Source organism: Muricoccus roseus (assembly GCF_900141905.1).
GTDB classification, from domain to species: domain Bacteria; phylum Pseudomonadota; class Alphaproteobacteria; order Acetobacterales; family Acetobacteraceae; genus Roseomonas; species Roseomonas rosea.
Genome location: NZ_FQZF01000008.1, coordinates 1 through 56667, shown reverse-complemented (window position 1 = coordinate 56667; position 56667 = coordinate 1). Strand labels below are relative to the sequence as shown.

Here is a 56667-nt window from a genome sequence, read left to right as displayed (position 1 = left end):
GGCCCGCACCGTGCGGGGCGTGCCGTCCGCGTGGCGCAGCGTGACGCTCCATCCATCGGGGCCGCGCTGCGCCGTTTCGAAGCTCGTGCGCGGCAGGATGGTGGCGCCACGATCCGCCGCATCCCGCGCATTCAGCAGGACGAGGCGGCTGTCCTCCACCCAGCAGTCGGAATAGGCGAAGCCGCGGGAGAATTGCGGCTGGCGCAGCGGCTCGCCCTGCGGAAGGCGGTCCAGCTCCAGCGCCTCGCTGCCCGGGAGGGACACGCGGCGCGCGAGATGGTCGTAGAGGAAGAGGCCCGCGCGGATCATCCAACGCGGCCGCATCTCCGGCCGATGGGGCAGTACGAAGCGCATGGGCCAGACGATGTGCGGCGCGATGCCCAGCAGCACCTCGCGCTCCGCCAGGGCCTCGCGTACCAGCCGGAACTCATAGGTCTCGAGATAGCGGATGCCGCCATGGATGAGCTTGGAGGAGGAGGAGGAGGTCGCCTCGGCGATGTCGCCCTTCTCCACCAGCATCACCGAAAGGCCGCGGCCGGCCGCGTCGCGCGCGATGCCGCATCCGTTCACGCCGCCCCCGATGACCAGGAGGTCGACGCTGCCCATGGGGTCCTGGGGGGTGTTCATCAGAGAAGCCTTGCCCGCACGCGGGTCACCACGATTTCCGCGACCAGCACAACGGCCAGGATGGCCAGGAGGATGGTCGCGACCTGATCCCACTGGAAGAAGTTGATCGCATCCTCCAGCACCACGCCGATGCCGCCGGCGCCCACCAGGCCGAGCACGGCGGATTCGCGCACGTTGATGTCCCAGCGGAACAGCGCCACGCCCCAGAAGGCCGGGCGGATCTGCGGCCAGACGGCCTTGAGCATCTCCGCGCCCCAGGGGGCGCCGGCCGCGCGCAGCGCCTCGCGCGGGCCGGGGTTCATCTCCTCCAGGGCTTCCGCCAGCAGCTTGCCGACGAAGCCGATGGAGCGGAAGGCGATGGCGAAGACGCCCGCCGCCGCGCCGGGCCCGAAGACCGCGACGAAGATCAGCGCCCAGACGAGCGAGTTGACGGAGCGGGATGCGACGAGCCCTACCTGCGCCAGCGCGTTGAGTGCGGGGATGCGGCAGATGTTGCGTGCCGCCATCAGCGCCAGCGGGATGGCCATGACGAAGCCGAAGGCGGTGCCGAGGCTGGCGATGTGCAGCGTCTCGATCAGCGCGGCATGGATGCCGCGCGGATAGGCCGCGAGGTCGGGCGGCCACATCCGCACCAGCAGGTCCGCCATCTGCTCCGGCGCATCCGCGAGGAATTCCGGGATGATGTCGATCGTGCGGATCGCCCAGACCACGGCGGCGACGATGGTGAGGAACATGATCCAGCGCGTCAGCCGCTCCGCCGGGCTGTGGCGGATCCATTCGCGCCGCAGGGGCGCGAGCGGGTCATGCGTCGCGGCCACGGCCGCGCCCTCGGACGGGATGCCGCTCATCGCATGCTGGCCCGGATGCGGCCGGAGACGATCTCGGCCAGGAGGATGAGGGCGATGATGGCGATGAGGATCGCCGAGACGAAGTCATAGTCGAAGCGCTTGAAGGCCGCGAAGAGCGTGCCGCCGATGCCGCCCGCGCCGACGATGCCGACCAGCGTCGAGTTCCGCAGGTTGCTGTCGAGCTGGTAGAGGCTGAAGCCGACGAAGCGCGACGCTACCTGGGGCAGCACCGCATAGAGCAGCACCGCCATGGTGGAGGCGCCGGTGGAGCGAACGGCCTCCACCTGCTTCATCGAGATCTCCTCCACCGCCTCGGCGAAGAGCTTCGCCACGAAGCCGATGGAGGCGATGACGAGGGCGCAGATGCCGGCCAGCGCGCCGAAGCCGATCGCCTTCACGAAGAGGATGGCGACGATCACGTAGTGCAGGCTGCGGCAGACGGCGATGAAGGCGCGCACGGGGCCCGAGACCCACCAGGGCGCGATGTTGCGCGCCGCGAGCAGCCCGAGCGGCAGGGAGAACAGGATGCCGAAGACGGTGGCGAGCACCGCGATCTGGATGCTCTCGATCATGCCCTCGAGCAGCAGTTCCCAGCGGGCGAAGTTGGGCGGCACCATGCGCGCGAGGAAGCGCGCGCCTTCGCCGAGGCCCGTGACGAAGCGGCCGAGGCCGAGGTCGAGCTGGGTCGCCGCATAGACGAGATAGGCGAGGATCAGCAGGCCGAAGATCCGCATCCCCCAATCGGGGGCGAAGGCCCGGCGCGCGGTGCCGCGGAGGGCGGTGTCGCTCACAGCCAGTCCTCGCCGCCATAGATCTGGGTGAGATGGCTGTCCTGCAGGTCCTCGGGCTTGCCGTCGAAGACGATGGCCCCGCCATGCATGCCGACGATCCGCTTCGCGTAGCGCTTGGCCAGTGCCACGTTGTGGATGTTGATGATCACCGGCACGCCCTCGGCGCCCGCCAGCGTCGTCAGCATCTCCAGCACCTCGACCGAGGTGCGGGGATCGAGCGAGGAGGTGGGCTCGTCGGCCAGGAGGAGGTCGGGCTTCTGCATCAGCGCGCGGGCGATGCCGACGCGCTGGCGCTGGCCGCCCGAGAGCGCATCCGCGCGGCGGGTGGCATGCTCGGGCAGGCCCACCGCGTCCAGCAGCTGGAAGGCGCGGGCGATGTCCTGCTCCGGATACTTCCGCAGCCAGGCGCGCCAGAGCGGGACGTAGCCAAGACGCCCGCAGAGCACGTTCTCCATTACGGAGAGGCGTTCCACGAGGTTGTACTCCTGGAACACCATCCCGATCCGCCGGCGGGCGAGGCGCAGGGCCCGCCCGCTCAGCTTCGCCATGTCCACGCTTCCCTCGGCACTCCGCAGGCGGATCTCGCCCTGGGTGGGCTCGACCAGCCGGTTGATGCAGCGGAGGAGCGTGGACTTGCCGGTGCCGGAGGGGCCGATGATGGCCGTGATCCCCTCCGCGCCGACGGACAGGTCCAGGTTCCGCAGCACCGGCTTGCCGGCCACGTACTCCTTGGTGAGCCCGCGGATGTCGAGGGCGGCGCTCACGGCTGGCGCGCCGGGGCCGGGGCGGCCGCGCCACCCGATGCTCCGCCAGCCTGGGGCACGTTATGCACGCCGCCGCTCTGGGTCTGGGTACGGGCGGCGTTGCGGCGCGCCTCGGCCTCCAGCTCCTTGCGGCTCTCCTCGTCGAAGGCAGCACGGGTGTAGGGGGCGTTCACCGCATCGGCCACGGCGCGCACAGGGGCCCATTGCTCCGCATAGGTCGCGGGCCAGAAGCGGTCATTGCCGCCCAGGTCGCGCGCCATCGCCTCGGGGAAGCGGTATTCGAGGAAGCACTGGCGGATCTTTTCCTGCAGCTCCGGCCGCAGGTCATGCGCCATGGCGAAGGAGGAGGTGGGGAAGGGGTCGCTCTCCCAGATGACGCGGAAGTTGTCGCCGCGCACCTGGCCGCGCGCGACCATGCGCGAATAGACGTCGGACGCGACCGGCGCCGCGTCGTAGTCGCCCGCGTTCACGCCCATCACGCTGCGGTCATGCCCGCCGGAATAGAGCACGCGGTAATCCTCGTCCGGCTTCAGGCCGAGGCCGGGGAAGAAGGCGCGCGGGGCGAGGTTGCCCGAATTGGAGGTGGCGGAGGTGTGGGCGACGCGCTTGCCCTTGAGGTCCGCGAGCGTGCGGTAGGGGCTGTCGGCGCGCACCAGCATCACCACGCGGTAGCTCTCGAACCCGTCCGGCCCGCCCTTCACGGCGAAGGGCACGGCGCCGGCCAGATTCACGGCGAAGGCCGTGGGACCGGTGGAGAAGCCCGCGACATGCAGGCGGCCGGACCGCATGGCCTCGACCTGCGCCGCGTTGCTCGTCACCTGGAAGTAGACCGTGCGCTTGCCGGTGCAGCGGGTGAGGTGGTCGACGAAGGGGCGGAACTGGCTGGCATAGAGGGCCGGGTCTTCCACCGGGGTGTAGGTGAAGACGAGGGTGGAGGGATCGCGCTGGCGGGCCGCCTCGGGCGTGTCAGCCACGAGGTTGCGGTCGTTGTCGCAATAGCCCTCGTCTAGCTGGCCGCGGAAGCAGGCGCCCTGCGGGGCCGCGGGGGCCTGGGCGGTGGCGGGCAGGGCCATGAGCCCGGCGGCCAGCATGGCCCCCGTCGGCAGGGTGGCCATCATCCAGTTCTTCATGCGGCGTTCTCCTCCAATGCGTTCTGGCGTGCGGCCAACAGGGCCCGCGCGAATTCCGCGAAGCCGCGCCCGCCCGGCGCCTCGGTGACATAGGCGGGGGCGGATGCGATCCGGTCCAGGAAGGGCAGCACATTCGCCACGCCAACGGAAAACGGAATCGCGGCGAAGAGCGGTGCGTCGTTCGGGCTGTCCCCCAGGAAGGCGACCTGGTCCAGCACCGTGTGCAGCGGCGCGAAGCGGGCGGCGAAGAGGTTCTCGATCCCCGCGCGCTTGTCCCAGTCCCCGAACCAGGCATTCACATGGATGGAGGACACCTTGGCCTGCGCCCCACCCGCCTCGAACACGGCGGCGATGCGCGCGGCTTCCTCGAGGGGCAGGGGGCCGGCATCCTCGGCGAAGTCCACCGCGGCGTCGAAAAGGCGGAAGGGCTGGTCGGAGGCCAAGCGCGTGCCGGGCACGGCGGCCATCGCCTCCCCGGCCAGGGCCATCAGGCGGTCACGGTTGGCCAGCCGGGAGGGTTCGTTCTGGGCCTGCCAGCGGATCATGCGGCGGGCGGCCCGGTCCTCGGCATACCAGAGGGCGCCGTTCTCCCCCACCACCGCCGCCACCGGCCATTGCCGGGCGATGGCGTCGCACCAGCCCGCCGGGCGCCCCGTGACCGGGACGACGGATAGCCCGGCCCGGGCCAGCGATTCCATGGCCGCATAGGCAAGGGCGGGCAGGCGCCCATCCTCGGTCAGCGTGTCGTCGATATCCGTCAGCACGTAGCGAAGCGCGGCGAGGCCTGAGGCCGGGGCGGCGCTGAGGGGCTGCGGGGCGTGCCGCTGGACCAAGCTTCTTCCTCCAATTGATGTGGAGGATGCCACTCCTAATGTGGAAGGTCAAACATCTCCTGCGACATGCACCTGCACGCCCGCGCGGTCGAGCGCGGCGGCTAGGGCAGGGGGCGGGGGCGCATCGGTCACCAGGTCGGTCAGCACAGCCAGCTCCGCCACGCGCTCCAGGTAGCCCCGGCCGAACTTGCCGGAATCAAGCAGCAACATCCGGCGCGGCGCCCGGTCCAGCATGGCGCGCTTGACCCAGGCGGCACGGCTTTCCGCGTCGGTCGGGCCCTCCAGCGTCAGGCCGGAGGCGCCGATCACCGCCACATCGGCGCTGAAGCGGCGCAGGAAGGCATCGGTCTCGGCTCCGTAGAGGGCGCGCTCCGTCGCGTAGAACTCGCCGGGCGCAACGAGGACCCGCAGCTGGTCCGTCTCGCCGGCGGCGGAGACAACGGGCAGGCTGTTGGTGATCAGCGTGGCCGCCGTGCCGCGTGCGGCCAGGGCCTGGGCGAAGCGGGCGGTGGTGCTGCCCGCATCGACCATCAGCACCGCGCCGGGCTCGACCAGCGTGGCGGCCGCAGCCCCGATCCGGGCGCGCTCCGCCCCCGCCATCGCCTCGCGGGCCAGGAAATCGGGCTGTACCCCGGCATGGGTGACCGAGGCGCCGCCATAGGTGCGGCGCACCGCCCCCATGGCCGAAAGCGCCTCGATATCCCGCCGGACCGTCTCGCCCGAGACGCCGAATCGGGCTGCCAGGGTGCTGATCCGCACCGTGGGATCCGTGCTGAGCGCCTGGAGGATGGCCGCGTGCCGCGCTTCCTTCCCCGGCGCGCCTTCCTGCCGCCTTGCCATGGGCGGCAGGGTGATGGGCCGGCGCCCGGTGTGCAACATGCCAACCCCTTGGCCTGCCTCGCCAGGCCATGACAGGCTGATGAAGAATGAAATCCGGAGCCGCCCCATGATCCGTCGCAGCCTCCTGGTCGCCGCCGGAGCCCTTCTTCCCCTCGCGGCGCGTGCCCAGGTTGGAAGCGGCGCGGCGCGGCCGCCCGCCCCACCCATGCCGGCGCCGGGGCGGCGGGACTGGGCGTCGCAGGTGCCGCAGATCCGGCTCGGGGTGCTGGGCGGGGAATCCGAGAGCGACCGGCTGGGCCGCTACGACGCCTATCGCAAGCTGTTCGAGGATACCTTCGGCGTTCCCACCCGCATGTTCTTCGCCTCCGACTATTCCGGCGTGCAGCAGGCCTTCGCCGCGAAGCAGCTGGAGATCGCGAACATGTCCCCCGCCGCCTATGCCGGGGTGTGGCTGGACACGAATGGCGGGGTGGAGCCCATCCTGGTGACGCAGGAGCCGGATGGCAGCACCAGCTATGTCGCGCTGATGTATGTGCGCGCCGATTCCGGCATCACGAAGCTGGAGGAGATGCGCGGCAAGGCCATGGCCTGGTCCGACCCCAACTCCGCCTCCGGCTATCTCATCCCGCGCGCGGAGCTGCGGGCGGCGGGGATCACGCCCGAGACCTTCTTCGGCCGCACGGGCTTCGCGGGCGGGCATGACCAGGCTCTCGTCGCCGTGCTGCAGAGGCAATATGACGCCGGGGTCTGCTGGTCCTCCGGCCAGGGCGACGAAAGCCGGGGCTTCTCCCGCGGGGTGCTGACCGCCGCGGTGGAGAAGAAGCTGCTGGACATGAAGGACATCCGGATCATCTGGCGGTCCCGCCCGATCCAGAACGGGCCGGTCGTCGTGCGCTCCGACCTTCCAGCCAGCTTCAAGAAGGACATGGTGGACTTCCACCTCGCCCTGCCGGCCGCGCATCCCGAGATCCACAAGGCGGTGGAACGCGGCAGCGCGGTGGGCTGGGTGCCGACGCGGCACGAGGACTACGCGGTGTTCATCGACATGCGGCGCGCCGAGGCGGCGGAGCGGCGGCGCCGGAACTGAGCGAGGGGAGGCAGCGCGCCCCGTGCTCGGGGCGCGCTGCCGTCATGGCCCGCGTCAGGCCGTGCGGCGGCGCCGTGTGGCGGCGAGGCCGAGCAGCCCGAGCCCGAACAGGCCGAGCGTCGCCGGCTCCGGCACCGGGTTCTCGATGCCGCCGCCGCCCGTGGCCGTGCCCGCCTTCAGCCCGCTGAGGAACACGCCGCTGTCGAAGATGCTGTCGGAGGTGTCGGCGATGCCGATGGCGAGGGTATGGGTGGCCAGGCTGGCGTCCAGCAGCCCGGTCACGGTGAAGACCCGGGTGAGCCCGTTATACTCAATCCCGTAGAGGCCGGCGCCGACGGGGTTGTTGATGAAGTTGGTCGGATTGCCGGGCGTGTTGGAGATCAGCTCGCCGCTCGGGAACTTCGCGTAGTTCACGCCATCGACGAAGAAGCCGAAGATGTCGGTCACGGTTTGGGTCGGAAATTCCTCCGTCCCGAACACGAACTGCATCGACACCGCGTTCTGGCCCGGATCCACGGTGAAGCTGTATTCCAGCACGTTCGAGTCATTGGTGTTGGTGCCAGCCAGGGTGGTCAGCGGCGCATAGCCGGGGCTGGGCGAGTTGACCGAGGTGTTGTTGATGGTGTTGGTCAGCGGGATATTGGCCGAGCCGGTCGTGAGCAGCACGCCGTCCCCGAGGGTCAGCGTCGGCGAGGAGCCCGAGCTGGGCGCCAGGTTGAAGCCGCTATAGGTGCCCTGCTGCTCCGACGTGCCGATCAGGTTGCTGGTCACCACGTTGATGCCCGAGGAGGGGGCGAGCAGGGCGGAGGTGAGGGTACCCACGTCATTGGTGGTGGTGATGGCCAGGGCATGGGCCCCGGACGGATTCAGGGCCAGGGTGGCGAGGCCGGCCACGGCCACGCTCAAGAGGGCTTTGCGCATGGGGAATCTCCCGACTGCAGGTTGCTTGGACGCGCCGGGCAGGTGATCCGCGCGGCGCCGCGTCCTTTGCAACGGGCGTGCCTCTTCGTAACACTATGAGAATGAATGGAAATTTTGGCTAGTCGGGACGTTTCGTAAGTGTTTCTGACACGCGGGCCTCTTGCTTCATGCCGGCTTGCAGGATGAGCGGAACCATCGCCTCGCCATAGAGCGCATTGGCATGGTGGAAGTCGCGCCCACCCTCGCGCAGCTCCTCGCGCAGCCAGCCGTCCTCGAAGGCCTCGGCGGGCGGGAGCACGGCGGGGAGGCCGATTCCGGCCAGCGTCTCCGTCATCGTCTCGCGCACCATGGCGTCGATCCGGAGGGCGACCTCGGGGCGCATGATGTTGCGGGTGATCGCGATGTCATCGGCCCGGACCGGCGGGCCGCTGACCACCACGGCCGGGACGCCGAGCGCCGCGACCGCGCGCAGGAACTCCAGGATGTGGCGCGCATGGTGCAGGTAGGCCGCGCGGATCATGCCCGTGGAGAGCGGGATCTCGCCCTGCCGGGCCTCCTGCCAGGGGGCGTGCCGGCGCCAGCTGGGGTCGCGGGTGAAGGGCTGGATGGTGAAGCCCATGACGAAGGCATAGACGCGCCCGGGGCGCGAGGCGTCGAGCACCGGCGTGCCGTTCAGCTGGGTGAGCGCCTGCGCCGCCTCGGGGTCGGTGAGGCGGATGCCATCGGGCTCGCGCGCGAAGAAGGGCTGGAGGAGGCGTGGTGAGGAGCAGAGCTTCACGGCGCTGGCGGCGCAGGGCAGGGGGCCGCGCCGGGCGAGCTGCGCCAGCCCGCGCCCGAGGGCGACGCTGTGCGAATCCCCGAGGATGACGACCTCCATCAGAAGCGCACCAGCTCCAGCTTCGCCTCGTCGCAGATGATGTCGCCTTCCGGGCTGTCGTCCGGCCGCGTCCGCGTGGAGGCGGGCGTCTCGGGCGGAGGCGTGGCCGGCGCCTCGCCGCCATGGGCGGCGAAGAAGTGGCGCAGCACCAGCTCCACCCCGGCGGCCGAGACCTCCCGCAGGTTCGGCTGGAAGAAGGCGCCGCGCATCGCGGGCGCCGTCACGATCTCATAGGAGGGGAAGTAGTCCACGAAGTCATGCGCCGCCGACAGCTCCCCGGCCACGGCGCGCAGCACCGACTTCGAATGGGTGGTCGCCACCAGCACATGCGCGTCCTCCGCCGTGGCGGTGAGCGGCACGGGGGAGACGGTGAGCAGCACCTTGAGGGCCGGGTTGCGCTGGCGGAGCGCGGCGAGCAGCTCCTCCATGTCCCGCATGACCTCGGCGAAGGTGAAGTTGTGGAAGCCATGGCGCGCGGAGTCGAAGCGGCCGCAGATCGTGCCGGGGCAGGTGGGATGGACCGCGCCGTCCTCCTTCGACACCCAGGCCTCCGTCAGGCCGAGGGTGAAGACGAGCAGCTCGGCCTGCAGGAACATTCGCCGGACTGCAGGGAAGTGCACGGTGTCGCGGATGTGGCGGAGCTCCTCGGCGGAGGCGAAGCCGCCTGGCTCGACGGAGGGGCGGAAGGGGTCGTAGGCCCGGCCTTCCCAGAGCACCACGTCCTCCGCCGGCCGGAAGGCGCCGGTGGCGCGGCGATAGAGCTGGAGCAGCTGCCGCGCGGTGTAGACATTGCCTGAGCGGGTGGAGAAGAGGCCGTAGCCGAAGCGGGCATGATCCTCGGGCGCGAGGATGCCCGGCGGCTTCTCATGCTGCTGGTAGTGGAAGCCCGAACGCAGGAGCTGGCGCCCGATATGCTGGGCAAAGCAGCTTCCGGCGGAGACGATCCGCATGCTGCGCGTGATCTCGAATTTCGGGGCATAGAGGTCCCGCCATTCCAGCGGGTTCCGTTCCGCCACCGCGCTGCGCCAGAAGTTCCGGTCCGGAAGCCGGGAATAGGGATGGCTCATCCGAGGAAATCCTGTGCCGCCGGAAGGTAGGGGGGGCCGTCGCGGAGCGTCAACCGCGGGCGGGACGGGAGCGCTCGCCTGAAGGTGACGCGGCCCGCCATTCCAGCCCTGGCGGGATGGGCCTAACCCCTGCGCCATGCCCGCCCCGCCACCACGCCGTCCGCTGATCCTCGCCTCCGTGATCGCGGCGATGTTCATGATCGCGATCGAGGCGACAATCGTCGCCACCGCCATGCCGCAGATCGCGGGGCAACTGGGCGACCTGCATCTCTACGCCTGGGTCTTCGCCTCCTTCCTCCTGGCACAGACCGCGATGACCATGGTCTTCGGCAAGCTGTCGGACAGCCATGGGCGGCGGCCGGTCATGCTCTGGGGCATTGCCATCTTCCTGCTCGGCTCCCTGCTCTGCGGCTTCGCCTGGTCCATTCCCTCCCTGATCGCCTTTCGCCTGGTGCAAGGCGTGGGGGCGGGGGCCATCCAGCCCGTCTCCCTCACCATCGTGGGGGACCTCTACTCGGTGAAGGAGCGCGCGAAGATCCAGGGCTGGCTGGCCAGCGTATGGGGCATTTCCTCCGTGCTCGGGCCGCTGGTGGGCGGGCTGATCGTGGAGCGGATGGACTGGGCCTGGATCTTCTGGATGAACCTGCCCGTGGGCGTGCTGGCCGCCGCCGGCTTTGCGGCCTTCCTGCGGGAGGATGTGGCGCGGCAGGGACGGCCGGTGGACGTGCTGGGCGCGCTGCTCCTCACCCTCGCCCTGGCCGCGCTGATGACGGCCGCGACCGAGCCGGGCAGCCGGCTCTCCCTCGTCGCGGGCCTGCTGGCCGTGACCGGCACGGCGGCTTTCCTGTGGTGGGAGGCGCGGGCGCCGGACCCAATCCTGAACCTCCGCCTCTGGCTGCGGCGCCCGGTGGTCACGGCCAATGCCACGGTGCTGTTCAGCGGCATGGCCATCATCGGGCTGACCGCCTTCCTGCCCATGTATGTGCAGGCCGTGCTCGGGCGCTCGGCGCTGGCGGCGGGCTTCGCCCTCACCATGATGGTGCTGGGCTGGCCGATCGGTGCCACCATGGCCGCGCGCGCCTTCGGCCGCTTCGGGCTGCGCGCCTGCCTGCTGCTGGGGGCGGCGTTGCTGCCGGTCGGCGCGCTGGGTTTCGTGGCGCTCGGCCCCACCTCCTCCGCCGTGCTGGCAGGGGCGGGCTCCTTCGTCATGGGGCTGGGCATGGGCTTCCTCAGCGTCTCGGCCATCGTGATGCTGCAGGAGAGCGTGGGCTGGGCAGAGCGCGGCGCCGTCACCGCCTCCAATGTCTTCTCCCGCAACCTGGGCAGCGCGCTCGGGGCCGTGGTGCTGGGCGGGGTGCTGAACCTCAGCCTGGCCAGCCAGGGCGGCGCGGCCGCCGAGATCGACTTCGAGGCGATCCGCCGGCTGCTGGAGCAGGGCCAGGGCATCGTGCCCGATGCGGCCGTGCGGATGGCGTTGGCGGAGGGGCTGCACCTCACCTTCTGGGCCGTGTTCGTCCTGTCCGTGGCAACGCTGCTGCTCGCGCTGCTGGTGCCGCCCTTCGTCGCGCGCACCCGGCCGCAGGAGGCGGCAAGCCGCGCTCCGGCCGATTAGGGCCGGTCAGGCGGGGCTTGCGGGGCGGTCCGGACGGGTCTTTTCCGTCCCTGCGTCGTTGCCGAGCTTGCTGATGCAGTTGGCCAATGCAGGGAGCATCGGCCGTGCTCGGTGCCTGGCAGGGCCAAAAAATCCCTCGCCGGCCCTCAGCCGCCAGCCCCGCCAGCCCCGCCTGACCGGCCCTAGCCGTCCCGCAGCAGCGGCCAGCGGGAGCGCCAGCGCTTGGCGGCGACGCGCTCCTCGAAGAGGGCCCGCTTCGCCCCGGTGAAGCGGGGGCCGGGGCGGAGGACCCCGCCGAGCAGGTCCGAGAGGCCGAGCGGGGCGAGGACCCTGACCGCGGCGCCGTTCCACTGGGCCGCGACGGCCGTCGCGGTTTCGGGCCAGTGGCGAAGGGCGTCCTCCGTGTCGCGATAGGGCGGGTCGCCATTGCGCCCGTGCATGCGGGCCTGGTTGGTCACGGACCAGTCGGGGCCCGGTGCCATCTCCCGCAACCGTGCCTCGATCGCGCGGTCCGCCGCCGCCGAAGGGGCGTCCGGCCCGAACCAGACCACGTCCACGTCGCCGGCCGGGGGCGAGGCCGGGCGGCCGTGCAGCGCATCCCAGGTCGCGTCACGGACGAAGCCCGCGCCGATCCAGGCATCCGGCAGGCCGAGCGCCGCCACGGCGCGCAGCAGCGGCCGGCGCCAGGGATCGGCCCCGAGAAGGGCGGCCAGGCGGGCGCTGCTCTCTGGCATGGAACTCCCCCCGGCTTCGCTTGCCATCTCCTGATCAAGGGGCAGGCCTGCGCCGCCCTGTAGTAGAACGCGCCGGCCGGGCCATCTACTTCCGGACCGAGCAGGAGGCGGAGGCGGCGCGGCGCCACGCCCAGGGAGGAGGACGCATGGCGCAGGACGGCTGGGCGGCAAGGACGGGCGGCACCATGCGGGCAGAGACACCCGACGCGGCCCCGTGGACGCGCCGCGCCCTGGCCTTGCCGCTGCTCGCCGCCATGGCCGCGCCGGCCCGCGCGCAGGAGGCCGCACCCACCGAAATGATGGTTGCCGGCCGGCGGCTGGTGCTGAACGGCACCGGGGTGCGGCGCTTCCTCGGCTTCGAGGTGCTGCGCGGCTGGCTCTACCTGGAACGACGCAGCACGGATGCCGCCACCATCCTCGCCTCCCCCGGCGTGAAGCTGCTGCGCCTGCGCTACACCGTCAGCGTGCCCCGCGGCCGGCTGGTGAGCGGCTGGGAGGACGGGTTCCGCGAGGGCTGCGGCTGCGAGATGCCGGCGGAGTTCCGCGCCCGGCTGCGCGACCTGCCCGCCGGACAGGTGGAGGACTGGCTCTTCCTGCCCGACCGCGCCGAAATCGCCTATCTCGGGGAGCCGCCGGTGCGCGTGACCCCCCGGCAGGGCACGGCGATGCTGTCCAGCTTCATCGGGCCGGATGTGAGCAGCGCCGGGCTGCGGCGAGGGCTGCTGGGGCAGGACTAGGTGCCCCCTCTGCGGGCGGTGCTTTTTCGTGGGCTGATGGTTTGTCCCGGGGAGAGGAAGAAGGAATTCTTCCTCTCCCCGGACCCGTCGAAGGCAGTGCCTTCGACCCATCATCTTTTTCTTCAAGTTTGGAATCACGAGGCTGACGATGCGCCTGAGGTCTAGGACCTCAGGCGACTGCAAAGGCAGGATCAGCACCCTGCAACGGGAGATCCCTTCGATCCGGGGCATCCACGGCAGTCAGACGGGGTTCCAAGGGCCTCAGGCCCTTGGCGGGTGAGGGCCGGAGCCCTCAACGGGATCAGCCGAACATTGCGCGCACGGCGACGGGGTCGAGCTCCGCCATGGTGGCGGGCTGCCAGCGCGGGGTGTTGTCCTTGTCCACCAGCACCGCGCGCACGCCTTCCGCGAAGTCGGGGTGGCGGGTCACGGCGCGGGTGAGGGCGAGTTCCATGGCCAGGCAGGCGGGGAGGTCCAGCGCCGCGCCGCGCCGCAGCAGTTCCAGCGTCACGGCGAGGGAGGTGGGCGAGACGCGCCGCAGCACCTCGGCCTGGTGGCGCGCCCATTCCGTGCCCTCGGCCGCCAGCAGGGCCATGATGGAGGGGAGGTCGTCCGGCGCAAAGCAGCGCTCGATGGCGGCGCGCTCCGCCTCCACGGGGCCGGGCGGCACGGCGGCGGCGAAGCGTTCCACCACCCCGGCATCCCCGGCCAGGAGGGCTTCGCGCAGGGCGGGCAGGCGTTCGCGCGTGACGTGATGGGTCGCCAGCCCGGCTTCCACCGCCTCCGCGCCATGCAGCCGCGCGCCGGTCAGGGCCAGCCACTTGCCCATGGCGCCGGCGGTGCCGGGCAGGCGCGGCAGCACGAAGGAGGTGCCGACATCGGGGAAGAGGGCGATGGCCGTCTCCGGCATGGCCAGCATCGCGTGTTCGCTCACCACGCGATGGCTGCCATGGACGGAGACGCCGATGCCGCCGCCCATGCAGACGCCGTCGATCAGGCTGATCCAGGGCTTGGGATATTCGGCGATCAGCCGGTTCAGGGCGTATTCGCTGGCGAAGAAGCGCTCGATGGTCGCGGTGTCTCCGGCCAGCGCGGCGGTGCGGATGGCGCGCACGTCGCCCCCCGCGCAGAAGGCCCGGCCGCCGGCGCCTTCCAGGATGACCAGGTCCACGGCCGGGTCGTCGCGGAAGCGGGCGGCGGCCTCGGCCATGGCGTCGATCATGGGTTGGTCCAGAGCGTTCAGGGCGCGGGGGCGGTTGAGCAGGATGGTTCCCGCCCGCCCCTCGATGCGTGCCACCACGCTCGGCTCCGCCTGGTCCATGGCGCTTTCGCTCCCCTTTGTCCTCCGTCCGGGCTAGCCGCAGCGCGCGCGACGGGCAAGCCGGCCCGGTTGACACCACCGCCCCGCCCCGCGATGCCTCGCCGCGTGCGGAGGGTCTCATGGCACGACGACTGGTGAGCTTCGGCACGGAGGGCACGATCTTCAGCCGGGATTCCGCCCCGCGCACAGCCCAGCCGCCCACCCCGGCCACCCCCGCCCGGCTGCCCCTGCTGGTGATCGAGGGCTTGCGGAAGTCCGGGCAGACGGAGGGGGCGCAGGCCCTGGCCTGGCTGGAGCTGCAGATCGCGAAGGGGGAGCTGGTTTCGCTGCTCGGCCCCGCGGGGGCGGGCAAGAGCGTCGCGATCGACCTCGTGGCCGGCTTCCTGGAGCCCGATGCCGGGCGCATCCTCATCAAGGGCGAGAAGCAGGCCCGGCTGCCGGCCTGGAAGCGCGATATCGGCCTCGTGGCGGCGGAACCGGACCTGTTTCCGGAGCTGACGGTGCTCGGCAACGCCGCCTTCCCACTGGAGGCCCGCGGCATGGCGCGCGGTGAGCGCGAGGACCGCGCCGCGGCGATGCTGGAGCGGTGGGGCTTGCCCCCGGCGCTGGGTTCGGCCCGGCCCGGGTCACTGCCCCTGGCGCGCCGGATGCGCGTCGCCTTCGCCCGCGGCACGGTGCATGAGCCGGCGCTGCTGCTGCTCGACGATCCGCTGCGGATGCTGGACGGGGAGGAGCGGGATGCCCTGGCCGCCGATCTCCGCCGCCTGCAAGGGGAGCTGGGCCTGACCGTCCTGCATGCGACGCGGGATGCGGGCCTTGCCCTGGGTCTTTCGGATGCGGTGGCGGTGCTGGACGCCGGGCGGATGCGGCAGCTGGGCCGACCCCAGGCGCTCTATGACGATCCGGCGGACCCGGTGGTCGCCGCGCTGACCGGCCCCTGCAACCGGCTGCCCGGCACCGTCCTCTCCGTCGATGACGAGGAGGGCTGCCATGTCCGCCTGGATTGCGGCGTGGAGGCGCTCGGAACCCCGGTGCTGGGCCCTCAGGGCGCGCCGGTTCCCGGCGGGCGCTGCACCCTCGTCATCCGGCCGGAGCGCGTGGCGGTCGCGCCGCTCTCGCCGGAGGAGATGGGCGAGGATGCCGTTCCCGCGCGGCTGATCGAAATGCGCTTCGCGGGGGACCATCTCCGCCTTCGCCTCGCCATCGGGGAGGGAGGGGAGCTGGTGGCGCATCGCTCGCCCGGGCTGATCCTGCCCGAACCGGGAGCGCAGGCCTCGATCGCCTGGGATCTGGCGGCCGCGCGGGTGCATCGGGACTAACGGGTCGCTCCGCCCCGCATTTTTCCGCCGGGGCGCCGAAGATCGGCCGCACGGTATCGTCTCGCCGGCCTCTCATGGGTTAAGCTGCGCCGCACAACCGACAGACGAGCGAGAGGCCGCGATGCCCCCGACGCGCCGGATCACGCGCAGGCTGCTGGCATCAGCCCCGCTTGCCCTGGCGGCGCCCCATGCGCGCGCCCAGGGGCGGGATCTGACGGTCGTGTCCTGGGGCGGCGCCTATCAGGACGTGCAGCGCGAGGTGCTGTTCCGGCCCTTCCAGCGCGCCACCGGCCTGCGCCTGCTGGAGGAAACCTGGGACGGCGGCATGGAATCCCTGCGCGACCCCGCCCGCACGGCGCGCTGGGACATCGTGCAGGTTGAGGGGGACGAGCTGCGCCTCGCCTGCGACGAAGGGCTGCTGGAAAGGATCCGACCCGAGGATCTGGGCGGCACGGAGCGCTACATCCCGGGGGCGCTGACCGAATGCGGCGCTGGAAACATCCTCTACGGCTTCGTGCTGGCCTACCGGCGCGGCGGGGTGGCGCCCGATGGCTGGGCGGATTTCTTCGATCTCGGCCGCTTCCCGGGCGGCCGCGCCATGCGGCGCGGCGCCAAGACCACGCTGGAGATTGCCCTTCTGGCCGATGGCGTGGCGCCCGAGGCCGTCTATCCCGCCCTGCGCATGGCGGCCGGGTTGGACCGCGCCTTCCGCCGGCTGGAATCCATCCGCCCCGCCCTGCGCTGGTGGGACCAGGGGAGCGAGCCTCCCCGCATGCTCTCGGCCGGGGAGGTGACGCTGGCGGTCGCCTATAACGGACGGATCGACGCGGCCAATCGCGAGGATTCCGCCGATCTCGGCATCGTCTGGGCCGGGCAGCTGCTGGCGCAGGACAGCTGGGCGATCCTCCGCAACAGCCCGAACCGGGAGCGTGCGCTGGCCTTCCTGCGCTTCGTGGGCGATGCGGGCGTGCAGGCCGCGCTGCCGCCGCGCATCCCCTACGGCGTCACGGCGCGAGGCGCCGAGGCTGGGCTGCCGGACGAGGTACTGGTCAACCTGCCCACCGCCCCGGACAATGCGCGCGGCGCGCTGCGCATCGACGATGCCTTCTGGCACGACCACCTCGACCGGCTGGAGCGCCGCTTCGCCAACTGGCTGAATGCCGGGCCGCAGCCTTGAGGCCGGATCCGCTGCGCGCAGCGCTGCTCGTCACGCCGCTGGTGCTGCTGGTGCTGGCGGCGGCGGTGGCTCCGTTGGGCGCCCTTCTCTGGCGTGGGGTGGCGGAGACGGAGGTGGCGCCCGCGCTGCCGCGCACCCTCCGCATGTTGCGGCACTGGGACGGGAAGGGCCTGCCCGACGACATGGCCTTCGAGGCGCTGGCGGCCGACCTGGCTGCGCTGCGCGCCGCGGGGGGCACGGGCAGCCAGGCCATGGCGCGGGCCGCAGGCCGTCTGGGTGCCGACGTGCCGGCCCTGCGGGAGGTGCTGCCCGGCACGGCCGGGCGGGCCGCGGAAACCCGCACCACCCGCGCCACCTCCATCCTGGTCGCCGACGCGGCCTGGGGCGAGGCCGAGAGCTGGGCGGCCCTGCGGCGCGCGGGGGGGGCGGCCTCGGGCTTTCACCTCCTGGCGGCCATCGGCCTGCGCCAGACCGCGGGCGGCGGGCTGGAGGACAGCGCGGCGGGGCCGCATGCGCGTGCCCTCCTGCTGCGGGGCATCGGGGCGGCGCTGCTGGCGGTGCTGGCGAGCCTGCCGCTCGCCTGGCCGCTGGCGCGCTGGATGGCCGATGCCGCGCCGCGGCGGGCCGCGTTGCTGGCCGGGCTGGTGCTGCTTCCGCTACTGGCCGGAGAGGCGGCGCGCGCGGCCGGGTGGTCGGTGCTGGCCGGGTCCGGGCCGGGGGTGGCGCTCGCCGCCCTCGTGCTGGGGGCCGTGCCGCTGATGGCCCTGCCGGTCGCGCTCTGTCTCCGCCGGGCCGGGCCGGGCCTGGCCAGGGCCGCCGCGGCCCACGGGATGTCCCCGCTGGGCGTCTTCCGCCGGGTGCACTGGCCGCTCGCCCGACCGGGGCTAGCGGCGGGCTGCGCCCTCGTCTTCCCCCAGGCGCTGGGCAGCTTCGTCGGGCCGGGCCTGCTCGATCCGGATATGCCCTGGGCGGCCGGGGCGCTCGCCGCCGCCGCGCGGGCCGGCGAATGGGGGCAGGCCGGGGCGCTGACTGCCTGGCTACTGCTGCCCGTCCTGCTGGCCGCGCTTCTCCTGCTTCGCCTCTGGCGGGCACGCGCATGAGGCGCCTCACCGCCGGCCTCGTGCTGCTGGGCCTTCTGGTGCCGCTGCCCGCCCAGCTCCTGGCAGGCGGGGTGGAGGGCGGCTGGCCGCTGCGGAACAGCCTGCTTGTCGCCCTCGCGGCCACGCTTCTCGCCACGCTTCTGGGCACGGCGGCCGGGATGGGGCTGCGGGGCCGTTTCGCCGGGCGCGGGCTGGCGCTGGCGCTTATCGCCCTGCCCCTGTTGCTGCCGCCGGTGATCCCCGGGGCGGCTTGGCTCCTCGCGGCGGAGCGCCTGGGCCATGGCGCGGGCTGGCCGGGCCTCGCGCTTTGGCACGCGCTGCTGGCTGCGCCCCTGGTCGCGCTCATCGTGCGTGACGCGCTGGAGCGGGTGGAGCCGGCGCTCTTCCGGGCCGCGGCGGCCTGTGGCGCGCCACCGGAGCTCGCGGCGCGGCGCCTGCTGCGCCCGCGCCTCCTGCCTGCCATGGCTGCCGGGGCAGCCCTGGCCTTCGCCCTCTCGGTGGGAGAGAGCAGCCTTGCCTTGCTGCTGGGGGCGGAAACCCTGCCCGCCGCTTCGCTGCCCGGCGGGGCGGCGGCCGGGACGGCGCTGGTGCCGCTGATCGTGGCGGGGGTGCTGGCCCTCGCGCTCCTCCGGCGGCCGTTCCAGCCGGAGGCATGAAGCGGCACCGCCGCCCTGGACTGGCCCACTGGCAACCGGCGCGGGCGAACCACCTTACACGGATCGGGCGAGGCAATGCCGCCGCGCCAAGGAGAACCGCGCCGTGATCCAACCCTCCCGCCGCGCCGTCCTGGCCGGCCTGCCTGCGCTGGCGGCTGTCGCGCTGTCGCTCCCCGCCCGCGCACAGGCGCCTTCCGGCCCGCACAGCCTGCCGCCGCTGCCCTACGCGCCCAATGCCAACGAGCCGCATATCGACGCGCAGACCATGGAGATCCACCATGGCCGCCACCACCAGGCCTATGTCACCGCGCTGAACAACGCGCTGAAGGACCATGGCCAGCTCGCCGCCCTGCCGGTGGACCAGCTCCTGGCGAAGCTGAACGAGGTGCCGGAATCCATCCGCACCACCATCCGCAACAATGCGGGCGGGCATGCGAACCACAGCATGTTCTGGCCCGTGATGGGCGGACGCGGCGGCACGCCCTCTGGCGAGCTGGGCCAGGCGATCACCCGCGACCTCGGCGGGTTCGACAAGATGAAGACCGACTTCAACGCCGCGGGGGCCGGGCGCTTCGGCAGCGGCTGGGTCTTCGTGACCGTGGCGCGGGACGGCAAGCTGGCCCTGACCACCCGCCCGAACCAGGACACGCCGCTGATGGACGGGGAACGCGTGCTGTTCGGCAACGACGTGTGGGAACACGCCTACTACCTGAAGTACCAGAACCGCCGGCCGGACTACCTGAACGCTTGGTGGAACGTGGTGAACTGGGACCGGGTGGCGGAGCGCTACGCGGCGGCTAAGGCGGGAACGCTTGGTATCTAGGCGGCTTCCCGGAGGGCTCCGCCCTCCACCCGCCAAGGGCCTCAGGCCCTTGGAACCCCGTCCGACTGCCGTGGATACCCGGGATCAGTGGGGTCTCTGGTTAGGAATGCTGATTCTGCCTTTGCAGACGCCTCGGGTCGATGACCCGAGGCGCACCGTCAGCCGAGTGAATCCAACTCGGAGAAAAAGATGATGGGTCGAAGGCACTGCCTTCGACGGGTCCGGGGAGAGAAAGAATTCTTTCTTCCTCTCCCCGGGACAAACCGGCACCGGAGGAGGCGCGCCCGGCTCAGAGCCCTTCGGGCTTCCCCGCCACGGTCACGGCCAGGGCACCCGGCTGCAGGACGCGCGCCGCCACCTCGGCCAGCCTTTCGCGGGAGAGGGCGGCGAGGCGGGCGGGGCGTTTTTCCAGCCAGTCCAGCGGGCGGTTGTTCCGCTGCAGGGCGAGCAGGATGTTCGCGATCTGGCGGGTGGAGGTGAAGGAGAGGGGCTGGCTTCCGGTGAGATAGGCGATTGCCTCCTCCCGTTCCGCCTCGGTGGGGCCGGAGGCGGCCATGCGGGCCCATTCGCCGCGCAACACGGCCAGGGTCTCGGCCATGCGGGCATTCTCAGTGGCGACGGAGCCGACGATGATGCTGCGGCCCGCCACGGGTTCCGGCCCGGCGCCGATGCCATAGGCGAGGCCCCGTTCGACGCGGACGGCCTGCATGAGGCGGGAGGAGAAGCCACCCCCGGCCAAAATGCGCGTGATGACGCCCATGGCTTCCCAGTCCGGGTCGTCCACGGCGATCCCGGGCTGGCCGAAGACCGCGGCGGATTGTGGGCTTTCCATGGGCACCACCTTCACGCCGGAGGCGGAGAAGGGGGGCAGCGTAGGCAGCCCCGCCGGCTGCTCGGCGGGCCAGTCGCCGAAGAGGGTGGAGAGCACATCCCGCAGCTGGTCCGCGGTGATGGCGCCGGAGGCGGCGACCATGAGGCCGTGTCGGCGGAACTGCCGGGCGGGAACGGCCTTCAGCACATCGCCAGGCAGGGTAGCGAGGCTTTCGGCGGTGCCGCCGGGGGCGCGGCCGAAGGCGCCGGGCAGGGCGGCGTTCCAGAAGGCGCGCCCGGCCTGGCCGCGCGGGTTCTCCAGCGCCTGGCGCGCCCCGGCGATGGCGCGGGCACGCACGCGCTCGATATCCGGCGGCTCCATGCGCGGGGCGGAGAGGGCGAGGCGGGCGAGGCGGATGGCGTCCGGCAGGGCCTCGGTGAGGCAGCGGAAGCTGCCGGAGAACTCGTCCCGGTCGGCCGAGAAGTTGAAGGAGATGGCGGCGTCGCGCAGCGCCTCCTGGAAGGCGCTGGCGTCGAGATCGCCCGCGCCTTCGGTCAGCAGGGCGGCGGCGAGGGCGGTGGCCCCTTCCTTTCCCTCCGGGTCCAGCGCGGCGCCGCCGGGGATGGAGAAGGCGATGGAGGCCACGGGAACCGCATGGTCCTCGGCCAGCCAGGCGGTCACGCCGGCCGACTCCAGCACCTGCACGGGCAGGGTGAAGCCGGTGGGGATGGTGTCGCTCATGGTGCGCGCACGCCCTCGGGCAGGAGCCAGCCGGTCATGGAGGGATGGGTGAAGACGGCGCGGGCGGCGGCCATCACGGCCTCCGGCGTCACGGCGCGGATGCTGGCCGGCCAGTGCTCCACCGCATCCAGCGGCAGGCCGACGGCCAGCGTGCCGCCGAGCAGGCGCGGAGCGGCACCGATGCCGTCGAGGGAGAGCAGGGCGCCGGCGGTGAGCTGGCGCTGGCTGCGCGCCACCTCCTCTGCCGTCACGCCCTCGTCCAGCAGGCGCGCGATCTGCTCTTCGATGGCGGATTCGATTCCGGCAGGCGTCGTGTTGCCGCGCGGGGTGGCGTAGAGGGCGAAGCTGTCGGCACCCAGCCCGTCGCTGTCATATCCGGCGCCGGCGCCGACGGCGAGGCCGGTCTCGACCATGGATTTATGGAGGCGCGAGCCAGGGCCGCCGCCGAGGAGATGCGCCAGCACCTCCAGCGGGATCGCGTGCTCCCTGCCCGCGCCGTCCCGGCCCCAGGTGAGGGTGGGGGCGATCCAGGACCGGATCATCTGCGCTTCCCGCACGCCCGCATCGTTGCGGACGAGGCGGGCTTCGAGCGGGGCGGCGGGTGGCTCGGCGCGGCGGCGGGCGATCGGCTCGCCGCCCGCGGCACCGCCATACTCGTCCTCCACCACGCGGCGCAGCGCGGCCTCGTCCACCGCGCCGGCCACGACCAGCACGGCATTGGCGGGGGCGTACCAGCGCTGGTGGAAGGCCAGCATGTCCTCCCGCGTGATGGCGCGGATGTCCTCGGGCCAGCCGATGATGGGGCGGCCGCGCCAGTGCTGACGCCCCCACATCGCGGCATCGAAGGCTTCGCGGAAGCGGGCGCGGGGGTTGCTGTCGGTGCGCTGGCGGCGCTCCTCCAGGATGACGGCGCGCTCGGGCTCCACCCCCTCGGCGGGGTAGAGGGGGGCACGGAGGCGGTCGGCCTCCATCATCGCCACCAGCTTCAGGCGGGTGGCCTCGACGGTCTGGTGATAGGCGGTGACGTCGCGCGAGGTGAAGGCATTGTCCTGCCCGCCCTCCCGCGCCACGCGGCGGGAGAACTCGCCATCGGCCACGTGCTCGCTGCCCTTGAACATCATGTGCTCGAGGAAATGGGCGAGGCCGGACCTGCCGGCGGGGTCATCCCCCGCGCCGACGCCGTAGAAGAGGTAATGGGCCACCACTGGCGCGCCGCGCGTGCGGACATGCGCCACGCGCAGCCCGTTGGGCATGCGCCAGAGATTCGCGCCGAACAGGGGGCGGTCCGCCGAGATGGGGGGCGGGGGCGTGATGACGGCAGGCGCGGGCTGGGCCTGCGCCTCGGGGGCGCGGCTGGCCAGGGCGGCTGGCACGATGGCTGCGGTGGCCAGGGCCGCGCGGCGGGTCAGGGGAGGCATTCCGGATATGTGGGGTCTGGGCCGTCGGGCGGGAGTGGCCGGGCGGGTTCCCTGCGGTGAAAACCCATCCCGGCCCCTGTCCTGGAATCCGGGCCTAGAACAGGCCGTCCAGCAGGCCGCGCTGGCGGCGCTGGATGATGGGGGTCTCGCCCTCCTCGGGCGAACGGCCGAGGGCCGCGTTCTCGCGCAGGCGCCGCGCCTCCCGTTCGGGGTCGAGCACGGTACCGGGGCGGGGCGCCTCCTGCCAGAACATCATCCGCTCCACGAGGCTGCGCTGGGGGCGTTCGAGGCGGAGGGCCTCCTCATCCACCTGGCGGCGGATGTTGCCGGGGGTTGCGCCGATTCCCGCGGATTGGCTGGCCTGGGCGATGAGGGCCGATTCCGCGCCGGAAGGCCGGTCGCTGCGGCCTTCGCCGAGCAGGGTGGCGGGGGCGAGGGTGATCTCGCCCCGCTCGCGGGCCGAAAGCTCCTGCGGGCGGGCGGCGCCGGGGCGCGGCGGCGGCAGGCTGCCCAGGCTGGAGGGAATGGAGAGCGGGGCGCGGGTCACCACCTGGAACTCGTCCGGCGCGTCGCGCGTCAGGCCGAGCATGCGCGACGTGTCGTTGCCGCAGGCCGCCAGCAGCAGCAGGGGGGCCAGGAGGAGGGGGCGGGGGCTCATGGATGCCGCTTCTAGCAGGGGTCCGCGGGGAGCGGAAACAGGGCGCTGGGCGGGAAACGCTTCGTCATGCCGTCTCTCCGGGCCGGTCGGTGGCGGGCGGGCGGGCCGTCACCGCCTCGATCAGCAGCACGACGACCCCCAGGACGATGGCCGCATCCGCGATGTTGAAGACATACCAGTGCCAGCCCCAGGCATAGGCGTCGACGAAATCCACCACCGCCCCGAAGCGCGCGCGGTCGATGACGTTGCCGATGGCGCCGCCGACGATGCCGCCCAGGGCGAGGGCGGTCCGGCGGTTCTCGGCCTTGGCCATCCAGCGGATGAGGAAAAGGGCGATGGCCCCGGCCAGGGCGGCCAGGGCCCAGGCATGCCAGGGCGCGCTGCCCGAGAGCAGGCCGAAGGTGACGCCGCGGTTCCAGACCATGGTCAGGTCCAGGCCGAAATCGCCCCCGCCGATCAGGGGGACGTTCCGGCGGGCGGGCAGGTCCAGCACCTCCAGGATCCACCACTTGCTCGCCTGGTCCGCGACCAGGACGAGCAGAGCGAGGATGAGGCCGCGGCGGAGGTTGGCCGCCTGCTCCGGGGCGGCCATCAGCCGACCGCCGCTTCGCAGCGCAGGCAGAGGGTGGGGTGGGCGGCGGAGCGGCCGACCTCCGGCAGAACCCGCCAGCAGCGGTCGCATTTCTGGCCCGGCGCCGGGACGAAGCGCGCGGCGGCATGCTCCCCGGCCTCCACCCCCTCACCCTGCGGGGCGGAGGCGGTCAGCGTCAGGTCGGAGGTGATGCAGAGCTCGGCCCAGGGCAGGTCGGCAAGGTCGGCATAGGCCTCGCCCAGGAAGAGCTCCGGCGCGGCCTGGAGGGAGCTGCCGATCGTGCCGGCGGCGCGGGCCTTCTCCAGCGCGGCGGTGACGAGGCCGCGCACGGCGCGCACCCGCGCCCAGCGCGCGGCCAGCGCCTCGTTCTGCCATTCCGCCGGGATCTCGGGGAAGGTCTGGAGATGCACGCTCTCCGCCGCCTCGCCGAAGCGGGCGAGCCAGGCTTCCTCGGCCGTGAAGACGAGCACTGGGGCCAGCCAGGTGCAGAGGCAGCGGTGCAGCACGTCCAGCACCGTGCGGGCGGCGCGGCGGCGCGGATCGTCCGCACGGTCGCAGTAGAGGCTGTCCTTGCGGATGTCGAAGAGGAAGGCCGAGAGGTCGGAGGCGCAGAAGTTGTGGATTTCCGGCACAACGCCGGACCAGTCGTAATCGGCCGCCGCGCGGCGGATCCGCGTGTCGATCTCGGCCACGCGGTGGAGGATGAAGCGCTCCAGCTCCGGCAGCTCGGCGTGGTCCACCTTCTCGGCATCGGTGAAGCCGTCGAGGCTGCCCAGCAGCCAGCGCAGCGTGTTGCGGATGCGGCGGTACAGTTCCGCCTGCTGGCCGAGGATGGTCTTGCCGATGCGCAGGTCGTCCGCGAAGTCGGAATTCATCACCCAGAGGCGCAGGATATCGGCGCCGTAGTCCTTCATCACCTCCTGAGGGGCGGTGACGTTGCCGAGCGACTTCGACATCTTCCGGCCGGACTCATCCAGCACGAAGCCATGCGTCAGGATGGCCTTGAAGGGCGCCATGTCCCGCGTGCCGATCGCCTCCAGCAGGGAGGAATGGAACCAGCCGCGATGCTGGTCCGAGCCCTCCAGGTAGAGGTCGGCCGGGAAGGGCAGGTTGTGGTCGGGCAGGCAGAAGGCGTGGGTCGAGCCGGACTCGAACCACACGTCCACGATGTCCATCACCTGCTCGTACTCGTCCGGGTTCCTCTCATTCCCGAGGAAGCGGGCGGCGGCGCCGGGCTTGTACCAGGCATCGGCCCCTTCCTCGCGGAAGGCGGCGAGGATGCGCTGCATCACCGTGGGGTCGCGCAGCGGCTCGCCCGTGCGCTTGTCCACGAAGACGGCGATGGGCACGCCCCAGGCGCGCTGGCGGGAGATGCACCAGTCCGGCCGCGCGGCGACCATGGAGCCGATGCGGTTGCGGCCCTGGTCCGGGACGAAATGCGTCTCCGCGATCGCCTTCAGCGCCTTGGCGCGGATCTGGTTGTCATCGTCCATCGCGATGAACCATTGCGGCGTCGCGCGGTAGATGACGGGCTTCTTGCTGCGCCAGGAATGCGGGTAGCTGTGCTTCAGGCTGCCCTTGGCGGCGAGCGTGCCCATCGTCTCCAGCGCGGCCCAGACGGGCTCATGCGCCTTGAAGACATGGATGCCGGTGAAGCCCGGGGCCTGGACGGTATAGGTGCCGTCGTCGCCCACCATCTCCGGCACGGGCAGGCCATGCGCGCGGCCCAGGGCGAAGTCGTCCTCGCCATGGCTGGGGGCGATGTGCACGAAGCCCGTGCCCGCCTCGGCGGTGACGAAATCGCCGGCGAGCATCGGCACGTCGTGGTCATAGGCGCCCTCGCCGGGGCCCCAGCCGCGCAGCGGATGCGCGAGGATGGTGCCGGCGAACTCGCTCCCCTTGATGACGCGGCGGAGCGAATGGGCGGCGAGGCCAGCCTCCTTCGCGAAGGCGGGCAGGAGGGGGAGGGCGACGATCAGGTCGTCGCCGGTGGCGAGCAGCGACCCCTCGGCGATGCCGTCCACATGGATCAGCGCGTAGTCGATCTCCTCGCCATAGGCCACGGCCCGGTTGGCGGGGATGGTCCAGGGCGTGGTCGTCCAGATGAGGACGCGGGCGCCCTGCAGGTCCGGCGTGTCGGTCTTCACGACCGGGAAGGCGGCGTGCAGCGTGGCGCTGGTGACGTCGTGGTACTCGATCTCGGCATCGGCCAGCGCGGTCTTCTCGACCGGGCTCCACATCACCGGGCGCAGGCCGCGATAGAGGGAGCCGTTCATCAGGAAGCGGCCGATCTCCTCGGCGATCACCGCCTCGGAGGTGAAGTCCATGGTCGCGTAGCGGTTCTCCCAGTCGCCCAGCACGCCCAGGCGCTGGAACTCCTCGGACTGGATGCCCAGCCAGTGGCGGGCGTATTGCCGGCACTCCTCGCGGAATTCGAGGATGGGGACGCTGTCCTTGTCCTGCTTCTTCGCGCGGTACTGCTCCTCCACCTTCCATTCGATCGGCAGGCCGTGGCAGTCCCAGCCCGGGACGTAATCCGCGTCGCGGCCCGACATCTGGGCGGCGCGGTTGATCACGTCCTTCAGGATCTTGTTCAGCGCATGGCCGATATGGAGCGGGCCGTTCGCATAGGGCGGGCCGTCATGCAGGACGAACTTCTGCAACCCGCGGGACCGCTCCCGCAACTGGCCGCGCAGGTCCTGCGCCTTCCAGCGGGCAAGGGTGGCGGGCTCGCGCTTCGGCAGGTCCCCGCGCATGGGGAAAGGGGTCTTCGGGAGGAAGACGGTGCCGCGATAGTCGCGGCCCCCGGCCTTGGTGGCTGCCTTGGTGTCTGCGGGGGCGGGGGCGTCGGTCATGGTCGGTCCGGGTCTCGGGGCCGCCAGGGCCATGCTGGGGCCGGGGCGGCAAAGGGGGCAGGCGCTGCGGTGTATCCCGGCCCTCAGGCGAGGACCGGGCCGGGAATTCGCGCCCCCATAGGGGCTGGCTGCAGCCGAAAGAGCATGGACGCCATATGCGGAGGGGGCGCGGGCGGGGTCAAGCGAGGCTCCCGCCCGGAACGATCAGCCCTCCGATGCTTCCGGCGCGGCCTCGTCCGTGCCCGCTTCCCGCAGATAGGGTTCGACCTTGCCCTGGAGCTTCATGGTCATCGGCTTGCCCTTGCGGTCCACGGCCTTGCCGACGGAGAGGCGGACCCAGCCCTCGCTGACGCAGTATTCCTCCACGTTGTTCTTCTCGACGCCCTTGAAGCGGATGCCCACGCCCCGCTCCAGCAGCTCGGCGTTGAAATAGGGGCTCGTGGGGTCGGTGGAGAGGCGGTCGGGCAGGGAGGCGGGCATCGTATCGGTCATGGGAACGGGCCTTGATGGGCGTCGGGGCGGGGGTGTTAGCGAAGGGCGGCGGCGGAGTCCAAGGGCTCCTCCTCGCCGGGCGGCGGGGGTTCCTCCGTTCCCGGCTCCAGCCGCACGCCCATCCGGGCATAGACATCGGCCAGGCGCCGCTCATAGGCGGCGGCGCTGAACAGGGCGGCCTGGCGGCGCCCGGCCCAGGCCAGGTGCTCGCGCAGCTCCTCATCGGCATCCAGCACGCGGATGCCCTCCACCATCGCGCGGATGTCGTAGGGGTTCACCTTCACCGCGGCATCGCCCACCACCTCCGGCAGGGAGGAGGTGTTCGAGGTGAGGACCGGGGTGCCAAGGCTCATCGCCTCCAGCACGGGCAGGCCGAAGCCCTCGTAGAGGGAGGGGAAGAGGACCGATTTCGCGCCGCGGATGAGGGAGATGAGGAGGCGGAAGGGCGCGTAGTCCAGCAGGATCACGCGGCCCGCCGACTCCTTCTTCATGCGGGCGCCGGAGAGGGGCGGCGGGGTCTTGCGGACATGCTTCGCCTCCAGCAGCCGCAGCTCGATATCGGATTTCCAGGCCTGCTTGCCGAGGATGACCAGCGGGGTGGTGACGCCGGAGGAGAGATAGGCCTCGATCAGCCGGGCAAGGTTCTTCTTCGGCTCGATGGCGCCGAAGAAGAGGTGGTAGCCTTTCCAGCGCATGCCGAAGGCGCCCCGCACCTCGTCGCGCGCCACCTCCTCGGGCTTGTTCGCCAGCTGGGGCGGCAGTTCCACGGACTGGTAGGTGTTGGTCACCTTCTCCGGGTCGGCGCCGAGGAGCGAGATGATGTCGCGCCGCGAGGCCTCGCTGACCGTGACGATATGGTCGGCCTTCTCGAGCAGCAGGCGGCAGAGGCGGAAGTAGCGGCGCTTCTGGTCCAGCGTGGTGAAGGGCAGGCGCAGGGGCACGAGGTCGTGCATTGTATAGATGTTGCGCGCGCCCGGGATGCGGATGGGCAGCGGATAGGTCCAGTGCGCCACCGCCGGCGGGCCGCCCGGCACCTGCAGGGGAACGATCTTCGGGCCCCATTTGAAGCGGTTGTGGGCGCGGTTGAAGATGTCCTCCACGTTCCACAGCTGGTCGAAATGCGGCAGGCGGCCGGCGAAGCCTTCGGCGACGACCTGGCCGGTCACGGGGATGTCGCACATCGTCTCGCCGATGCCCGCGGTCAGCGTGCGGCGCAGCCGGCGCATGCGGCGGCGGAGCGTCATCTGCTCGATCGCGGGGTCGTCGAAGAAGGCGACCTCGCGCATCAGGGGCGACCAGTTCGGGCTCACGTGCCGGCCGTACAGCACCTCCACCGCCGCGCCGGAGCTGCCCAGGCGGTAGGACAGGTTCCGCGCATAGGTGGAGACGCCGGTGCCGTGCTCCAGCGCGAGGTTGAAGCCGTCGATCAGGATTCTGGGGCGCATCGGGCCGATCCTAGCCGAGGAAGCGCCGGAGCCGAAGCCAGGGGCGGGTCACACGCTGGTCAGGGAAGGCCGGGCGCGGCATGGTCCGGCCGCAACCGGATGGGGGATGGCCGTGGCCGAGGACGGGGCGGGGGAGAAGCCGGGCGTGCTGCTGGCCCGGGGCGATGCCGCGCGGGACGCGGGCCGCTGGGCCGAGGCCGCTGCGGCCTATGGCGCCTATCTTCGCCAGCGCCCGGACGACCGGGGCATCCTTGTCCAGCGCGGCCACTGCCTGAAGGAGGATGGCGACCCCGCCGCCGCCCTGGAGCTGTACCGCCGGGCCGAGGCGATGCAGCCGGACGATGCGGATATCCACATGCAGATCGGCCATGCGCTGAAGCTGCTAGGCCGGCGTGGAGACGCGGCCGAGGCCTATGGCCGGGCCCTGGCGATCAATCCCCTGGACGTGAATGCCTGGTCGGAGTGGCGCTCCGCGCTGGCGCATCTGCCGGCGCCCCCCGCGGCGGGGCCGGTTCTCGACCTGTCCGACCTGGTGAACTGGTTCGCGCACCGGCGCGCCCCGAGCGGCATCCAGCGCGTGCAGGCCGAGGTGGCGGCCGCGGCGGGCGAGGTGACGCTCTGCGCCATGCATCCCGAGGAGGGGCAGTGGCGGGTGTTGCCCATGGCGCTGTTCCGGCGCCTGCACCACCTCTCCCGCTCCGGGGCCGATCCGGAGGATCCGGCCTGGAAGGCGACGCTGGCCGTGCTGCTGTCCTGGCGCCGCGAGGGGCCGGTGCTGCAGCCCGGGCCGGGGATGGTGCTGGTGACGCTGGGCAGCGCCTGGTGGCTGCCCCGCTACGCCGCCGCCCTGCGGGCCGCGCGCCTGGCCGGGGCACGGCACGTGCCGGTGCTGCATGATTGCGGGCCCCTGGTCCTGCCGGGGATCGCGGAGCCGGCGCTTCGGACGGAGTTCGCCCGCTGGTTCTCCGGCCTGCCGGTCCTGTCGGACGGGGTGATCGCCGTCTCCCAGGCAACGGCCGCGGAATACCGGCGGCTTATGGGGCGGCACCTGCCGGACTGGCCGGCGCCGCCGGTGATCGTGGTGACCCCCGATGGCAGGGACCCGGAACTGGACGAGGAGGAGGCGGAGGCTGCGCCCGAGACGGGCGGCGGTTTCCTGGGGGGGCTTTCACGCCGCCGGCCGGCCGGCGGGCGCGGCGGGCGCGTGCACCCGGACCTGCCGGACGAGCCCTATGTCCTGCTCGTTTCGAGTCTGGAGCCGCGGAAGAACCACCTGGTGGCGCTGGAAGCCTGGCGCATGCTGCTGGAGCGGCGCGGGCCGGGCGGCACGCCGCGCCTGGTCTTCGCCGGGCGCCGCGCACCGGGCGACGCGCCTGTCATGGCGGCGCTGACTGCCGACCGTGCACTGGCGGAGCGCGTCACGCTTCTGCACGACCTGGACGATGCGGCACTGGCCCGGCTGTACCGTGGCTGCCTTTTCACCCTTTATCCCAGCCGCCATGAGGGATGGGGCCTGCCGGTCTCGGAATCCCTGCTGCACCGGCGGGTGCCCGTGGTGTCGGAAATCCCGGCCCTGATGGAAAGTGGCCGGAACGGCGCCCTGTTCTTCGCGCCGAACAGCGCGGACGACCTGGCCATGGCGGTACAGGGGCTGCTCACCCATCCGGCGCGCCTCGCCGCCGCCGTGGCGCGCATTCCCCGGCATGGGGGGCTGCGTCCCTGGGCGGAGGTGGCGGAGGACCTGCTCGCCGCCGCGCGGCGCCTCGCGGCGCAGGAGCGGGACCCGCCGCCGCCGCTGCCGCTCTGCCACCCCATCCATCTCGGCCATGGCGGGGCCCAGGGGCCGCATTCCGGGCTCGCACGGGCCGAGTTCGTGCTGGCCGGGGATGGGTGGCACCCCGCCCAGGACTGGGGGGCCTGGACCCGGCCGGGCACGGCGGAACTGCGCTTCTCCGCGCCATGGGACGGACCGGCCCGGGTCGCGCTCTCGCTCCGTCCGCCGCCCGGCGCGCAGGGCTTCGTCCGGGTGAGCCTGGGACGCAAGGGTGCGGGCGCCGCCACGCTGGAGGACCGGGCCGAGGCGATCGGCGAGGTGTCGCTCGAAATCGAGGCAGGCGACCCTGTTCTCCATCTGACCATCGACAGCCACCCGGGCACGCGACTGCCGGAGGCGGCAGCCGGACGGGGAGAGGAGCCCAGTGTCGGGATGGGCGTGATCTCGGTGGCGCTGATGCACGGCCGCTCGCCGGGCGACCGCGTCTCCTATCTGGAGAAGCGCCTTCTCGTGCCTGCCGTGGTGAGCTGATACCGCCGGGTCTGGTTCTGGGCTGATGGTCTGTCCCGGGGAGAGGAAGAAGGAATTCTTCCTCTCCCCGGACCCCTCACCATCATCTTTTTCTTCAAGTTTGGAATCACGGGGCTGACGGTGCGCCTGAGGTCTCAGACCTCAGGCGACTGCAAACGCAGGATCAGACCCCTTCAACCAGAGGCCCCACCGATCCGGGGCATCCACGGCAGTCAGGCGGGGTTCCAAGGGCCTCAGGCCCTTGGCGGGCGAGGGCGGAGCCCTCTCCGGGAGCCATCGAAGGAAACGGAACCTCCGCAGGACGGTGAGGTTCCGGATCGGGGAAGCGGGTGTCCCGGGGAGGGTCGAGCCTTCCCCGGGGCGTGCGACGCTACTGGAAGACGCGGGCGGACAGGGCGCTCTGGTAGATGAGCTGGAGGATGTCCCGTCCGATCTGGAACAGCTTCGGATCCAGGCGCGGCAGGGCGATCAGCTCGTCACCCGGGCGGGGACCTTCGGGCGGATCCAGGATCAGCTCGCCGCTCGGGCGGCGGATCATGATGTTCGAGAGATTGCCGCGCTGGGTGAAGCCGCCGGCCTGGTTCACATAGTCCTCGACCCGCAGGTTGGGGCGCCAGACGATCGCCTGGGGCGTCACCACCTCGCCGGCCACCAGCACCACCTCGCTGCGCTCGGGGATGACGATGGTGTCGTTGTCCATCAGCCGCGTGTCGGTGCAGCGGCCGGAGCTGTCGGAGACCACCAGCCGTCCCTCGGGCTGCACGCGGCGGCCGCGGGAGATGTATTGCGAGACGAGCTGGGCCTCGCTGGACCGGATCTCGGCGACGCCCGTGGTGACGGAGCTGGCGTTGAAGAGCTGGCGCTCCAGCCGGTCCAGCGTCTCGTTGATCGTGCGGCGCTGCTGGGCCGCGATGCTCGGCCGCAGGAGGAAGACGGAGCGGGTGTCGGCCAGCACGGGGTCCACCGCCACATGGTCGAGCAGCTGGCAGAGGCCGATGTCCCGGTCCGCGATCAGCACGGAGGGGCCGATGCGGCTGCCCTCGATGGTCACGCGGATGGTCTGTGGCGGGGCATCCGTGATGAAGCTGGCCACGTCCTGGTCGAGCAGGGAGAGGCGGCGCAGCTCGGTGACGGTGGTGTAGCGCGACCAGGGCGCGCCGTTGCGCGTGCCGCGCACCACGACGTTCGTGGCGGCGGGCAGCGGGCCGGCGAGCTGGACCAGCTCCTCGCCGCTCATGGCGCGGCCCGGCACCTCGAAGAGGTAGTTGTTGCGCACCGCGCCATCGACGCTGACCAGGGCGCCCTGCTTGGCGACCACGATGGTGTCGCCTTCCTGGAAGAGGAAGCGGGGCAGGCGGCCGGTGAGCAGGAAGGGGTAGAGGTCCACGGCCTGGACCGTGCGACCGTTGCGCTGGATCTGGATGTCCCGGTAGGAGCCGCGGGCCGGGTCCACGCCGCCGGCGCGGGTGAGGTAGTCCAGCACGCTGTCCATGCCCGTGCCGGTGTGGCGGCCGGGGCTGCGGACGAAGCCGGTGACGAAGACGCCGACCTTGTTGACGTTCAGCAGGACCGCATAGACCTGGACCTGCTGCGTGTAGATGCGCCGTACCTCGGATTCCACGACGCGCTGCAGGTCACCCGCCCGGGTGCCGGCGACGCGGATGGGGCCGATGGAGGGCAGGAACAGGTTGCCGTCCGCGTCGACCTGGCCGATCGCCTCGGATTCCACCGCGCCCCAGACGCGGACGGAGACCCGGTCCCCGATCGCGATGACGTAGTTCGGGTTCGGCGTATCCGTGGAGACGGAGGCGCCGCGCGCGAAGAGATTCGCCCCGAAGACCGTGGTGGAGGGGCCGGGCATGCGCATCGGCTCGCCCAGCGGGCCGCTGACGGTCGGGCCGCCCTCGGCCTCGGTGGCCGTGCCCTGGCGGGTGAGCATGCTGGTGTCGGGCAGCAGCTGATCGATGCTCTGGACCGGCGAGGCGTTGGAGGTGCTCGGGCCGAGGCGTCCGGGCACGGCCTGCTGGACGGTCGAGTTCCCGCCGGGCAGGCCCTGCGTCTGGGCGAGGGCCCCGATCGGCGCGAAGACGGGGATGGCGGCAGCCAGCAAGGCCAGCGCCAGGGCGGGGCCGCGCGACGCGCGGCGTTCAGGCTGCATGTTCACGGAATCCAGCGAAGATCAGGGAAGCGATGCCATAGACCACCAGGAGCACGGCGAAAACGCTGCCCACGGCGAAGGCCGCCTTGGGGTATTGCGCGCTTTCCGCGACATGGGGCTGGGTGACAGGGGCGAGATAGAGCTGCTGGCGCGCCACATTGACCCGCGCGGCTTCGAGGCTGGCGACGGCGGAGGCCAGCTGGCGGTCGGAGAATTCCCGCTCCAGCAGCAGGCGCTCATAGCCCGCCAGGGTCTGCGGCGCGGACTGCTCGCCACTGGTCAGGCGCTGCCGCTCATTCGCGATCTGGCTTTCGAGCGCGGCGATGCGGTTGCGCACCAGGCCCAGCTGCGGGTTGTCGTACCGCATGAAGGCGCCCTTCTCGCGCAGCTCCGCCCGGGCCTGGGCGAGCGCGCCCTCCATGCCGGTGACGGCGCCGACATTGGCGGCCGTCTCGCTGGCGGGGTCGATCGCCCGCTGCTCCTGGCGGAAGCTCGTCATCGCCTCGCGCGCGGCGATCACGCGGCGCTCGGCGATCGCCACCTCCTCCCTGGCCGTGCCGAGCGTATCGGCGCGTTGGCGCTCGCTCAGCCGGTTGACGAGGTTTTCGGCGACGCGGAGCAGCGCATCGGCCACCTCCTTCGAATCCTCGGCGCGGAAGGTGCGGACCTGCACCGACACGGCGCTCGATTCCGCGTCGTAGTCGGCGGTCACCATACGCTTGTAGTAGCGGGTCAGGGCTTCGACCGTCGGGCTCTCCTCCCACAGCATGGCGGGCAGGTCCGCCTCGGGGCGGCGCCAGATGGAGACGATATCCATGGACTGGCGCAACTCGCGTACGGCTTCCTGCGAATTCAGGAAGTCGCGGACGGCCATCGCCTCCTCCTGCACGGGCTTGAAGCCGGCCCCGCCGAGGGCGCTGCCGAGGGCGCTGTTCATCGCGCTGCCCGAGCCGCTGGCGCCGCGCACGAGGAAGCGTGCCTCGCTGGCATACTGGCCGGCGGCGATGCCGTAGAAGTAGACTGCGGTCAGCGCGGTGGGCAGGGCGACCATCAGCAGGAAGCCGCGCCACTTCTTCAGCGTACGCGCCAGCTTCGACGGGCGACGCTGCGCCGGGACAGAGACGCCGGAGGCTGGCGCCGCCGGATCAAAGGCTTTGATAGACGGCGATACCTTCATCGATGTCCTCATACAGCTCGAGTAGGCCGTTCCGGAGCACGACGGCGGTGCGGCAGTACTGTTTGATGTGGTCGGCGAAGTGCGAGACCATCAGGAGGGAGGCGTTGCCAAGGCGCTCCTCCAGCATGGTCTGGCAGCGCTGGACGAAGCGCTGGTCGCCGGCCGAGATGATCTCGTCCACGAGGTAGCAGTCGAACTTCACGGCGAAGGACAGGCCCATCAGCAGGCGGCCCATCATGCCGGCGGAATAGGTGCGGACCGGCTCGAAGAAATACTGCCCGATCTCGGAGAAGGACTGCACGAAGTCGAGCGTCTCGCGCACGTCCTGGCCATAGATGCGGGCGATGAAGCGGGCATTGTCCGCGCCGGTGAGGCTGGCCTGCAGGCCGAAGCCGGAGCCGAGCGGCCAGGAGACGGACATCTCGCGACGCACGCGCCCCTCGGTCGGCGATTCCACGCCCGACATCACCCGCATGAGGGTGGACTTGCCGGCGCCATTGCGGCCGAGGATGCCGACCGCGTCGCCGCGCTCGATCACGGCGTTGATGCCCTTCAGGATATCCCGGCGCCCGCCGCGGACGGGGTAGGACTTCCAGACATTCTCGAGGATCAGCGCCATCGGTTCGGGCTCATGCCTGGCTCAGAAGATTTCAAGCTTGCGCCGCGCGGTCCGGAGCGCGAGCAACCCGAACAGGTTAAAAATCAGGATGCATTCGCCGACATAGGTGAGGTCGTAATAGGTGGGAAAGGCATTGCCGAAGATGCCGTGGCGGATGGCCTCATGGACGCTGACGAGCGGGTTCCAGAGCAGCGCCTCGCGCGCCCAGCGCGGCAGCCAGTGGAGCGCGAAGAAGGCGCCGGACAGCGGCAGCATCAGGTAGGTGAGGGGGTGGATCAGGCGGTCCGCCCCTTCCCAGCGCGAGACAAGCGCGGCCACGTTCATCGACAGGCCATGGCAGAGCAGCGCCATGAGCAGCAGCGAGAAGAAGACGAGGCCGACATTGTCCGGCCACACCCCGGCCAGCCAGATCGCGACCGTCAGGATGATGACGATCACCCCGATCACCGAAGCGGCTTCCAGCAGGTTTCGGGAGATCATCACGTCCACCGGCGTGACCTGGCGGTGGAAGAGCAAGGTGAGATTGGCGTGCAGCGCGCCGCCGGCCCGGTTCACCATGGTGCGGAACATGAAGAAGGGCACGTAGCCCGCGATGCTGAACAGGAAGGGGTTCACCCCGCCCGGCAGCCGTTCCCCATGGGCGTAGTGCATCAGCCCGACCATGCAGCCGAGGAAGAGCGGCTCGAAGAAGAGCCAGAGGAAGCCGAGATTGTGCCGGCCGAAACGCGTCTGCATCTCGCGCATGATCAGCGCGCCGATGACCCGGCCCTGGGTGGCGATCCCCTCGATGATCCAGTGGCGCCGTTCCCGCCGTTCGGGCGGGGTTGGCACCAGGCCGGCCGCACTCACGGCCGGTAGACCGCCCCGCCGCGCAACAGGGCCCGGGCCGCAACCCAGCCCTGGGTGGGGTCGTTGCAGTAGGTGGCGCCCGGTGCGCCGCCGGCGACGCCCGAGGGGCCGAACTGAAGCTCCCGGCACTCGCGGCCGGAGGCGGCGTTGTAGCTCCGCACCATGCGGGCGGCGACCACGCGGCCGCTGCCGGGCACGGAAACAGTCTCCGTCTGCCCGGCCTGGGCGCGGGCGGCGAAGGCGGCGAGGGGATCGGCCGGGCGGGCCGGCACCACGACATTCGTCGCCGGAGGCGGCGAGGTCGGGGCGGGGCCGAGGCCCATTGGGTTCCACCAGCTCTGCTCGGCGGTGCCGCTGGCACAACCGGACAGCGCCGGGAGGGCGAGCAGGGCGGCCAGGAACGCGGCGCGGCGAAGCCCGGCGCCGAGGGCGAACGCCCGCAGTGGCCGGGCCCCGGTTGGGCCGGGGGGCATGGCTTGCTTCATGCGGGCAGTTTATCCTACCGCGACGCAGCAAGCAAAACCTCCATGACGGTCAAGGGCTCCCCCGCCGGCCTGCCCCTCCACCTCGCTCCCGCCGCCCTCCTCGCCCGCTGGCCTCACCTGCCGGCTTTCTGGCCGGAGCGTGATTCCGCACAGCTGGAAGTTGTGGAAGGGGGGGAGGGCCGGGTGGCGTTCCCGCCCTTCACCCTGGCCCCCTTCGCGCCACCCCGCTTCGCCGGGCGCGATGCTCCTCCGCTGATCGTGACCGATGAGGAGGGAGTACTGGCGCCGGGCGAGGCGGCGGCGCTGACCGAGGTGATCGGGCGTGCCCGCCTCGGCGGCCCCCCTGGCCTGCCGGATCCGGGCGCGCAGGCGCTGGGGCTGGAGGCGGGCCGGGCCGTGGTGCTCGACCCCTGTGATCCGGCGCGGCAGGAGGAGGAGGCGGCGGCGGCTCTCCTCGCGGCCCAGGCCTCCGGCCGCCCGGTGCTCCTCGCACGCGATCCCTTTGCCGACCCCGCGGCGCGCATGGTCCTGGCTCCTCCAGGCGACACGCGGCTCCTCCCGCAGCCGCTCTCGCCCTGGACCTTGCTGGAGGGCGCGGCCTCCCTGCATGGGGCCGGGCCCCTCATGGCCGCGCTGGCCGAGGCGGCGGGGGTGGCGCATGACCGGCCCGGCGCGCATCTCGTGCCTCTCCTGGCCCGCATCCGCGCGGCTGACCCCTTCCGCCGGCGGCCATGGAGCCGGGCCGAGGGTTTCGCCCTGCTGGCCGACTGGGTCGCGGCGGAACGGTCTAACCGTGGCATTTCCGCCTGCATCGGCATCGCGCGCTGGAAGCGGCGGCAGGTGGCCGCGCTGCTCGCGCATGAGGGGGGCGGGCCGGCCTTCGCGGGCACGCCGGAAGGCGCCATGGAGCGGGCGAAGGCCGGGGGCGGGGCGGTGCTCGCCTGGGCGGCCGCCTGCCCGGATGCGCTGGCGCAGCGGTTCCGCCAGCAGGGCGTGCCGCTTCGGCTGCTGGAGGACGGCTTCATCCGCTCCCGCGGCCTCGGCGCGCGCTTCCTGCCCGGCGCGTCCTACAGCCTGGATTCCCGGGGGGCCTATTACGACCCACGCCAGCCCTCCGACCTCGAGATGCTGCTGAAGGACGGGCCTTTCGGGCCGGCGCTGCTCGCCCGCGCGGCCGCCCTGCGGGAGACGATCGTCCGGCGCGGCATCTCCAAATACAACCTGACCACCGAAGGAAGCCTGCCCGACATTCCCTCCGGGCGGCGCGTCGTGCTCGTGCCGGGGCAGGTGGAGGACGATGCCTCGGTGCGGCTGGGCGGCGGCAGCATCCGGTCCAATCTCGACCTGCTGAAGGCGGCGCGCGCCGCGGAGCCGGAGGCTTTCATCCTCTACAAGCCGCATCCGGACCTGGAAGCCGGGTATCGCCGCGGCCGGTTGCGGGCTGCGGATCTCGCGGGGTTGGCGGATGCGGTGGTGGGCGGCGTGCCGCTGCCCGGCCTGCTGCCGCATATCGACGCGCTGCACACCCTCACCTCCCTCTCGGGCTTCGAGGCGCTGCTGCGGGGGAAGGCTGTCACCTGCTGGGGCCAGCCCTTCTATGCCGGCTGGGGCCTGACCGACGACCGCGCCCCGCTGCCGGCCGGGCGGCGTGGCGTGCCCCGCACGCTGGACGAACTCGTGGCCGCCGCCCTCATCCTCTACCCGCGCTATATCGACCCGGTGACGCTGCTGCCCTGCCCAGTGGAGGTGATGATGGACCGGCTGGACGACCCGACGGCCTGGCGCATCTCGCCGCTCACCATCCATCGCGGCATCGAGGGCTTCATCCGCGGCACGCTGGCGCGCATCGGGCGGCGGCGGTGAAGGGCGGGGTCATCATCTCCGGCGCCTCGCGCGGGCTCGGGGCGGCGCTGGCCCGCCGCTTCGCCGCGCCGGGCGTGACGCTGGGCCTGACCGCGCGCAGCGAGGACGGGCTGCGGGAGACCGCGGCGGCCTGCGAGGCGCGTGGGGCGCGGGTGCGTCTCGCGGCGCTCGACATCCGCGATGCGGCGGCGGTGGAGCGCACCGTCCTGGCCTGGGATGCCGAGCTGCCGACCGCCCTCGTCATCGCCAATGCCGGCATCGCCGCCGGGCGCCGTTCGGACGGGCAGCGCGAAGGGGTGGGGGAGGTCACGGCCCAGGTCTCGGTGAACCTCCTGGGCGCCGTGAACCTCGTCGGGCCACTCCTGCCCGCCCTCCGTGCGCGCCGGGCCGGGCGGATTGGGCTGGTGGCCTCCGTCGCAGCCTTCCGTGGCCTGCCGGACAGCCCGGGCTACTGCGCCTCCAAATCCGGCCTCTGGGCCTGGGGCCAGGCCATCCGGGCGGATCTGCTGGGCACCGGCGTCGGCGTGACGCTGATCGCCCCGGGCTTCTTCGAAAGCGCGATGGGCCAGGCGTGGCGAGGGTCGCGGCCCTTTTCGCTGACGACGGACCAGGCAGCGGCGCGGATCGAACGCGCCCTGCGCGCGGGGCGGGCCAGCTGCTCCTTCCCCCTGCCGCTGGTGGCCGGACTGCGGGCCCTTTCCTTCCTCCCGGCGCCGCTGGCCGACCGGGCGGTGCGGCTTCTGCGCTTCCGGATCGATGCGGAGCATTGAGGGGGCGTGTTCTGGGGTGACGGTCTGTCCCGGGGAGAGGAAGAAGGAATTCTTCCTCTCCCCGGACCCCTCGCCATCATCTTTTTCTTCAAGTTTGGAATCACTCTGCTGATGGTGCGCCTGGGGTCATGGACCCGAGGCGACTGCAAAGGCAGGAAGAGCGCGCAGCAACCAGAGATCCCGCTGATCAACGGTATCCACGGCCCTCCAATGGGGTTCCAAGGGCCTCAGGCCCTTGGCGGGTGGAGGGCGGAGCCCTCCCCTTAAACCAGCGCCTTCAGAGCAGTGGCGGCGGCGGTTCGATCACGGGTTGGTTGATGAGTCCGTGGTGCAGGCGGTGTGCCGCGGCGTCCACCGCCGCATCCAGGCCGGGCCGCGCGTAGTAGACGCCGCGGATCTGCAGGCAGTGGGCAATGCCGCGCAGGAAGGCCTCGCGCAGTTCCGGTTCGGGCGGGCGGCCCTCGGTCCAGAACCGGTCGAGCGGGCCGTCATGGGTCAGGCCGGGGATCTTGTAGAGGGCCTCGCCCATCGCGTGGGTCGGCAGGCGGTCCACGATGGCGCGCAGGCCGACGGTGCTGTTGATGGTGATGACGCCCTGCACGCTCTCGGTGATGTCGCCGAGATTGCCGCCGCCGAGATAGTGCACGCGGTCCGGCACGCCCGCGCGTTGCGCGATGGCGGTGACGCGGCGGTACCAATTCTTCACCGCGGGATCGAGCGGATGGACCTTGAACAGCAGTTGCGCATCGGGCGGCGCGTGGCGGGCGAAGGAACGGGTCACCTCGTCGATGGCCGTGTCGAGGTCGGGATAATGGGAGTAGGCGCGGACGGAGAAGTCCGTCTCCATCTGCATGGCCATGAGGAAGAGGGGGCCGCCGGACCGCTTCAGCCGCGCGATGATCGCATCCGCGCGCCGGTTGGCACGCCGGCGGGTGATGATGCGGAAGAGGGTGCCGGCATAGACCTGGAACGGGTGGTAGATCTGGTGGCTCTCGTAGTGCCGGAAGAAGCCCGGGATCAGCGAGGCCACGTGATAGGTGATGTCCAGTACCGCCTGGTTGAGGAAGCTGTCCCGGTAGCGAGTGGAGAGGTCGGGCGGGGGAAGGGTCTCGGCCAGCGCCATGATGGCGGCGGGGTCGCGCGGGAACTGGCTGTCATGGCCCAGCCCGTCGAATTCGAAGACGATCCAGTCTGGGCGGAGATAGCCGAAATCGGTCGCGACCACGGAGATGCCGCGCGCCTTGGCGGCGGCGATCGCCTCCCGGTGGTAGAAGCGCTGCTCGCCTAGCAGGACGATGTCCGTGATGCGGTGGGTATCAAGGAAGGCGGCGATGAAGCCGGGCCATTTCTCCTTGCGCGCCTTGAAGTCCACCGCGCCCGGGCCGCGCCAGAAGAGCTTGTCGCCCAGGCAGAGATTGATGCGGTGCACGTCGTGGCCGAGCTCCCGCAGGCGGGCGCCCAGCTCGTCGAAGAAGGGGGTGATCGGGCCCTGGAGGAACAGGAATCGCCTCTGGCGCGGGGCGTTTTCGGGTTCCTGTGACACCCCTGTTCCATATGCGCCGCGCGGGGGGAGGACAATCCCGCCGGAGGGCGGCGGAACCCGGTCCGCGGGGCTAGAGACGGGCACGCAGGGCGGCGCGGATGTCTCCAGGCCCCACCAGGCGGATGCCGCGCCGGCGTCCCTCCCGCAGGGTGGCGCGGCCGGGGAAGGGGCAGTAGGGCAGGGGTTCGGCCTGCCGTTCCTCCGCCTCGCCCGTTGCGATGCGCCGCAGCGCCTCGGTGGCGAGGGGGACGGCCGCCCGGTGCAGCAGCCTGGCCGCGGCCGAGGCCGAGGTGCCGCGCGGCAGGTCCACGGCCCGCTGGACGAGGATGGCGCCGGCATCGATGCGCGGGACGAGGCGATGGACCGTCGCGCCATAGGCGGGTTCGGCCTCCAGCCCGGCCCAGAATCCCGGGATGGGGCCGCGATGCCGGGGCAGCAGGGAGGGGTGGATGTTGATGCCGCCGAGGGGCGGTATGGCGAGGGTGGCGGCGGTCAGGATCTGGTCGAAATGGAAGGTGACGACCAGCTCCGCGCCGCTTTCGCGCAGGGCCGCTTTGAAGGCGGGGCCGTTCACATCCTCCACCGGCATCGCGCGAATGTGACCGTCGCGGCAGAGCGCCTGGAGCGGTCCGGGGCGCCGTGAGAGGGCCGAGGCGATTCGCGGCAGGGACATGTTGACCGCGAGATAGCCGAGCATGCGCGGGCCGGAGCGGCGCAGGTGCCGCCAGGCCTGTCCCAGCGCCCCGCCCGTGTTCCGGCGATAGGGGTTGGAGAGGCCGACCAGGACGAGGCTGTCCCGGTGGAGCGCCGCGAACTCCGCCACCGCCTCCGCGCTCGCCGCGCTGGGCAGGGTGAGAAGGGCGAGGCGCGGGGGAGGCCGCGCCCTTTCCGTCATCAGTTCGCCAGCTCCGCCGAAGCCGTGCCGGCCGCCGTCTCGGCGATGATGTCGAGGGCGCGGTCGATCTGCGCCTCGTCATGGTCGGCGGAGAGGAAGAAGCGCAGCCGCGCCGCGCGCTCGGGCACGGCGGGAAAGGTGATCGGCTGCACGTTCACGCCGCGGTTGAACAGCTCGGCCGAAAGCCGCCCCGCGCGCACGGAGGAGCCGGTCATCAACGGCACGATGGCATGGCCGGCGGAGGCGCCGGCATCCAGCCCGCGCGCCCGCAGCCCGTCGCGGAAGCGGGTGGCGTTGGCGTTGAGCTTCGCCACGCGCCAGGGCTCCTCATGGAGGATGCGGAGGGATTCGAGGGCGGAGGCGGCGAGCACCGGGGCGAGGCCCACGGAATAGACGAAGCCCGGCGCGGTGTGGCGCAGCCAGTCGATCAGCTGGCGCTTCGCCGCGATATAGCCGCCGCAGGAGGACAGCGTCTTCGAGAGCGTGCCCATCCAGATGTCCACGCCCGTGGGGTCCACGCCCTGGAGCTCGGCGATGCCATGGCCGGTGCCGCCGAGCACGCCCATGGAATGGGCCTCGTCCACCATCAGCCAGGCGTCGTGGCGGCGGGCGATCTCGACGAAGCGGGCGAGGTCGGGGACGTCGCCATCCATGGAGTAGTGGCCCTCGATGACGAGGAGCGCGCGGCCGGCGCCGCGGCGGGCGGCGGCCAGCTCGCGCTCGGCGGCCTGCGGGTCGTTATGCGCGAAGGGAAGGCGGCGGGCGCCGGAGAGGCGCGCACCCTCCACGCAGGAATTGTGGATCATCGCGTCGTGCACGATCACGTCGCGCGGGCCCATCAGATGGCCGATGACGGTCACGTTGGTGGCGTGGCCGGAGACGAAGCAGAGCGCGGATTCGGTGCCGTAATGCGCGGCGATCACGCCTTCCAGCTCGGCGTGCAGCGGCCGTTCGCCCGAGACGACGCGGGAGGCGGAGGCGGAGATACCGTGACGGTCGATGGCGGCATGCGCGGCCGCCTTCACGCGCGGGTCGCCGTTCAGGCCGAGGTAGTTGTAGGAGGAGAAGTTCAGGAACTCCTCGTTCCCGATCACCGTCGTGGCCGCGGCCACGCCCTGGTGCGGGCGGAAGAACGGGTTCGGGAGGTCGAGCGCCTCCATCGCCGTCTTCATCAGCTCGAAGTCGCGCACCGCCGGAAGGTCGGAGAAGGAACGGCTGCCCTCGGCGCCCCCGCTCTCCTCCTGCCGCGCACGGCGCTTGGAGAGGCGTTGGAGAAGGGCGAGGCGGGCGGTCGCGGTAAGACCGAGGCCCTGGTTCAAGCTGGCGTCTCCATGGGGCCGGCCGGCGGCGCCCCAGCCGTTTCCGGCAGGGTGGCGGCATCGGCCGGGGTGGGCTCCGGCGTGGGAAGGGCCGGCAAGCCCGGTTCGAAGCTGTCGATCAGCGTGTCGAGCTGGGCTTCGCGCGCCCCGCCGGACAGGCCTTCCACCATGCGGGCGGCGAGGCCCGCGACGGTGAGGTCCTCGGTCACGGCCGAGAGCGGAACGGTCATGCCCAGCCGCGCCTCCAGGGCGCCGCGTAGCTCCAGCCCGCCCAGGCTGTCCAGGCCGAGGCGCGCGACCGGCGCATCGGGGGCGATGCTCTCGGGCGGGAGGCGCAGGATGCGGCCCAGCTCCTCCGCCCCGATCCGGGCCAGCAGGGCCTGGGCCTCTGCCGGCGGCAGGGCGACGAGATGGGCGCGCATGTCGGCGATGTCGGCGGCCGTCTCCTCGGCCCGGCCGCGCAGGGTGGCGAAGGCGGGCTCCCGCAGCACGGGTAGCGCGGCGCCGGCCCGCTTCCAGGCCACGCGGGCGAGGGAGATGACGGGCAGGCCGGAGGCGATCAGCTCCGGCAGCGCCTCCAGGGATTCCCGCGCCGTCATCGGCTCCACGCCGAGGCGGCGGGCGAGGGTGCGGGCGGTCTCCGCCTCCCGCGCCAGGATGCCGGCATCGGCGATCGGGCCCCAGCCGATGGCCAGGGCCGGTCGGCCCCGCGCGCGGCGGCGCCGGGCCAGGGCCTCCAGCGCCGCATTGGCGGCGACGTAGTTCGCCTGGCCGGGATTCCCGAGCGAGGTGGTGGCCGAGGAGAAGAGCAGGAAGAGATCGAGCGGATCGCCGGCGGTGAGCCGGTCCAGGTTCTCCGCCGCTTCCAGCTTCGGCGCGAGGAGCCGGGCGAAGCGGGCCGCGTCCATGCCGGTGACGGCGCCGTCGTCGAACACCGCCGCCGCATGCACCACGCCGGTGATCGGGCCTTCCTCGCGCAGGGCGGCCAGCACCTCGCCCAGGGCGGCGGCATTGGCGGCATCCACCGCATGCACGCTGGCCCGGGCGCCGAGGGCGGCGAGGGCGGTGATCGCCTCCCCCACACCCGGCGTGGCGGGGCCGCGGCGGGAGAGCAGGGCGAGGCGGGTGGCGCCGCTGGCGGCGAGCCACTTGGCGCATTCCAGGCCGAAGCCGGCCGCGCCGCCCGTGACGAGGATGGTGCCCGTGGCCGGGCCGCGCGGCGACCAGGCGGGCTGCGGCGTGGCATCGCCGCGCGGCGGCAGCACCACGATCTTGCCGATATGGCCGCTGGCCTGGAGCAGGCGGAAGGCGCCTTCGGCATCCTCCGCGGCGCGGCGGGCATAGGGCAGGGGGCGCAGGTCGCCGGAGGCAAGGCGGCCGCGGATGGATTCCAGCAGTCGCGCGGCCTCGGCCGGGCGGGCCTTGGGAAGCTGATCCACGTCCACGCCGAAATAGGTGATGTTGCGGCGGAAGGGGCGGACGGCGATGCGGCGGTCCTCCGCATAGTCGCGCTTGCCCAGCTCCACGAAGCGGCCATAGGGCTTGAGCAGGCCGATGGAGCGCTCCATCGCCTCCCCGGCCAGGGAGTTAAGCACGACGTCCACGCCCTCCGGCCAGTGCTGCCGAAGCGCGTCGTCGAAGCCGGCGGCGCGGCTGTCCAGCACGAGGTCGGCGCCGGCCGCGCGCAGGAAGGCGCGCTTGGCGGCGGTGCCGGCCGTCATCGCCACCTCCGCCCCTGCCGCATGGGCCACCTGGAGCGCCGCGAGCCCCACCGCGCCCGCGCCGCCATGCACCAGCACGCGCTCGCCCGGGGCGATGCGGGCGCAGGTTTCCAGCGCGTAGACGGCGGTGAGGAAGGCCACCGGAATGGTGGCGGCGGCGGTGAAGGTGAGGCCCTCCGGGATGGGGGCCAGGGCCTGGGCGCGGGTCAGGGCGCGGCTGGCCAGCGCCTTCGGCGCGAAGCCGAAGACCCGCGTGCCGGGATGGAAGGCCACGCCGGGGCCGGCGGCCTCGACAATGCCCGCGCATTCCATGCCGAGGCCGGCGCCGGCGAAGCCGTCCTTCAGCGTCTCCTCCGGCAGCAGGCCCTGAGCCCACATCAGGTCTCGGAAGTTCAGGCCGGCGGCCTCCACCCGGATGCGCACCTCGCCCGGGCCGGGCTGGGGCAGCGCGTCCATCGGTTCCCAGCCGAGGCTGGCGAGCGCGCCGGGCTGGCGCACCGCCAGGCGGGCGGCGGCGGCCGGGCGCGGCGGATGGCCCTGCGCCACGCGGGGCACCCGGCGGGCCGAGAGGCCGAGGACGAGGTCCGGCTCCGCGCCGGGGGCCAGCAGTTCCGGCAGCAGGCGGCGGGCGGCGGCGGCCGGAGCCAGCGCGGCATCGATCAGGATGCGCCGGGGCGAGAGATCCGGCATCTCGTTCGCCAGGACGCGGCCGAGGGCCCGGATGGCCTCGGCGGCCGGGGTTTCCGGCCCGCCCTGGGCGATGAGGGTGAAGCCCGAGCAGGCGCCGGAGGCCGCCGTGGCGAGCTGGGCGATGCCGGCCAGGGTGGTCGCCAGCGCGGCGCCCGGAGGATTGGCCACGGCCACCACCGCCGCGCCGCGCAGACCGCGCGCCGGCAGGGCGGAGGCATCCTCCAGCCGGTGCAGCTCGACGCTGGCGCCGGCGCGGCCGAGCGCGGCGATCAGGGCCTCGCCCAGGGGGGCCGCGCCGCCATCGGCCAGCACGACCATCCGCTTCCCGGGCTCGGCCTCGGGCACCACCGGCGCGGGGGCGCCCCGCTGGGCGGCGATCAACAGGGCCGGCCAGGGCGAGGCGCGCAGCGCCTCGGTGCGGCCGCCGGACCAGCCGCCCTCCTGCAGGGCCTCGCGCCAGGCCGTGGCGCTCGGTGGGGCCGGGTTGGCCCAGCTCTCGGGGTCCTGGCCGCGCATGAAATCGACCAGCCGGCCCGGCAGCGCCTCCGCCAGGAGGAGCATGCCGCCTTCGGCCAGGACGGCCGCGAGATTGGGCAGCAGGGCGGTGCCGGCGCGGGCGCGGATGGAGGCGTTCACCCCCACCACGAGATCGGCCGTCACCGGCGGCGCGGCGCCGCCGGCGGGGTCCCAGTCGAGCGTGACCACCTCCACCCCGATCTGGGCGGAGGGGGCCGGGCGGGCCATGCCGGCCAGCATGTGCAGCACGCGCCGGCCGGAGCGGGCGAGGCCGGAGGAGAGGTGGCGCGTGACGGCGGAGCCGCCGAGGTCGAGGACGCGCAGGGGGCGGTCCGCGGGCCAGGCGGCGGCGATGGCGGTGGTGGTGTCGGCCAGCACCTGGGCCAGGCGGTCATAGGCCGCGGACTCCTCGGAGACGCGCAGGCGCGCCGTCTCGGGCGGGAGGTGGCCGGCCAGCGCTTCCGGCAGGCGCTCGGCCGCGAGCGCCAGCAGGGCAAGGTCCTGGGCGAGGGCCGGGCGCTCGATGAGCACGGAGCGCCAGATATCCTCCGGCGCCGGCAGGTCTCCCTCCGGCAGAAGGCGCCAGCCCTGGCTTTCCTTCACCGCCAGCCCATCCTCCTCCAGCGCGCGCAGCATGCTGGCGGCATAGGGGGTGGTGGGCAGCAGCGGCTGGTCCGGATGGGCGGCCGCCCGGGCCGCGAAGGCGCGGAGCGCCGCGGCGGCGACATAGCCCTCCAGCAGGAGAGTGGGCTCGGAGAGGTCGAGCGATTCGTCCCGCGCGCCGGCCGCGAGCAGGGCGAGGTCCAGCGTGCGGGTCTGCTCCGGGCCGGGGAGGGCCGGGTCGATCGCCGGCTGGTCCTCCAGCCGGAAGGCCACGGCCTCAATGGCCTCGGAGCGGCCGAGGCGGGCACGCTGGAACCACACGCCCTCGGCCACCGCCACGGTGCGGCCGTTCGCATCGGCCAGGATCATGCGTGCCTCGGCCGCGCGCTCGCCGGCATGGGTGAGGGCAAGGGTGGCGCGCTCGGCCGGGCTGGCGTCGCGGCGCAGGACCAGGCGCTCGAAGCGGACGGGGACCAGCGCCTCGCCCGGCGTGTCGCCCAAGGCGTTGCCGGGGCGCTGGCCGGCCACCGAGGAACGGTCCGCGAGCAGGCCGATCAGGCCCTGCATGGCGCCGTCCAGCCGCACGGGATGCAGCAGGAAGCCCGCATCCTCCGGCGCCTCGGGCGGGAGCGCGAGCGAGACCTCGGCCTCGCGGCCGGAGGAGGCGATGTCGACATGGCGGACGGGGCGGAAGGCGGGGCCGTAATCCAGGCCGCAACGAGCGGCCACCGCGTGCAGGGCGGGTTCGGCGACGCGGCGGGCGTCCTCCGGCTGGGGCGGAAGGGCGGGCAGGGCTTCGAGCGTGGCGGGGCGGATCAGGCCGCGGGCATGGAGCGACCAGCCCTCGCCACCCATGCGGCGGCGGGATTCGAGCCGGAAGGTGCCGTCATCGGCCAGGCGGAAGCGGACCTGCTGGCTGCCGCTGTCGCGCTCGGCCGAGGGGATGGGGAGCGGGCGGAGGATCTGGAAGGTCGAGAGCTCCAGCGCCTCGGCCTCGGGAAAGCGGCGGGCGGCGGCGGCGAGGGCCATCTCCACCATGCCGGCGGCGGGCAGCACGGCCTCGTCGCCCAGCCGGTGGTCGGCCAGCCAGGGCATCAGCGCCGCATCGAGGTTGCGCGTCCATTCGGCGAAGCCCTCGTCGGAGGGATCGGCCGCGCGCCGGAAGCCGAGCAGCGGGTGATCCAACGCCGGGTCGTGCAGATGCATCGCCTCGGGCGTGGCCGGGAACCAGTGCCGGCTGCGGACGAAGGGGGTGGGCGGCAGGCCGCGGCGGGCGGCGGGGCCGGCGAAGGCGGGCGCGCGGCGGGGATCCGCGCCCATGGCCGTGGCGCGGTCGGCGATCAGCGGGATGGGGTCGCCGGGCTGGTCGCGCTTGGAAAGGCTGGCGAGGATCGGGGCCTCGGCCTTCGCCGCGCGCAGCGCCTCGCGCAGATAGGATTGCAGGATCGGGTTCGGGCCGATCTCGATGACCGGGCGCGCGCCGCGGCGCCCGGCCTCGGCGGCGGCATCGGCGAAGCGGACGGGCGCGCGCAGGTTGCGCCACCAGTAATCCGCATCCGCCGGGCCATCGAGGGCGGTCCCGCTCACGGTGGAGAGGAAGGGGATGCGCGGGGCGGCGGGGCGGAGGCCGCGCAGGGAATCCCGCAGGGTATGCTCCACCTCGTCCATGGCGGCGGAGTGGAAGGCGTAGTCGAGGTCGAGCGGGATGATCGTCAGCCGCTCGCGCTTCGCCGCGACGGCCAGGCGGGCGATGGATTCCGCAGGGCCGGCGATGGTCAGCGCGCGCGGCGCGTTGCGGGCCGCGATCTCGAGCCCCGGGCCGCATTCGGCCAGCAGCGGCGCGGCCTCGGCCTCGGTGGCGTTGAGGGCGGCCATGCGCCCCTTGCCCCGGGTGCGGGCCTGGGCGGTGGAGCGGGCGATGATGAGCTGGGCGGCCCCGGGCAGGTCCAGGATGCCGGCGGCCAGGGCGGCCGCCACCTCGCCGACCGAGTGGCCGAGGACAAGGGCGGGGGCGATGCCCTCGCCCGCGAGGGCGGCGACGAGGCCATGCTGCACGGCGAAGAGGGCCGGCTGCGCGACTTCGGTGGCGCTCAGGGCCTCGGCGGTCAGCCCGTCGGCGAGCGCGGCCGCGATGGACCAGCCCAGGCGCGGGGTGAGCTCGGCATCCGCCGCCTCCACCGCCGCGCGGAAGCTGCGGGAATGCGCCATGGCCTCGCGGGCCATGCCGGGGAACTGGGAGCCGTTGCCGGAGAAGGCGAAGGCGGGGCCCGTGGCCTCGCGCCCGGCGGCCGGGGTGGCGTTGCCCTGCACACCCGCCGGTTCGCCGGCGGCGAAGGAATCGAGCGCCTCCGCCAGGTGCTCGGCGGTCTCGCCGCGCATGACGAGGCGGTGGGGACCGAGCTCCCGGTGGCGGGCGAGGCCGCGCAGGAGGGCGGGCGCGCGCTCGGGCGCCGCGCGCAGCGTGGCGGACCAGGCCTCGGCCGCCCGCGGCAGGGCCTCGGCGGAGCGGGTGGAGAGCACCAGCGGCGGCAGGGCCGCCGGGGGCTCCTCCGCCGGCGCGCGGCGGGTGGCCGGCGCCGCGGCGAGCAGCACGGAGGCATTGGTGCCGCCGAAGCCAAAGGAATTCACGCCGATCACGGGCGCGCGCCCCGGCAGGGGCTCGATCGTGGTCGGGACGCGGATGTTCAGCGCCTCGAAGTCGATCCGGGGGTTCGGGTCGTCGAAATGCAGGTTCGGCGGGATCACCCGCTTCTCCAGCATGAGCAGCGCCTTGATGAGTCCGGCCATGCCGGAGGCGGTCTCGAGATGGCCGATGTTCGACTTCACCGACCCCACGGGAAGCGGCCCGGTGCGGCCGGTCCCCTCCGCCAGGGCGAGCGAATGGCCGATGGCCTGCGCCTCCACCGGGTCGCCCGCCTGGGTGCCGGTGCCATGGGCCTCGAAATAGGAGATGCGGCTGGCCGGCAGGCCGGACTCGGCCAGCACGCGGCGGATCAGCGCCGCCTGGGCCTGGGGGTCGGGCAGGGAGAGGCCGATGGAGCGGCCGACGGCGTTCACCCCGGCCGAGAGGATCACGCCGCGGATGGAATCCCCGGCCGCCAGCGCCGCCGAGAGCGGCTTGAGCACGACCATGCCCGCGCCCTCGCCGCGCACATAGCCGTCCGCCTTCGCGGAGAAGACATGGCAGCGCCCGGTGGGGGAAAGCATGGAGGCGCGGGAGAAGCCCGCGAAGGCATAGGGCGAGAGGAGCAGCTGCACGCCGCCCACCATCGCCGCCTCCACCCGGCCCGCCCGGAGGGCATCCACCGCGAGCGACAGGGCGACGAGGGAGGAGGAGCAGGCGGTGTCCACGGTCTGCGCGCCGCCGCGCAGGTCGAAGACGTTGGTGATCCGGTTCCCCAGGATGGAAAGGGTGTTGCCGGTCATGAAGTAGCGGTCGGCGCCTGCGGGATCCGAGAGGCGCAGCTCCGCATAGTCGGTGGAGGAGCCGCCGACGAAGACGCCGATCTCGCGTCCGGCGACGGAGGCTGCGGGCCAGCCGGCATCCTCCAGCGCTTCCCAGGCCACTTCGAGGAGCAGGCGCTGCTGCGGGTCCGCCTCGGCCACCTCGCGCGGGGAGAGGCCGAAATGCGGGGCGTCGAAGCCCGTCACGTCGCCCAGATGGCCGGCGGCGAAGGTGTAGGAACGGCCGGGCTCGCCCCGGCGGGGGTGCAGGAACCAGTCCTGGTTGAAGCGGTCCGCCGGGAGGGTCGAGACGGCGTCCCGCCCCTCGGCCAGCAGGGACCAGAAGGCGTCCAGGTCGGGCGCGCCGGGGAAGCGGCAGGCCGCGCCGACCACGGCGATCGGCTCGGCCGCCTGCGGGGGGCGGGCGTCCTTGCGGGCGCCCGGGCGGCGGGCGGGGGCGGAGCGTTTCACGGGTGATTCCACGTCGTGGAAGATCAGGGGTGGGCGCCGCCCGGCCCGAAGGACCGGGAACGAAGCCAGCCTGGCAGGGCGGCATTCAGCGAGGCGCGGCTCCGGCGGCGGGCGAGACCGGCCAGCACCTCATCCACGCGGGCGAAGTGGCTTTCCCAGCGGGGCGGGCGCCAGCCGGCGAGGCGGGAGAGCTGCTCGGCGCGCGCCGTGCTGGAGGGGTCCGCGTAATCGAGGATGGCGGCGCGCCAGGCGATGCCATCGAGCGGGTCGAGATAGTCGGGGACGTTGCCGCCGACCTCCCGAAGGGCGGGCAGGTCGGAGCAGATGGCCGGCACGCCCAGCGCCAGGGCCTCGGCCAGGGGCAGGCCATAGCCCTCGGCGAAGGAGGGGAAGAGCAGGGCGCGGGCGCCACGCAGGATTTCCCACACCTCCCGGTCCGGCACCTGGCCCATCTCGCGCACCGTGCCGCGCAGGGCGTCGCAGCGCTCCAGGATGTCCACCACGTTCTCGTTCTCCCAGCCGCGGCGGCCGACGACGAGGAGATGCGGGGTGCGGCGGCCCATCCGGGCGGCGAGATCGCGCCAGAGATGGAGCAGGAGGAGGTGGTTCTTCCGCGGCTCGATGGTGCCGAGGACGACGAAATAGGGCTCGGCCGGCAGGGCGGGGTTCACCATCGGCGGGGATTCGATGCCGAGCGGGGCGACCGTGACCGGCGGCGGGATTTCCCGCGCGCCGAGATGGGGGCGCAGCGCCGCCGCCGTATGGGCGGAGTTGACGATGATGGCATCGGCCAGCGCCGCCGTGGTGCTGATGCGCTTGAGATGCCGGTCCGCCTGGCCGGGGCGGGCATATTCGGGATGCGTCGCCGGGATCAGGTCATGGATCAGCGGGACGAAGGCGCAGCCGGCCTCCTGCATCACCTGGATCGGCCGCTCGCGCTCCAGGGCGCGGTGGGAGACAAGGAGGAAGACCTTCGGGCCCGGCTGCTTCAGCCGGCGGGCCAGGGCGCGCTGGCCGATCCCGGCCATGACGCGCCAGCGCAGGGCGACCGAGATACGGCGGGCGCGGCGGGCGGCCCCGCCATTCGGGTCGCTGTGTCCCCAGGCCTTGGTGAGGAAGGCGATGAGCCCGACCACCGCGCGCCAGGGCAGGGCCACGTAGTCCCCGGCGAGCGCCTGGGCGACGAAGGTGCAGCTTCCCTCGGGCATGGTCGCCCAGCGGCGGGCATAGGCCATCTCGACCCGGTCGATGCCCGATGGGGCCGCCTTCGTCCCGCAGGCCAGAAGGCGGGAGACGTCCAGCACCACATGCGGCGGCTGGGCCGTGGCCCCACCGCGGGTGTCCGGCGTCGTGATCTCCTCGCCTCGCGGCACCCGCTTCTCCTTCACGATCGACAACAGGCATTTACCGCAACTGCGAAGAAGGATGCCACCATCTTTGCTGCCCGGAAGCGAAATCAGAAAGGCGTCTGCGCCGGGAAAGAGACTTCGATAGTCCTTGGCGTTACTCGATCCGCTCTTATTATGTACCACAGCAGAAACGATAAATTAACCGTGATCCGGCGGGATGACATTCGTCGTCCTTCCTTCCAGCAGCACATCGCGCATCGTTTCCGCACTCTTGCGCCGAATATCCGCGACAGCGTCCGGGGAATGATACGCGCTGTGGGGCGTGACGATGAGCCGGCCCGCGAGCCAGGATTCCCGCGCCCGATAGGCGGAGAGGAGCGAGGGGATGGCGGGGCCCGGGGGCTCCTCCGGCAGCACGTCCAGGCCGGCGCCGGCGACGGTGCCGTCCCGCAGGCAGCGCTCCAGCGCGTCCAGGTCGAGCACGGGGCCGCGCGCGGTGTTCACCAGCACGGCGCCGGCCGGCATGAGCCGGAGCAGGCGTTCGTCGACCAGGCCGCGGGTGGTGCTGGTGAGGGGCGTATGGAGGGAGAGGGTATCCGCCTGGGCGAACAGCTCCTCGATATGGCGGGCCCGCTGGATGCCGAGGGCGAGTTCCGTTCCGTTGGGCAGGTAGGGGTCATGGAAGACCACCCGCCAGCCGAAGGCCTTGGCCCGTAGCGCCACCGCCGTGCCGATGCGGCCCAGGCCGAGCACGCCGAAGGTCCGGTTGGAGGGGCGCTGGACCAGGGGGGATTCGATCGGAACCCAGGGCGCGGGCGGAGCGGCGCGCTGGGCATCGTGGTGCAGGAGGAGCCCGCGGCGGAGGGCGAGGGCCAGGGCGATGGCGTGGTCCGCGACCTCGGTGGTGCCGTAATCCGGCAGGTTGCAGACGGTGACCCCGCGGCTGGCGAGGGTGACGCGGTCCAGCCGGTCGTAGCCGACCCCCATTCGCACCACGCAGCGCAGCTTGGGGAAGCGGGCGATGTCGGCCGCGGAGAGCCAGTGGCGGAAGATGAAGAGGCCCTCCACCTCCGTCAGAAGGGAATCGGGGAGTTCGGCGAGGCTGCCGGAATGGGGCTGGAGGATGCGGACATCCGGGCCGAGCACCTCCCGTTCCACCGTATCGTCGGGATAGAGCCCCTCCGCCTGCATCACCGTGACCGCCATGCGCCTCTCCCTTCGTCGCCGATTGCGCGGCATCCTGCGGTCGAGGGGCGCGCTCGTCCATTCGGGGCGCCGCAGAAGGGGAAGACGATGGCCGAGCGGCGGATTCTGATCACCGGGGCCTCGAGCGGGATCGGGGCGGCGACGGCGCGCGCCCTGGCCATGCCCGGGGCCTGCATCGCCGTGCATTGCCGGGGCAACCGCACCGGCGCCGAGGCGGTGGCGGCGGAGCTGCGGGCGGCCGGGGCGCGGGCGGAGGTGCTGGTGGCGGACCTGACCGCGCCGGAGGCGCCCGCGCGGCTGGTGGAGGAGGCGGTGGCGGCCTTCGGCGGGCTGGAGGTGGTGGTGGCCAATGCCGGCTTCGCCGACCGCACGCTGGTCGGTGCCATGACGGATGAGGGCTTCGCCCGGACGGCGGATACGGTGCTGTGGGGCTTCATGCGGCTGGTGCGGGCGGCGGGGCCGCATCTCCAGCGGGCGGGGCGGGAGGGCGGCTTCGCGCGGATGGTGGCCGTCTCCTCCTTCGTGGCGCACTTGTTCCGGACGGACACGGCGCTGTTCCCCGCGAGCGCGGCGGCCAAGGCGGGGGTGGAGGCGCTGGTGCGCTCGCTCTCGATCGAATGGGCGCCCGATGTGACGGTGAATGCGGTGGTGCCGGGCTTCACCCAGAAGGATGCGGGGACGCATGTGGCGCTGGAGGCCCCGGCCTGGGAGGCGATCATCTCCCGCATCCCGCTGGCACGGCTCGGCAAGCCTTCGGACGTCGCGGCCGCGATCGCCTTCCTGGCCTCGCCGGGCGCCGCCTACATCACCGGGCAATCCCTGCATGTGAGCGGCGGCGTGGTGATCTGACCCCTGGCCCGCCCCGGCGGCATCAGCCTCCCGGGGCGGGGAGGGTGGCGAGGAAGGCACGGGTGGATTCGCCGCAGAGCCGGGCGCGTTCCACGGGCGGGAGATGGGCGTGTTCCGCGCTTGGCGCCTCGACGCCGAGGATAATGTCCGGCGGCAGCGCGGCGAGGATGGCGGCCAGGGGGAGATGGCCCCTGGGCGAGGCAGGTGGGCGAGGCAGGGTAGAAGCGGTCGCCGCGAGCCCCGCGCTGCGCCGTGTCAGCATTCCTGCTTCCTCCTCCTGCCCGCGCTTCGCGCGTGGTGCTTCGCGGAGGAGCCTACAGGGCAGCCCGGCGCGTGGCGCCGGGTTCAGGCCTCGAAGGGCAGGCCCACATAGTTCTCGGCCAGGGCGGCCTGGGCGTTGCGGGAGCCGGCGAGGAAGTCGAGATCGGCCATGCGGATGCGGTGCTCGAATGCGGTTTCCGTGTCGTCGCGGTGGAGCATGGTGGTCATCATCCAGCTGAAGCGCTCGGCCTTCCAGATGCGGCGGAGGGCAGTGGCGGCGTAACTGTCCAGCCCGTCCGTGCGGTTGCGGCGGATGGCCTCCTCCAGCGCGCGGGAGAGGACGAGGACATCGGCCACGGCGAGGTTCAGCCCCTTGGCGCCGGTGGGCGGGACGATATGGGCGGCGTCGCCGGCGAGGAAGAGTCGGCCGTGGCGCATCGTCTCGCAGACGAAGCTGCGGAGGGGGATGATGCCCTTCTGGAAGATGGCGCCTTCCGCCAGACGCCAGTCGCCGGCTGTTTCCAGCCGGCGGTGCAGGGCGGCCCAGATGCGCTCGTCCGGCCAGTTCGCGATATCGTCGCGCGGGTCGCACTGGATGTAGAGGCGCTGGATCTCGGGGGACCGGGTGGAGAGGAGGGCGAAGCCGTCCTCATGCCGCGCATAGATCAGCTCGTGCCAGGAGGTGGGCGCGCGGGCGAGGATGCCGAGCCAGCCGAAGGGGTAGGTCTTGCTGTATTCGCGGCGGTCGGCGGCGGGGATGGCCTGGCGGCCCGGGCCATGGAAGCCATCCGCCCCCACCACGTAGTCGCAGCGCAGCTCATCCGGGGTGCCGTCCGCATGGCGGAAGGTGATGCGCGGCGTGTCGGTGTCCACGTCGTGGAAGGCCGTCTCGCTCACGCCGAAATGGATGGTGCCGCCATCCGCCAGCCGCGCGCCGATCAGGTCGATCAGCACCTCGTGCTGCGGATAGACCGTCACGCGCTTTCCGCCGGTCAGCTCCTCCATGTCGAGGTGGAAGCGGTTGGGGCCGTATTGCAGGGTGATGCCGGTGTGAAAATGCCCCTCGCGGGCCATGCGTTCGCCCAGGCCCATCTCGCGCATCAGCTCGGTCACCCAGTGTTCCAGCACCCCGGCGCGGATGGTGCCCTCCACCGCTTCCCGGCTGCGGTTCTCCAGGATCACGCTCTCGATCCCGGCGCGGTGGAGGAGGTGGGCGAGGAACAGGCCGGCGGGGCCACAGCCAACGATGCCGACCGGGATGCGCTGGGACATGGTTTGACCTTGGACGTTATGGTTCATAACTAACCCATCTGTAGCACGGGTCCAGGGGTGCTTGCAGAGGGGTATGGGGGCGGGCAAACCAGGGGCAAGGCATGGAGGAACGCCGGATGAGCGACGAGGCCCCGCTTCTGGTCACGCGGCAGGGTGGCGTGGTGAGGGCGGTGATGAACCGGCCCGCCCGGCGGAACGCGCTGAACGGCGCCCTGTCGGAGGCGCTGGACGGGCTGCTGGCCGGGCTGCGCGCGGATCGGGAGGCACGGGTGCTCGTGCTCTCGGGCGCGGGCGGGCATTTCTGCGCGGGATTGGACCTGGGCGAGGTGGGCGGGGAGACCGGCACGCCGGAGCAGCGCATGGCCGCCCAGCTGGAGCGGAACCGGCGGATCGGGGCGCGGTTCGCGGCGATGGCCGCGCTGCCGCAGGTGGTGATCGCGGCGGTGCAGGGTTCGGCCTTCGCCGGCGGGCTGGGCTTCGTCTGCGCGGCGGATATCGCCTTTGCCAGCGCGGATGCGCGCTTCGCGGCGCCGGAGACGCGGCGGGGGCTGGTGGCCGCGCAGATCCTGCCCTGGATTGTGCGGCGCACCGGGCGCAGCCATGCGGCGCGCATGGTGCTGCAGGGCCATGTGCTGAATGCGGGCGAGGCCGGGCGGATCGGGCTGGTGCATGAGGTGGCGGCGAACGCGGCCGCGCTCGATGCGCTGGTGGCCGCGACGGTGGCGGATGTGATGCAGGGTGCGCCCGGGGCGCTGGCGGAGACCAAGGCGATGCTGGCCGCGCTCGGCGCGGCCGTGCCTGAGGGCTATGCCGAGGCGGGGGCTGCGGCTTTCGCGCGCTGCGCGGCGAGCGGAGAGGCGGATGAGGGGATCGCGGCCTTCCGCGACCGGCGGCCGCCGGCCTGGTTCGCCACTCAGTCCTCGTAGATCATCTTCCGCGTCATCCCGCCGTCCGAGACGAACTCGGCGCCGGTGACGAAGCTGCTTTCGGGGGAGAGGAGCCAGGCGACGAGCGCCGCGATATCGGCGGGCTGGCCGACCCGGCCGGCGGGGTGCTGGGCATGGTCGCGCGCGCTCAGCTTTTCACCGCTCACGTTGATCCAGCCGGGGGAGACGACATTCGCGCGCACATCCGGGCCAAGGCTGATGGCGAGGGCATGGGTGAGGGCGACGAGCCCGCCCTTGGAGGCGGAATAGCTTTCCGTATCCGGCTCCGACTGATGCGCGCGGGTGGAGGCGATGGTGACGATGGCGCCCTTCGCCTGACGCAGGAGGGATTCGGTGGCGCGGGCGAGGAGATAGGTGCTGGTGAGGTTGGTGGCGATGACGCGGGACCATTCCTCCAGCGTCAGCTCGCGCAGCGGCTTGCGGATCATGATGCCGGCATTGGCAACGAGGCCGTCAAGCCGGGCTTCAGTGCCGGCGATGCCATCGACCAGGCGGCGAACCGCCGCTTCGTCGGCGATGTCGGCCTGGACATGGCGGGCGGCCTCTTCCGGGCCCTCCGCCTCCAGATCGGCCGTGACGACGTGCCATCCGTCGGCGGCGAGGCGGCGGGCGATGCCGAGGCCGATCCCCTTCGCCCCGCCCGTGACCAGCGCGACGCGCTTCGCTTGCGGCATGATCCCGCCCTCCGTGCTGCGGCGTGGCAACGCGGAGGGCGGGTTCGGGTTCACGCCGCCCGGACCTCCGCGACGAAGTGGGTGACGGTTCCGTTGAGCTGCTCGGCCTGCTGGGCGAGTTCCGAGGCGGCGGAGAGCACCTCGCCTGCGGCCGCGCCGGTTTCGGCCGAGCCCTGGCTGACCGAGGCGATGTTGGCCGTCACCGCCTCCGTCGCACGCGCCGTCTCCTGCACCGTGCGCGCGATCTCCCCGGTCGCCGCCGTCTGCTGCTCCACCGCCGCCGCGATCGCCACCGCGATCCCGCTCACCTCCTCGATCGTCCGCCCGATCCCCCCGATCGCCACCACCGCCTGATCGGTCGCCGACTGGATCTCGGCGATCTGCGCTCCGATCTCCTCGGTGGCC

46 protein-coding genes and 1 pseudogene (1 of these 47 only partly in view) are annotated in these 56667 nt (G+C 72.5%); 13 read left to right on the top strand and 34 right to left on the bottom strand.

What is annotated here, in order from left to right; translation table 11 throughout:
- The 7 genes in view from glpD to BUB97_RS08165 are tightly spaced (at most 48 nt apart) and all read right to left on the bottom strand, a layout consistent with a single transcriptional unit that may run on beyond the window.
- Positions 1-627, bottom strand: partial view of a glycerol-3-phosphate dehydrogenase gene (glpD, locus tag BUB97_RS08195; RefSeq protein WP_245818232.1) — the 5' end (the start) only. The gene continues 888 nt to the left of window position 1, outside the view; only the first 627 of its 1515 coding nucleotides appear in the window; the start codon lies at positions 625-627; the stop codon falls past the left edge of the window.
- Positions 627-1475, bottom strand: coding sequence for a phosphonate ABC transporter, permease protein PhnE (phnE, locus tag BUB97_RS08190; protein WP_073133510.1), 849 nt, complete (start codon positions 1473-1475; stop codon positions 627-629). Before phnE (BUB97_RS08190) ends, glpD begins: the two co-directional genes overlap by 1 nt.
- Positions 1472-2266, bottom strand: coding sequence for a phosphonate ABC transporter, permease protein PhnE (gene phnE, locus BUB97_RS08185; RefSeq protein WP_245818231.1), 795 nt, complete (start codon positions 2264-2266; stop codon positions 1472-1474). Before phnE (BUB97_RS08185) ends, phnE (BUB97_RS08190) begins: the two co-directional genes overlap by 4 nt.
- Positions 2263-3030 carry a phosphonate ABC transporter ATP-binding protein gene (gene phnC / locus BUB97_RS08180; RefSeq protein ID WP_175562585.1) on the bottom strand — a complete coding sequence of 256 codons (768 nt, stop codon included), beginning with the start codon at positions 3028-3030 and terminating at the stop codon, positions 2263-2265. The genes phnE (BUB97_RS08185) and phnC overlap by 4 nt, the downstream gene beginning before the upstream one ends.
- The gene (phnD, locus tag BUB97_RS08175) at positions 3027-4160 is read right to left on the bottom strand and encodes a phosphate/phosphite/phosphonate ABC transporter substrate-binding protein (RefSeq protein ID WP_245818230.1); all 1134 of its coding nucleotides are present in this window, start codon (positions 4158-4160) and stop codon (positions 3027-3029) included. Before phnD (BUB97_RS08175) ends, phnC begins: the two co-directional genes overlap by 4 nt.
- Positions 4157-4993 carry an HAD-IIB family hydrolase gene (locus tag BUB97_RS08170; protein ID WP_073133506.1) on the bottom strand — a complete coding sequence of 279 codons (837 nt, stop codon included), beginning with the start codon at positions 4991-4993 and terminating at the stop codon, positions 4157-4159. Before BUB97_RS08170 ends, phnD (BUB97_RS08175) begins: the two co-directional genes overlap by 4 nt.
- 48 nt (positions 4994-5041) lie before the next feature.
- Positions 5042-5872, bottom strand: coding sequence for a DeoR/GlpR family DNA-binding transcription regulator (locus BUB97_RS08165; RefSeq protein WP_245818229.1), 831 nt, complete (start codon positions 5870-5872; stop codon positions 5042-5044).
- A gap of 67 nt (positions 5873-5939) precedes the next feature.
- Here BUB97_RS08165 and phnD (BUB97_RS08160) point away from each other — a divergent pair, with 67 nt between their 5' ends.
- Positions 5940-6920 carry a phosphate/phosphite/phosphonate ABC transporter substrate-binding protein gene (gene phnD / locus BUB97_RS08160; RefSeq protein ID WP_073133736.1) on the top strand — a complete coding sequence of 327 codons (981 nt, stop codon included), beginning with the start codon at positions 5940-5942 and terminating at the stop codon, positions 6918-6920.
- Positions 6921-6974: 54 nt separating this feature from the next.
- Here phnD (BUB97_RS08160) and BUB97_RS08155 read toward each other — a convergent pair whose 3' ends face one another.
- The 3 genes from BUB97_RS08155 to BUB97_RS08145 form a co-directional block, all read right to left on the bottom strand.
- Positions 6975-7841, bottom strand: coding sequence for a choice-of-anchor L family PEP-CTERM protein (locus BUB97_RS08155; RefSeq protein WP_073133505.1), 867 nt, complete (start codon positions 7839-7841; stop codon positions 6975-6977).
- Positions 7842-7959: 118 nt separating this feature from the next.
- Positions 7960-8718, bottom strand: a complete 759-nt coding sequence (locus BUB97_RS08150; protein WP_073133503.1) for a hypothetical protein — start codon at positions 8716-8718, stop codon at positions 7960-7962.
- Positions 8718-9785 (bottom strand): GSCFA domain-containing protein, encoded by a 1068-nt coding sequence (locus BUB97_RS08145; protein WP_073133501.1) that lies wholly within the window; start codon positions 9783-9785, stop codon positions 8718-8720. The genes BUB97_RS08150 and BUB97_RS08145 overlap by 1 nt, the downstream gene beginning before the upstream one ends.
- 136 nt (positions 9786-9921) lie before the next feature.
- Between BUB97_RS08145 and BUB97_RS08140 the strand changes: the two genes are divergently transcribed.
- Positions 9922-11397 carry an MFS transporter gene (locus BUB97_RS08140; RefSeq protein ID WP_073133499.1) on the top strand — a complete coding sequence of 492 codons (1476 nt, stop codon included), beginning with the start codon at positions 9922-9924 and terminating at the stop codon, positions 11395-11397.
- Between the two features lie 182 nt (positions 11398-11579).
- Here BUB97_RS08140 and BUB97_RS08135 read toward each other — a convergent pair whose 3' ends face one another.
- Positions 11580-12131 carry a nucleotidyltransferase family protein gene (locus BUB97_RS08135; protein WP_073133497.1) on the bottom strand — a complete coding sequence of 184 codons (552 nt, stop codon included), beginning with the start codon at positions 12129-12131 and terminating at the stop codon, positions 11580-11582.
- 146 nt (positions 12132-12277) lie between these two features.
- Between BUB97_RS08135 and BUB97_RS08130 the strand changes: the two genes are divergently transcribed.
- Positions 12278-12868: a chalcone isomerase family protein gene (locus BUB97_RS08130; RefSeq protein ID WP_073133495.1), complete on the top strand. Its 591-nt coding sequence runs from the start codon at positions 12278-12280 to the stop codon at positions 12866-12868.
- A gap of 301 nt (positions 12869-13169) precedes the next feature.
- Here the strand turns inward: BUB97_RS08130 and BUB97_RS08125 are convergent, their stop codons facing one another.
- The gene (locus BUB97_RS08125; protein WP_073133493.1) at positions 13170-14189 is read right to left on the bottom strand and encodes an enoyl-CoA hydratase/isomerase family protein; all 1020 of its coding nucleotides are present in this window, start codon (positions 14187-14189) and stop codon (positions 13170-13172) included.
- 119 nt (positions 14190-14308) lie between these two features.
- Between BUB97_RS08125 and BUB97_RS08120 the strand changes: the two genes are divergently transcribed.
- The 5 genes from BUB97_RS08120 (at position 14309) to BUB97_RS08100 (ending at position 19264) form a co-directional block, all read left to right on the top strand.
- Positions 14309-15508 carry an ABC transporter ATP-binding protein gene (locus BUB97_RS08120; RefSeq protein WP_086062008.1) on the top strand — a complete coding sequence of 400 codons (1200 nt, stop codon included), beginning with the start codon at positions 14309-14311 and terminating at the stop codon, positions 15506-15508.
- Between the two features lie 121 nt (positions 15509-15629).
- A complete protein-coding gene (locus BUB97_RS08115) occupies positions 15630-16685 on the top strand; it encodes an extracellular solute-binding protein (protein ID WP_073133491.1) in 1056 nt (351 codons plus the stop codon).
- Positions 16682-17785 carry an ABC transporter permease subunit gene (locus BUB97_RS08110; protein WP_073133489.1) on the top strand — a complete coding sequence of 368 codons (1104 nt, stop codon included), beginning with the start codon at positions 16682-16684 and terminating at the stop codon, positions 17783-17785. Before BUB97_RS08115 ends, BUB97_RS08110 begins: the two co-directional genes overlap by 4 nt.
- Complete coding sequence (locus BUB97_RS08105; protein ID WP_073133487.1) at positions 17782-18441, top strand: ABC transporter permease subunit; 660 nt, start codon at positions 17782-17784, stop codon at positions 18439-18441. The genes BUB97_RS08110 and BUB97_RS08105 overlap by 4 nt, the downstream gene beginning before the upstream one ends.
- Positions 18442-18544: 103 nt before the next feature.
- Positions 18545-19264 carry a superoxide dismutase gene (locus BUB97_RS08100; protein ID WP_073133485.1) on the top strand — a complete coding sequence of 240 codons (720 nt, stop codon included), beginning with the start codon at positions 18545-18547 and terminating at the stop codon, positions 19262-19264.
- A 289-nt stretch (positions 19265-19553) separates the two neighbouring features.
- Here the strand turns inward: BUB97_RS08100 and BUB97_RS08095 are convergent, their stop codons facing one another.
- From BUB97_RS08095 to BUB97_RS08065, 7 genes are all read right to left on the bottom strand, one after another.
- Positions 19554-20816 carry a M16 family metallopeptidase gene (locus tag BUB97_RS08095; protein WP_073133483.1) on the bottom strand — a complete coding sequence of 421 codons (1263 nt, stop codon included), beginning with the start codon at positions 20814-20816 and terminating at the stop codon, positions 19554-19556.
- A complete protein-coding gene (locus tag BUB97_RS08090) occupies positions 20813-22234 on the bottom strand; it encodes a M16 family metallopeptidase (RefSeq protein WP_073133481.1) in 1422 nt (473 codons plus the stop codon). Before BUB97_RS08090 ends, BUB97_RS08095 begins: the two co-directional genes overlap by 4 nt.
- A 94-nt stretch (positions 22235-22328) precedes the next feature.
- Positions 22329-22892: a DUF3035 domain-containing protein gene (locus BUB97_RS08085; protein ID WP_073133478.1), complete on the bottom strand. Its 564-nt coding sequence runs from the start codon at positions 22890-22892 to the stop codon at positions 22329-22331.
- 64 nt (positions 22893-22956) lie between these two features.
- Positions 22957-23484, bottom strand: coding sequence for a signal peptidase II (lspA, locus tag BUB97_RS08080; protein WP_073133476.1), 528 nt, complete (start codon positions 23482-23484; stop codon positions 22957-22959).
- Positions 23484-26339: an isoleucine--tRNA ligase gene (ileS, locus tag BUB97_RS08075; protein WP_073133474.1), complete on the bottom strand. Its 2856-nt coding sequence runs from the start codon at positions 26337-26339 to the stop codon at positions 23484-23486. Before ileS ends, lspA begins: the two co-directional genes overlap by 1 nt.
- Before the next feature lie 204 nt (positions 26340-26543).
- Positions 26544-26819, bottom strand: a complete 276-nt coding sequence (locus tag BUB97_RS08070) for a DUF3297 family protein (RefSeq protein WP_073133733.1) — start codon at positions 26817-26819, stop codon at positions 26544-26546.
- Positions 26820-26866: 47 nt separating this feature from the next.
- Complete coding sequence (locus BUB97_RS08065; RefSeq protein WP_073133472.1) at positions 26867-28276, bottom strand: glycosyltransferase family 4 protein; 1410 nt, start codon at positions 28274-28276, stop codon at positions 26867-26869.
- A gap of 106 nt (positions 28277-28382) precedes the next feature.
- On the opposite strand from BUB97_RS08065, the gene BUB97_RS08060 reads away from it, so the two are divergent.
- Complete coding sequence (locus BUB97_RS08060; RefSeq protein ID WP_073133470.1) at positions 28383-30581, top strand: glycosyltransferase; 2199 nt, start codon at positions 28383-28385, stop codon at positions 30579-30581.
- 370 nt (positions 30582-30951) lie between these two features.
- On the opposite strand, the gene BUB97_RS08055 is transcribed toward BUB97_RS08060, so the two are convergent.
- Genes BUB97_RS08055 through BUB97_RS08035 form a run of 5 tightly spaced genes read right to left on the bottom strand, consistent with a single transcriptional unit; the run spans position 30952 to position 35869 of the window.
- Positions 30952-32739 carry a polysaccharide biosynthesis/export family protein gene (locus BUB97_RS08055; RefSeq protein ID WP_073133468.1) on the bottom strand — a complete coding sequence of 596 codons (1788 nt, stop codon included), beginning with the start codon at positions 32737-32739 and terminating at the stop codon, positions 30952-30954.
- Positions 32729-33916: a KpsE/RkpR family capsule polysaccharide export protein gene (locus BUB97_RS08050; protein ID WP_073133466.1), complete on the bottom strand. Its 1188-nt coding sequence runs from the start codon at positions 33914-33916 to the stop codon at positions 32729-32731. Before BUB97_RS08050 ends, BUB97_RS08055 begins: the two co-directional genes overlap by 11 nt.
- Positions 33885-34535 (bottom strand): ABC transporter ATP-binding protein, encoded by a 651-nt coding sequence (locus tag BUB97_RS08045; RefSeq protein ID WP_073133464.1) that lies wholly within the window; start codon positions 34533-34535, stop codon positions 33885-33887. The genes BUB97_RS08050 and BUB97_RS08045 overlap by 32 nt, the downstream gene beginning before the upstream one ends.
- Positions 34536-34556: 21 nt before the next feature.
- Positions 34557-35384, bottom strand: coding sequence for an ABC transporter permease (locus tag BUB97_RS08040; protein WP_086062006.1), 828 nt, complete (start codon positions 35382-35384; stop codon positions 34557-34559).
- Positions 35381-35869, bottom strand: a complete 489-nt coding sequence (locus BUB97_RS08035; RefSeq protein ID WP_073133462.1) for a DVU3141 family protein — start codon at positions 35867-35869, stop codon at positions 35381-35383. The genes BUB97_RS08040 and BUB97_RS08035 overlap by 4 nt, the downstream gene beginning before the upstream one ends.
- A gap of 42 nt (positions 35870-35911) precedes the next feature.
- Between BUB97_RS08035 and BUB97_RS08030 the strand changes: the two genes are divergently transcribed.
- Positions 35912-37732: a capsular polysaccharide export protein, LipB/KpsS family gene (locus BUB97_RS08030; protein ID WP_073133459.1), complete on the top strand. Its 1821-nt coding sequence runs from the start codon at positions 35912-35914 to the stop codon at positions 37730-37732.
- Positions 37729-38502 carry an SDR family NAD(P)-dependent oxidoreductase gene (locus BUB97_RS08025; protein ID WP_073133457.1) on the top strand — a complete coding sequence of 258 codons (774 nt, stop codon included), beginning with the start codon at positions 37729-37731 and terminating at the stop codon, positions 38500-38502. The genes BUB97_RS08030 and BUB97_RS08025 overlap by 4 nt, the downstream gene beginning before the upstream one ends.
- A gap of 277 nt (positions 38503-38779) precedes the next feature.
- Here BUB97_RS08025 and BUB97_RS08020 read toward each other — a convergent pair whose 3' ends face one another.
- From BUB97_RS08020 to BUB97_RS07995, 6 genes are all read right to left on the bottom strand, one after another.
- Positions 38780-40045 (bottom strand): capsule biosynthesis protein, encoded by a 1266-nt coding sequence (locus BUB97_RS08020; protein ID WP_073133455.1) that lies wholly within the window; start codon positions 40043-40045, stop codon positions 38780-38782.
- A 70-nt stretch (positions 40046-40115) separates the two neighbouring features.
- A complete protein-coding gene (locus tag BUB97_RS26810) occupies positions 40116-40940 on the bottom strand; it encodes a formyltransferase family protein (RefSeq protein ID WP_073133453.1) in 825 nt (274 codons plus the stop codon).
- Positions 40940-42259 carry an aminotransferase class I/II-fold pyridoxal phosphate-dependent enzyme gene (locus BUB97_RS08010; protein ID WP_073133451.1) on the bottom strand — a complete coding sequence of 440 codons (1320 nt, stop codon included), beginning with the start codon at positions 42257-42259 and terminating at the stop codon, positions 40940-40942. The genes BUB97_RS26810 and BUB97_RS08010 overlap by 1 nt, the downstream gene beginning before the upstream one ends.
- Positions 42256-49704 carry a type I polyketide synthase gene (locus BUB97_RS27215; RefSeq protein WP_139281311.1) on the bottom strand — a complete coding sequence of 2483 codons (7449 nt, stop codon included), beginning with the start codon at positions 49702-49704 and terminating at the stop codon, positions 42256-42258. Before BUB97_RS27215 ends, BUB97_RS08010 begins: the two co-directional genes overlap by 4 nt.
- Positions 49705-49727: 23 nt before the next feature.
- A complete protein-coding gene (locus BUB97_RS08000) occupies positions 49728-51092 on the bottom strand; it encodes a glycosyltransferase family 4 protein (RefSeq protein ID WP_245818244.1) in 1365 nt (454 codons plus the stop codon).
- A 159-nt stretch (positions 51093-51251) separates the two neighbouring features.
- Complete coding sequence (locus BUB97_RS07995) at positions 51252-52259, bottom strand: C-terminal binding protein (protein ID WP_073133447.1); 1008 nt, start codon at positions 52257-52259, stop codon at positions 51252-51254.
- A gap of 87 nt (positions 52260-52346) precedes the next feature.
- On the opposite strand from BUB97_RS07995, the gene BUB97_RS07990 reads away from it, so the two are divergent.
- Positions 52347-53108: an SDR family NAD(P)-dependent oxidoreductase gene (locus BUB97_RS07990; protein WP_073133445.1), complete on the top strand. Its 762-nt coding sequence runs from the start codon at positions 52347-52349 to the stop codon at positions 53106-53108.
- Between the two features lie 22 nt (positions 53109-53130).
- Here BUB97_RS07990 and BUB97_RS07985 read toward each other — a convergent pair whose 3' ends face one another.
- Both BUB97_RS07985 and BUB97_RS07980 read right to left on the bottom strand, forming a co-directional pair.
- Positions 53131-53370 carry a hypothetical protein gene (locus BUB97_RS07985; protein ID WP_073133443.1) on the bottom strand — a complete coding sequence of 80 codons (240 nt, stop codon included), beginning with the start codon at positions 53368-53370 and terminating at the stop codon, positions 53131-53133.
- 83 nt (positions 53371-53453) lie between these two features.
- Positions 53454-54641, bottom strand: coding sequence for a 4-hydroxybenzoate 3-monooxygenase (locus tag BUB97_RS07980; RefSeq protein ID WP_073133441.1), 1188 nt, complete (start codon positions 54639-54641; stop codon positions 53454-53456).
- A gap of 116 nt (positions 54642-54757) precedes the next feature.
- Here BUB97_RS07980 and BUB97_RS07975 point away from each other — a divergent pair, with 116 nt between their 5' ends.
- Positions 54758-55567 (top strand): enoyl-CoA hydratase/isomerase family protein, encoded by an 810-nt coding sequence (locus BUB97_RS07975; RefSeq protein WP_073133439.1) that lies wholly within the window; start codon positions 54758-54760, stop codon positions 55565-55567.
- Here the strand turns inward: BUB97_RS07975 and BUB97_RS07970 are convergent.
- Positions 55555-56262, bottom strand: a complete 708-nt coding sequence (locus BUB97_RS07970; RefSeq protein WP_073133727.1) for an SDR family oxidoreductase — start codon at positions 56260-56262, stop codon at positions 55555-55557. The two genes, BUB97_RS07975 and BUB97_RS07970, sit on opposite strands and share 13 nt — an antisense overlap.
- Positions 56263-56312: 50 nt before the next feature.
- Positions 56313-56667: pseudogene (locus tag BUB97_RS26145) on the bottom strand (methyl-accepting chemotaxis protein); the annotation flags it as partial.

Coding starts and splice junctions, on each gene's coding strand:
- BUB97_RS08065 (WP_073133472.1), bottom strand. CDS start 28,276: ATGCGCCCCAGAATCCTGATCGACGGCTTCAACCTCGCGCTGGAGCAC.
- BUB97_RS08125 (WP_073133493.1), bottom strand. CDS start 14,189: ATGGACCAGGCGGAGCCGAGCGTGGTGGCACGCATCGAGGGGCGGGCG.
- lspA (WP_073133476.1), bottom strand. CDS start 23,484: ATGGCCGCCCCGGAGCAGGCGGCCAACCTCCGCCGCGGCCTCATCCTC.
- phnD (WP_073133736.1), top strand. CDS start 5,940: ATGATCCGTCGCAGCCTCCTGGTCGCCGCCGGAGCCCTTCTTCCCCTC.
- BUB97_RS08070 (WP_073133733.1), bottom strand. CDS start 26,819: ATGCCCGCCTCCCTGCCCGACCGCCTCTCCACCGACCCCACGAGCCCC.
- BUB97_RS07970 (WP_073133727.1), bottom strand. CDS start 56,262: ATGCCGCAAGCGAAGCGCGTCGCGCTGGTCACGGGCGGGGCGAAGGGG.
- BUB97_RS08035 (WP_073133462.1), bottom strand. CDS start 35,869: ATGAAGCAAGCCATGCCCCCCGGCCCAACCGGGGCCCGGCCACTGCGG.
- BUB97_RS08105 (WP_073133487.1), top strand. CDS start 17,782: ATGAGGCGCCTCACCGCCGGCCTCGTGCTGCTGGGCCTTCTGGTGCCG.
- BUB97_RS08085 (WP_073133478.1), bottom strand. CDS start 22,892: ATGAGCCCCCGCCCCCTCCTCCTGGCCCCCCTGCTGCTGCTGGCGGCC.
- BUB97_RS07985 (WP_073133443.1), bottom strand. CDS start 53,370: ATGCTGACACGGCGCAGCGCGGGGCTCGCGGCGACCGCTTCTACCCTG.
- BUB97_RS08140 (WP_073133499.1), top strand. CDS start 9,922: ATGCCCGCCCCGCCACCACGCCGTCCGCTGATCCTCGCCTCCGTGATC.
- BUB97_RS08135 (WP_073133497.1), bottom strand. CDS start 12,131: ATGCCAGAGAGCAGCGCCCGCCTGGCCGCCCTTCTCGGGGCCGATCCC.
- BUB97_RS08115 (WP_073133491.1), top strand. CDS start 15,630: ATGCCCCCGACGCGCCGGATCACGCGCAGGCTGCTGGCATCAGCCCCG.
- phnD (WP_245818230.1), bottom strand. CDS start 4,160: ATGAAGAACTGGATGATGGCCACCCTGCCGACGGGGGCCATGCTGGCC.
- BUB97_RS08030 (WP_073133459.1), top strand. CDS start 35,912: ATGACGGTCAAGGGCTCCCCCGCCGGCCTGCCCCTCCACCTCGCTCCC.
- BUB97_RS08165 (WP_245818229.1), bottom strand. CDS start 5,872: ATGTTGCACACCGGGCGCCGGCCCATCACCCTGCCGCCCATGGCAAGG.
- BUB97_RS07995 (WP_073133447.1), bottom strand. CDS start 52,259: ATGGCGGTCACGGTGATGCAGGCGGAGGGGCTCTATCCCGACGATACG.
- ileS (WP_073133474.1), bottom strand. CDS start 26,339: ATGACCGACGCCCCCGCCCCCGCAGACACCAAGGCAGCCACCAAGGCC.
- BUB97_RS08095 (WP_073133483.1), bottom strand. CDS start 20,816: ATGAGCGACACCATCCCCACCGGCTTCACCCTGCCCGTGCAGGTGCTG.
- BUB97_RS07990 (WP_073133445.1), top strand. CDS start 52,347: ATGGCCGAGCGGCGGATTCTGATCACCGGGGCCTCGAGCGGGATCGGG.
- BUB97_RS08145 (WP_073133501.1), bottom strand. CDS start 9,785: ATGAGCCATCCCTATTCCCGGCTTCCGGACCGGAACTTCTGGCGCAGC.
- BUB97_RS08045 (WP_073133464.1), bottom strand. CDS start 34,535: ATGGCGCTGATCCTCGAGAATGTCTGGAAGTCCTACCCCGTCCGCGGC.
- BUB97_RS07975 (WP_073133439.1), top strand. CDS start 54,758: ATGAGCGACGAGGCCCCGCTTCTGGTCACGCGGCAGGGTGGCGTGGTG.
- BUB97_RS08055 (WP_073133468.1), bottom strand. CDS start 32,739: ATGCAGCCTGAACGCCGCGCGTCGCGCGGCCCCGCCCTGGCGCTGGCC.
- BUB97_RS07980 (WP_073133441.1), bottom strand. CDS start 54,641: ATGTCCCAGCGCATCCCGGTCGGCATCGTTGGCTGTGGCCCCGCCGGC.
- BUB97_RS08130 (WP_073133495.1), top strand. CDS start 12,278: ATGGCGCAGGACGGCTGGGCGGCAAGGACGGGCGGCACCATGCGGGCA.
- BUB97_RS08090 (WP_073133481.1), bottom strand. CDS start 22,234: ATGCCTCCCCTGACCCGCCGCGCGGCCCTGGCCACCGCAGCCATCGTG.
- phnE (WP_073133510.1), bottom strand. CDS start 1,475: ATGAGCGGCATCCCGTCCGAGGGCGCGGCCGTGGCCGCGACGCATGAC.
- BUB97_RS08150 (WP_073133503.1), bottom strand. CDS start 8,718: ATGGAGGTCGTCATCCTCGGGGATTCGCACAGCGTCGCCCTCGGGCGC.
- BUB97_RS08120 (WP_086062008.1), top strand. CDS start 14,309: ATGGCACGACGACTGGTGAGCTTCGGCACGGAGGGCACGATCTTCAGC.
- BUB97_RS08050 (WP_073133466.1), bottom strand. CDS start 33,916: ATGAAGGTATCGCCGTCTATCAAAGCCTTTGATCCGGCGGCGCCAGCC.
- BUB97_RS26810 (WP_073133453.1), bottom strand. CDS start 40,940: ATGACGGAAAGGGCGCGGCCTCCCCCGCGCCTCGCCCTTCTCACCCTG.
- BUB97_RS08060 (WP_073133470.1), top strand. CDS start 28,383: ATGGCCGTGGCCGAGGACGGGGCGGGGGAGAAGCCGGGCGTGCTGCTG.
- BUB97_RS08155 (WP_073133505.1), bottom strand. CDS start 7,841: ATGCGCAAAGCCCTCTTGAGCGTGGCCGTGGCCGGCCTCGCCACCCTG.